This is a genomic window from Pseudomonas sp. GW821-FHT07G06 (assembly GCF_058986625.1).
The window spans coordinates 169,739-227,409 of record NZ_JBYSVW010000010.1; the positions used below are offsets into that span (position 1 = coordinate 169,739).

Here is a 57,671-nt window from a genome sequence, read left to right on the forward strand (position 1 = left end):
ACCTGTCCAGCGATTCGCTTCAGGACTACAGCGTGGTGCGGCACATCATGGCCCGCCATGGCGAGCATCTCTGACTACGCTAATAACAAGCCACCAACGGCATGCTTCACCACGTTCAACACACTGCCCCGACCATAATTAAAGAAGAGGGAATTCCCATGTTCGTGCACAAGACCGCACTGCTCAGTGCAATCACCACCGCGCTGCTGGCCAGTGCCAGCATCCAGGCCGCCGAGCCGCTCAAAGCTGTCGGGGCTGGCGAGGGCCAACTGGATATTGTGGCCTGGCCTGGCTACATCGAACGTGGCGAGAGCGACAAGGCCTACGACTGGGTGACCGGTTTCGAGAAGGAAACCGGCTGCAAGGTCAACGTCAAGACCGCGGCCACTTCCGACGAAATGGTCAGCCTGATGGCCAAGGGTGGTTACGATCTGGTGACGGCGTCGGGCGACGCCTCCCTGCGCCTGATCGTCGGCAAACGTGTGCAGCCGATCAACACCGCGTTGATCCCGAACTGGAAAAACCTCGACCCGCGCCTCAAGGATGCCCCCTGGTACGTGGTCAACAAGCAGACCTACGGCACCCCGTATCAGTGGGGCCCGAACGTGCTGATGTACAACACCAACGTGTTCAAGACCGCGCCGACCACCTGGGGCGTGCTGTTCAATGCCGAAAACCTGCCGGACGGCAAGCCGAACAAGGGTCGCGTGCAAGCCTATGACGGCCCGATCTACATCGCCGACGCGGCGCTGTACCTCAAGACCGCCAAACCGGAACTGGGCATCCAGAGCCCGTACGAACTGACCGAAGCCCAGTACAAGGCCGTGCTCGACCTGCTGCGCGCCCAGCAGCCGTTGATCCACCGCTACTGGCACGACACCACCGTACAAATGAGTGACTTCAAGAACGAAGGCGTGGTCGCCTCCGGCGCCTGGCCGTATCAGGTCAACGGCCTGATGAACGAGAAACAGCCAATCGCCTCGACCATCCCGAAAGAAGGCGCCACCGGTTGGGCCGACACCACCATGATGCACACCGAGGCCAAGCACCCGAACTGCGCTTACAAGTGGATGGACTGGTCGCTGCAACCGAAAGTCCAGGGCGACGTAGCGGCGTGGTTCGGCTCGTTGCCAGCAGTCCCTGCGGCGTGCAAGGAGAGCGAACTGCTCGGCGCCGAAGGCTGCAAGACCAACGGTTTCGACCAGTTCGACAAGATCGCCTTCTGGAAAACCCCGCAGGCTGAAGGCGGCAAGTTCGTGCCGTACAGCCGCTGGACCCAGGACTACATCGCGATCATGGGCGGTAGATAACCCACCTTCACCTGTGGGAGCGAGCTTGCTCGCGATGAGGGCACTCCAGTCAATATTGTTACTGACTGACACTCCGCCATCGCGAGCAAGCTCGCTCCCACAGTAGATCACCGTCGTTGCCGCTACCGCGCTCGGCCGACAGATAAAAGTTTTTGTTTTTTCAGAAGTCCAGGCAGGGCCGCTGCGACGGCCTTCGCCTTTTTGGAGCACCGCACCATGACGCTTGCAGTCCAGTTCACCAACGTTTCCCGTCAATTCGGCGAAGTGAAAGCCGTAGACCGGGTTTCCATCGACATCCAGGACGGCGAGTTCTTCTCCATGCTGGGGCCTTCCGGCTCGGGCAAGACCACCTGTTTGCGCCTGATCGCCGGTTTTGAACAACCCAGCGCAGGTTCCATCCGTATTCATGGCGAAGAGGCCGCCGGCCTGCCGCCGTACCAGCGTGACGTGAATACCGTGTTCCAGGATTACGCGCTGTTCCCGCACATGAACGTTCGCGACAACGTCGCCTACGGTTTGAAAGTCAAAGGCGTGGGTAAGGCCGAACGCCTGAAACGCGCCGAAGAAGCGCTCGACATGGTCGCCCTCGGCGGCTATGGCGACCGCAAGCCGGTGCAGCTCTCCGGCGGTCAGCGCCAGCGTGTGGCCCTGGCCCGCGCCCTGGTCAACCGTCCTCGGGTACTGTTGCTCGACGAGCCACTCGGCGCACTCGACCTGAAGCTGCGCGAGCAAATGCAGAGCGAGCTGAAAAAACTGCAACGCCAGCTCGGCATCACCTTCATTTTCGTCACCCATGACCAGACCGAAGCGCTGTCGATGTCCGACCGCGTGGCGGTATTCAACAAGGGCCGCATCGAACAAGTCGACAGCCCGCGCAACCTGTACATGAAACCGGCCACCACCTTCGTCGCCGAATTCGTCGGCACCTCCAACGTGATCCGCGGTGACCTGGCGAAGCAAATCAGTGGCAATCCGCAGCCGTTCTCGATTCGCCCGGAACACGTGCGTTTCGCCGAAGGCCCGCTGGCCAGCCACGAAATCGAAGTCACCGGCTTGCTCCACGATATCCAGTACCAAGGCAGCGCCACCCGCTATGAACTGAAACTGGAAAACGGCCAGACCCTGAACATCAGCAAGGCCAACAACCAGTGGCTGGACACCAGCGCACAACACCAGACCGGTCAGCGCATCAGCGCACGTTGGGCACGCGAAGCCATGATCCCGTTGCACGACACCGTTGCAGGCGGGGTGTGAGATGAACACCGTAGCTATCCCTCAATCTCCGGCCAGCGGCTCGCTGCTGCGCAGGTTTTCCAACCTGCTGTATCGCCGGCCGAATTTTTACCTGTCGCTGCTGCTGGTACCGCCGCTGCTGTGGTTCGGCGCTATCTACCTGGGCTCGTTGCTGGTTCTGCTGTGGCAAGGTTTCTACACCTTCGATGACTTCACCATGGCGGTCACCCCCGACCTGACCCTGGCGAACTTCACCGCGCTGTTCCAGCCGTCGAACTTCGACATCATCCTGCGCACCCTGGGCATGGCGATTGCCGTGTCGATTGCCAGCGCCATCGTCGCGTTCCCGATTGCCTACTACATGGCGCGCTACACCACGGGCAAGACCAAAGCGTTTTTCTACATCGCGGTGATGATGCCGATGTGGGCCAGTTACATCGTCAAGGCCTACGCCTGGACCTTGCTGCTGGCCAAGGGCGGCGTGGCGCAGTGGTTCGTGCAGCACCTGGGGCTGGAACCGGTCCTGCAGTTCGTGCTGGGCATTCCGGGCGTTGGCGGCAGCACCTTGTCGACCTCGCACCTGGGGCGCTTCATGGTGTTCGTCTACATCTGGCTGCCGTTCATGATCCTGCCGATCCAGGCTTCGCTGGAACGCCTGCCGCCCTCGCTGCTGCAAGCCTCCGCCGACCTCGGGGCCAAGCCGCGCCAGACCTTCATGCAAGTGATTCTGCCGCTGTCGATCCCGGGCATTGCCGCCGGTTCGATCTTCACCTTCTCGCTGACCCTGGGCGACTTCATCGTGCCGCAACTGGTCGGCCCGCCCGGCTACTTCGTCGGCAGCATGGTCTACGCCCAGCAAGGCGCGATCGGCAACATGCCAATGGCTGCCGCGTTCACCCTGGTGCCGATCGTACTGATCGCCATCTACCTGTCCATCGTCAAACGTCTGGGGGCCTTCGATGCACTCTGAAAAAGCCTCATTAGGCCTGCGCATTGCCGCCTGGGGCGGGTTGGTGTTCCTGCACTTCCCGATCCTGATCATCTTCCTGTACGCCTTCAACACCGAAGACGCGGCGTTCAGCTTTCCGCCCAAGGGCTTCACCCTGAAGTGGATCGGCGTGGCGTTCTCCCGGCCGGACGTGCTCGAAGCCATCAAGCTGTCGTTGCAGATCGCCTCGATTGCCACATTGATCGCCATGGTCCTTGGCACGCTGGCGTCCGCTGCGTTGTACCGTCGGGACTTCTTCGGCAAGCAAGGCATCTCGCTGATGCTGATCCTGCCGATTGCCCTGCCGGGGATCATCACCGGGATCGCGTTGCTGGCGACCTTCAAGACACTGGGCATCGAGCCGGGGATGTTCACCATCATCGTCGGTCACGCGACCTTCTGCGTGGTGATCGTCTACAACAACGTCATCGCCCGCTTGCGCCGTACCTCCCACAGCTTGATCGAGGCCTCGATGGACCTCGGCGCCGACGGCTGGCAGACCTTCCGCTACATCATCCTGCCGAACCTCGGCTCGGCGTTGCTGGCTGGCGGCATGCTGGCGTTTGCCCTGTCGTTCGACGAGATCATCGTCACCACCTTCACCGCCGGCCATGAACGCACCCTGCCGCTGTGGCTGCTCAACCAGCTCAGCCGTCCACGGGACGTGCCGGTGACCAACGTCGTGGCGATGCTGGTGATGATCGTGACCATGCTGCCGATCCTCGGCGCCTATTACCTGACCCGTGGCGGCGAAAGCGTTGCGGGCAGTGGCGGGAAGTAAATCAATAACCGACAACAACAATCCCCTGTAGGAGCTGCCGCAGGCTGCGATCTTTTGACTTTTCTTTTCAAAAACAAGATCAAAGGATCGCAGCCTGCGGCAGCTCCTACAGGGGGCATAGCGAGGACGTGAAGATGCAAACCAAGTTACTGATCAACGGCCAACTGCAAGACGGCGAAGGCCCCGCCCAACCGGTGTTCAACCCCGCGCTGGGTCGTGTACTGGTGGAAATCAACGAAGCCAGCGAAGCCCAGGTCGATGCCGCCGTACGTGCCGCCGACGCCGCCTTCGCCAGCTGGTCGCAGACCCCGCCGAAAGAGCGTTCGCTGCTGCTGCTCAAACTCGCCGATGCCATCGAGGCCCACGGCGAAGAGCTGGCCAAACTGGAATCGGACAACTGCGGCAAGCCTTACAGCGCCGCGCTGAACGACGAGATCCCGGCGATTGCCGACGTGTTCCGCTTCTTCGCCGGCGCCAGCCGTTGCATGAGCGGTTCGGCCGGTGGCGAATACCTGCCGGGCCACACTTCGATGATCCGCCGCGACCCGGTGGGCGTGATCGCCTCCATCGCGCCGTGGAACTACCCGCTGATGATGGTCGCCTGGAAAATCGCCCCGGCCCTGGCCGCCGGCAACACCGTGGTGCTCAAGCCGTCGGAACAGACCCCGCTGACCGCCCTGCGCCTGGCCGAACTGGCGTCGGACATCTTCCCGGCCGGCGTGCTCAACCTGGTGTTCGGCCGTGGTCCTAGCGTCGGCAGCCCATTGGTCACCCACCCGAAAGTGCGCATGGTGTCGCTGACCGGTTCGATCGCCACCGGCTCGAACATCATTTCCAGCACCGCCGACAGCGTCAAACGCATGCACATGGAACTGGGCGGCAAGGCCCCGGTGATCATCTTCGACGACGCCGACATTGACGCTGCCGTCGAAGGCATCCGCACCTTCGGTTTCTACAACGCGGGGCAAGACTGCACTGCCGCCTGCCGCATCTACGCGCAGGAAGGCATCTACGACAAGTTCGTCGAGAAACTCGGGGCGGCGGTCAGCAGCATCAAGTACGGCTTGCAGGACGATCCGTCGACCGAACTCGGCCCGCTGATCACCGCCCAACACCGCGACCGCGTGGCCGGCTTCGTCGAACGCGCCATCGCCCAGCCGCACATTCGCCTGATCACCGGCGGTAAAGCGGTGGACGGCAATGGCTTCTTCTTCGAACCGACGGTGCTGGCCGATGCCCAGCAGGACGATGAAATCGTGCGTCGCGAAGTGTTCGGGCCGGTGGTGTCGGTGACCAAATTCAGCGATGAAGCGCAGGTGCTGGGCTGGGCCAACGATTCGGACTACGGCCTGGCCTCCTCCGTGTGGACCGCCGATGTCGGCCGCGCCCATCGGATGTCGGCGCGCTTGCAGTACGGCTGCACCTGGGTGAATACGCACTTCATGCTGGTCAGCGAAATGCCCCACGGCGGGCAGAAGTTGTCCGGGTATGGCAAGGACATGTCGATGTATGGGTTGGAGGATTACACCGTTGTGCGGCATGTGATGTTCAAGCATTAACGGCGAAAAGATCGCAGCCTTCGGCAGCTCCTACAGGGGTTGTGCAGGGCGCGGAATGTGCGGTGCATGCGATCCCTGTAGGAGCTGCCGCAGGCTGCGATCTTTTCCGCAGACACAAGGATGACGTCGGCGATTACATCAAGGATTCACCGCAACCCAAAAAAACAATAACCACCGATCCTGGCGGTGCCCTCAAGGCCCCGCCACGGTTTCGGACATCCGAAATCTGCCGATTTTCCGGAGCAATCACACATGAGTGCATCACCCGATCTCTCTGCAGCCGTTGCCGACAGCGATGCCGAGCAGCTTCGTAAACTGGGTTACACCTCCAACTTCAATCGCAGCATGAGCCTGTGGGAAAACTTCGCCCTGGGCTTCACCTACCTGTCCCCGGTCGTCGGGGTTTATACCCTGTTCGGCCTGTGCCTGGCCGCGGGCGGGCCACCGATGTTCTGGGCCTATTTGCTGGTCGGTTGCGGCCAGCTGTTGGTGTGCCTGATCTTCGGCGAAGTGGTTTCGCAGTTCCCGATTTCCGGCGGCGTGTACCCATGGGCCCGTCGTCTGGTGGGCAAGCGCTGGGCGTGGATGGTCGGCTGGATCTACTCCATCGCCCTGTGCGTGACCATCGCGGCGGTTGCCGTGGGTGCCGGTCCGTACCTGGCCGCCATGATGGGCTTTGAACCGAGCAACAACACCAACATCATCATCGCCCTGCTCCTGACGCTCTTCGCCACCCTGGTCAACCTCAGCGGCACCAAAGTGCTGGCGCGCATCGCCATGTTCGGCTTCCTGTGTGAACTGGTCGGCGCAGTCATCGTGGGCGTTTACCTGCTGATCTTCGAGCGTCATCAATCGATCAGCGTGTTGTTCAACACCTTCGATATCAGCGTCGATGGCTCGTACCTGCCGGCGTTCCTTACCGCTTCGCTGGCGGGTATGTTCCTGTACTACGGCTTCGAGGCCTGCGGCGATGTGGCCGAAGAAACCCCGAACCCGAGCAAGCAGATCCCGGTGGCGATGCGCATGACCATCTACATCGGCGGCATCGCGGCGATGTTCGCCTGCCTGGCGCTGATCCTCGCCGTGCCGGACATGCAAGCGGTGATCAATGGCACCGACAAGGACCCGGTCACCACCATCCTCAACAACGCGTTCGGGCCGGTGGGTTCGAAAGTGGTGATGGGCGTGGTGATGATTTCCTTCATCTCCTGCGTCATCAGCCTGCAAGCGGCGGCCAGTCGCCTGCTGTATTCCTACGCCCGTGACGAAATGGTCATCGGCAGCCGACTGCTGAAGAAGATTTCCCCTACGACGCAGGTTCCGGTTGCCGCGTTGTTCGTCTCCGGTGTCCTGCCGGCGCTTATCATCATCCTCGGCTTCTTCCTGCAGGATGCGGTAGCCACCATCGTCAGCTTCGCGGCCATCGGCATCTACCTGGCGTTCCAGATGATCGTGCTCGCGGCCCTGTACGCCCGCATGAAGGGCTGGAAACCGAGCGGCAAATTCACCCTCGACGCCTGGGGCTGGGCGGTGAACATCGGCGCACTGGTCTATGGTGTCGGGGCCATTATCAACATGGCCTGGCCACGGACACCGGATGCCGCGTGGTACATCAACTACGCCATGGTACTGAGCACGGCCATCGTGATTGGCCTGGGCCTGCTCTACATGTGGATCGCCAAACCGTATGACCACGGCACCGCCCCGGCGGGCGATGCCTGGAAAGTCAGCCGGTAACGGCATTCGCCCCGGTGCCATTGTGGCGCCGGGGCGATCTGAAAAACCAACAAGGATTGAATATGGATATCACCCGCCGCGACTTTCTCAACGGCGTCGCTGTCACCATCGCTGCCGGCATGACCCCTCTGCAACTTCTCCAGGCTGCCCCTGACGGGCGCTACTACCCTCCAGCACTGACCGGCCTACGGGGTAACCACGTCGGCTCGTTCGAAATGGCCCACCAGATGGGCTGGGAGAAAAAGGTCTTCGACACCGACAAGCTGCCGATCACCGAGGAATATGACCTGGTGGTGGTAGGAGGCGGCCTCAGCGGACTGTCCGCTGCGTGGTTCTACCGTGAGAAACATCCGAAAGCGCGCATCCTGATTCTGGAAAACCACGACGACTTCGGCGGTCACGCCAAGCGCAACGAATTCTCCGCCGGTGGTCGCATGATCATCGGCTACGGCGGCAGTGAAGCCTTCCAGTCGCCGAATCATCTGTACAGCCAGGAAGTGAACGGCCTGCTGAAGAAACTCGGGGTGAACATCAAACGCTTCGAGACCGCGTTCGACCGCCAGTTCTACCCGGGCCTGGGCCTGTCGCGCGGGGTGTTCTTCGACAAGGAAAACTTCGGCGAAGACAAACTGGTGACCGGCGACCCGACACCGATGGTGGCCGACGACATTGCCCCGGACCAGTTGCACGCCCGCTCCATCCCGGACTTCATCAACGATTTCCCGCTGCCGCAAGCCGACCGCCAGGCGCTGATCGCCTTGCACATGACGCCCAAGGATTACCTGCCCGGCAAAACCACCGAGGAAAAAACCGCGCACCTGGAAGCCATCAGCTACCAGGATTTCCTGCTCAAGGACGTAGGCTTGTCGGCTCAAGCGGTGAAGTATTTCCAAAGCCGCACCAACGACTTCATGGCCCTGAGCATCGATGCGGTTGCCGCGTCCGACGCTTACTCAGTCGGTTTCCCAGGCTTCAGCGCGATGAACCTGGAGCCGATCAGCGAAGAAGCCCGGGCGGAAATGGAAGAGCCCTACATCTACCACTTCCCCGACGGCAATGCCTCGCTGGCACGCTTGCTGGTGCGCAGCCTGATCCCGGCCGTGGCACCGGGGCACACCATGGACGATATCGTCCTCGCTCCGTTCGACTATGCCAAACTCGATCAGGCCAAAGCCCCGGTGCGCATCCGCCTCAACAGCACAGCAGTGAGCGTGCGCAACGTCGGCAGCGGCGTGAACGTCGGCTACAGCCGCGGCGGCCAGCTCAGCCAGGTGCGCGGCAAGCACTGCATCATGGCCTGCTACAACATGATCATCCCGTACCTGCTGCGCGACCTGCCGCCGGAGCAATCCCACGCCCTGAGCCAGAACGTGAAGTTCCCGCTGGTGTACACCAAGGTCGTGATCCGCAACTGGCAGTCGTTCCAGAAACTCGGCGTGCACGAAATCTATGCGGCGACCCAACCCTACAGCCGGATCAAACTCGACTACCCGGTAAGCATGGGTGGCTACGACCACCCGAAAGACCCGACGCAGCCCATCGGCCTGCACATGGTCTACGTGCCCACCAGCCCCAACAGCGGCATGAACGCCCGCGACCAGGCCCGCGCCGGCCGTGGCCGCCTGTACGGCCAATCGTTCGAACAACTGGAAGCGCAACTGCGCGACCAACTGCAACGCATGCTCGGCCCTGGCGGCTTCAACCACGAAACCGACATCCTCGCCATCACCGTCAACCGCTGGTCACACGGCTACGCGTACTTCTCCAACAGCCTGTACGACGATGCCGACGAAAGCGAAAAACTGATGAACCTGGCCCGTCAGCCGGTTGGACGGGTAAGCATCGCCAACTCGGACGCGGCGTGGAGTGCTTATGCTCATGCGGCGATTGATGAGGCGTATCGGGCGGTGGGGGAAGTGGGTTAACCCCACGTCGTTGGATTAGCATCTGGCAACACATCCTTCCCTCTCGTTCGTGTTCGCCGCACTAGAGTTTCGTACAGCCCATGCACGCCTGCGGTTGACGAAAACCCCGGCTCGGCCTAGGGTGTTTACGTCGTTTACAGCGTATACACCTTAGGAGAGCCATCATGGCCTCACCCGTTTTGTCTTTTCGCGTCGAAGAACATTTGGCTCAGCAGCTGGATTTATTGGCTGCGGCGACCGACAGAGATCGTCAGTACCATCTCAAGCGTGCATTGGTTCGATATGTGGAAGCCGAGTCCTGGCATCTGCAAGCCATCAGTGACGGCATCGCCGATGCCGACGCGGGGAAACTCACCGATCTGGATGCCGTGAAGGCTAAGTGGGCAAAACGTGCCGAGCGTAGTACTGACTGAAAAAGCCGAAAGCGATCTCGATGCCATCCATGAGCACTACCGAAAGGTAGTTGGCGCAAAAGTCGCCTTCGAAATCATTTCCACGATTTTGCAATCCCTTGAACTATTGGAACAGTTTCCCGGCTCGGGCAGGCCTTCAGGCATGCCCGATGTCCGAGAGTTGGTACTTGGCCGTTTTCCCTTTATCGCCCCCTACCGATTTTCCCAAGGCCAGGTACAAGTTCTGCGCGTGCTGCATCAGCGATCCGAGCGCTCTCAGGATTGGTAATAAGGGCATCCAGCCAGGACGGGATGCCCCATTTGCTTCAAAACCGCGAAACACTCCTCATCGCATCCACCAGATACCTCATCGCGATCCTGTCGCTCTCCGACAACTCCCTATACCGTTCCACCAGTTTCATTTCCTCGCTGTTGAGGCGGCGTCTTCGTCGCCCCAGGGCCAGGCACGGAAAGATTCCCAACATTTCGGTGATGCCTTGTACTTTCGACATGGACGATGTCCTTCTCTATACGTCAAAGAAAACTGCAAAAAACCGCATCGCCCTATCCCTTTTTCAGCAGCCGCTGGGTGCCCGCTGAACCGCACCGGTCCGAAGGGCATAAACCGGTCATGTGCACAGAATAGAAATATTCCGGGCGCTGAAAAGCGGTTTTTAGAGTAATTAGTCGAAAAAAGCAGAAATGCCCTGTAAATCAGAAACCCCTGTCGGAATTGTTTCCCGACATGTCTTGTTTCATTGCCGAACCGGCGCTGTGCCATCAATCAATTTTGCTCTGCAATCGAACGGTTTAAGCTGTCGGGCATCTGTTCTACAGTCCGTTGCGTTTGGCCGAAGGCATGTCCGAACCGTTTTTTCTGATCCAGCACGTGCCAGGAACGGCGCGGGATTGCTCACGACAGGTTGTATTTATGCACCGCAGGAACTTGCTCAAAGCCTCCATGGCCATCGCGGCCTACACAGGTTTGTCCGCCACGGGTCTGTTGGCCGCCCAAGCCTGGGCCGCCAGCGGCGACACCGCTGATGGCGAGGCCAGCGCATTCGATTTCGAGGCGCTGAAGCTCCAGGCCAAACAGCTCGCCAGCAATCGCTACCAGGACACCAAGCAACAGTTGCCGCCGACCCTGGCGACCATGACGCCGCAGAACTTCAATGCGATCCGCTACGACGGCAATCATTCGTTGTGGAAAGAACTCAAGGGCCAACTGGACGTGCAGTTCTTCCACGTCGGCATGGGGTTCAAGCAGCCGGTGCGCATGTACAGCGTCGACCCGAAAACCCGGATGGCCCGCGAGGTGCATTTCCGCCCGTCACTGTTCAACTATGAAAACACCACGGTCGACACCGCTCAGCTCAAGGGCGACCTGGGTTTCTCCGGCTTCAAGTTGTTCAAGGCCCCGGAACTGGACAAGCACGACGTCGTGTCCTTCCTTGGCGCCAGTTATTTCCGTGCGGTGGACGCCACCGGCCAGTACGGCTTGTCGGCCCGCGGGCTGGCCATCGACACCTACGCCAAGAAGCGCGAAGAATTCCCCGACTTCACCAAGTTCTGGTTCGAGACGCCGGACAAGGACAGCACCCGCTTCGTGGTCTACGCCCTGCTCGACTCGCCGAGCGCCACCGGTGCCTACCGTTTCGATATCGACTGCCAGGCCGAGCGCGTGGTGATGGAGGTCGATGCCCACGTCAATGCCCGTACCGCCATCGATCAACTGGGCATCGCACCGATGACCAGCATGTTCAGCTGCGGCACCCACGAACGCCGCATGTGCGACACCATTCACCCGCAAATCCACGACTCCGATCGCCTGGCCATGTGGCGCGGCAACGGCGAGTGGATCTGCCGTCCGCTGAACAACCCGGCGACCCTGCAATTCAATGCCTTCGCCGACAAGGACCCGAAAGGTTTCGGCCTGGTGCAGACCGACCACGAGTTCGCCAGCTATCAGGACACCGTCGACTGGTACAGCCGCCGCCCGAGCCTGTGGGTCGAACCGACCACCGCATGGGGCGAAGGCTCGGTCGATCTGCTGGAAATCCCTACCACCGGCGAGACCATGGACAACATCGTCGCCTTCTGGACCCCGAAGAAACCGGTGGCTGCCGGCGATTCGCTGAACTACGGCTACAAGCTCTACTGGAGCGCGCTGCCACCGGTCGGCACGCCGCTGGCGCGGGTCAATGCCACCCGCTCCGGGATGGGCGGTTTCACCGAAGGCTGGGCGCCGGGCGAGCATTACCCGCCGGTCTGGGCCCGTCGTTTTGCCGTGGACTTCACCGGCGGCGGCCTGGACCGCCTGCCCGAGGGCGCGGGCATCGAGCCGGTGGTCACTTGCTCGAACGGCGAGGTCAAGGATTTCAGCGTGCTCAAGCTCGATGACATCAAGGGCTACCGTGTCCTGTTTGACTGGTACCCGACCAATGACAGCGTGGAGCCCGTCGAACTGCGCCTGTTCATCCGCACCAACGACGGCACGCTGAGTGAGACCTGGCTGTACCAGTACTTCCCGCCAGCGCCGGACAAGCGCAAGTACACCTGATGATCGGGTAGCACCCTGCCAGCATTCGGTTTTCCGAACGCGACCTATTGGTCGGTTCGGTTAACCGGATCATTTCACTGATACTTCAGCGCAACAAAAACTTAATTTCCTTATAAATCAATGCTTTGACTAATACAGACTGGTCTGGCACGAGTCATGCTCTACACTTCTTCGACGAATGTCCTTTGCGCTCACTCAACGTGGCGCTCAGGTGTTTTGCAGCACAAAAGGGCCGATGAACTGGCTCCATAAAAAAAACAAAGTCGAGGAAAATTTGATGCGCATCGTTCCCCATATCCTGGGCGCAGCCATTGCTGCCGCTCTGATCAGCACTCCGGTTTTCGCCGCCGAACTCACCGGCACCCTGAAGAAGATCAAAGAGTCCGGCACCATCACCCTGGGCCATCGCGACGCTTCCATTCCGTTTTCCTATATCGCGGATGCTACCGGCAAACCGGTCGGCTACTCCCACGACATCCAGCTGAAAGTCGTCGAAGCCCTGAAAAAAGACCTCGACATGCCGAACCTCCAGGTCAAATACAACCTGGTGACTTCGCAAACCCGTATCCCGCTGGTGCAGAACGGCACCGTGGACCTCGAGTGCGGTTCCACCACCAACAACGTCGAGCGTCAGCAGCAGGTTGACTTCTCCGTCGGCATCTTCGAAATCGGTACTCGTCTGCTGTCCAAGGCAGACTCCAAGTACAAGGATTTCCCTGACCTGGCCGGCAAGAACGTCGTGACCACCGCCGGCACCACGTCCGAGCGCATCCTCAAGGCGATGAACGCCGACAAGCAGATGGGCATGAACGTCATCTCCGCCAAAGACCACGGCGAGTCCTTCCAGATGCTGGAAACCGGCCGTGCCGTTGCCTTCATGATGGACGACGCCCTGCTGGCCGGTGAAGCGGCCAAGGCCAAAAAGGCCAGCGACTGGGCCGTGACCGGTACTCCACAGTCCTACGAAATCTACGGCTGCATGGTGCGCAAAGGCGACGAGCCGTTCAAAAAGGCTGTGGATGACGCCATCAAGGCCACCTACGCATCGGGCGAGATCAACAAGATCTACGATAAATGGTTCATGCAGCCAATCCCGCCAAAAGGCCTGAACCTGAACTTCCCGATGAGCGACGAGCTCAAGGCCCTGATCGCCAATCCGACTGATAAAGCGGCTGACGACAAGAAGTCCTGATTTCTGACTAACCTTATCTCCTGAGAGGGCCGCCGCCCTTTCAGGAGGTGGTCACCTCCTGCTGGAATTTTTGGAAACACTCGAACCGGTGGCTGTCGAGCCGGGAGCGTGTGCCTGATCGTCGAGATCAGGCGGGAACGGAGCTTCCCCCAAGCGGGCACTTGTACATCGATTGAACTGAGGGGAGACCCTAATGAATTACAACTGGGACTGGGGCGTGTTCTTCAAGTCCACCGGCGTGGGCAGCGAGACCTATTTCGACTGGTACGTGTCCGGTCTGGGCTGGACCATCGGCATCGCCATCGCGGCCTGGATCATCGCCCTGACACTGGGCTCTATCCTGGGCGTCATGCGTACCGTGCCGAACCGCATCGTATCGGGCATCGCCACCTGCTACGTCGAACTCTTCCGTAACGTGCCGCTGCTGGTTCAGCTGTTCATCTGGTACTTCCTGGTACCCGACCTGCTGCCGGCGGACCTGCAAGAGTGGTACAAGCAGGACCTGAACCCGACCACCTCGGCCTTCCTCAGCGTCGTCGTGTGCCTGGGCCTGTTCACCACCGCGCGGGTGTGCGAACAGGTGCGCACCGGTATCCAGGCCCTGCCCAAAGGCCAGGAATCCGCGGCTCGCGCCATGGGTTTCAAGCTGCCACAGATCTACTGGAACGTGCTGCTGCCCCAGGCTTACCGGATCATCATTCCGCCGCTTACCTCGGAATTCCTGAACGTCTTCAAGAACACCTCCGTGGCCTCGCTGATCGGCTTGATGGAACTGCTCGCGCAGACCAAACAGACCGCCGAGTTCTCCGCCAACCTGTTCGAAGCCTTTACCCTGGCAACGCTGATCTACTTCACCCTGAACATGAGCCTGATGTTGCTGATGCGCCTGGTCGAGAAGAAAGTCGCCGTACCGGGCCTGATCTCCGTAGGGGGTAAATGATGGAATTCGACTTCTCGGGCATCATCCCGTCCCTGCCGGGCCTGTGGAACGGCATGGTCATGACCCTCAAGCTGATGGCCATGGGCGTGGTCGGCGGGATCATCCTCGGCACCATCCTGGCGTTGATGCGTCTGTCCCACAACAAGCTGCTGTCGAACATCGCCGGCGCGTACGTCAACTACTTCCGCTCGATCCCGTTGCTGCTGGTGATCACCTGGTTCTACCTGGCGGTGCCGTTCGTGCTGCGCTGGATCACCGGCGAAGACACACCGATCGGCGCGTTCGCCTCGTGCATCGTGGCGTTCATGATGTTCGAAGCGGCGTACTTCTGCGAAATCGTCCGTGCTGGCGTGCAGTCGATTCCCAAGGGCCAGATGGGCGCCGCCCAGGCGCTGGGCATGTCCTACGGCCAGATGATGCGCCTGATCATCCTGCCGCAGGCGTTCCGCAAGATGACGCCACTGTTGCTGCAACAGAGCATCATCCTGTTTCAGGACACCTCGCTGGTCTACGCCGTCGGCCTGGTGGACTTCCTCAATGCTTCGCGCGCCAGTGGCGACATCATTGGCCGCTCCAATGAGTTCCTGATTTTCGCGGGTCTCGTGTACTTCATCATCAGCTTTGCCGCCTCGCAGCTGGTCAAGCGTCTGCAAAAAAGGTTCGCCGTATGATCTCTATCAAAAGCATCAACAAGTGGTATGGGGACTTCCAGGTTCTGACTGATTGCAGCACCGAGGTCAAAAAAGGCGAAGTGATCGTGGTGTGCGGGCCATCCGGTTCCGGCAAGTCGACCCTGATCAAGTGCGTCAACGCCCTGGAGCCGTTCCAGAAGGGTGACATCGTGGTCGACGGCACCTCCATCGCCGACCCGAAGACCAACCTGCCGAAGCTGCGTTCGCGGGTGGGCATGGTGTTCCAGCACTTCGAGCTGTTCCCGCACCTGACCATCACCGAGAACCTGACCATCGCGCAGATCAAGGTATTGGGCCGCAGCAAGGAAGAAGCCACCAAGAAAGGCCTGCAACTGCTCGAGCGCGTCGGCCTCTCGGCCCATGCCCACAAGCATCCTGGCCAACTGTCCGGTGGTCAGCAGCAGCGCGTGGCGATTGCCCGTGCGCTGGCGATGGACCCGATCGTCATGCTGTTCGACGAACCGACCTCGGCGCTGGACCCGGAAATGGTCAACGAAGTGCTCGACGTGATGGTGCAACTGGCCCACGAAGGCATGACCATGATGTGCGTGACCCACGAAATGGGCTTCGCCCGTAAAGTGGCCGACCGGGTGATCTTCATGGACCAGGGCAAGATCATCGAAGACTGCAAGAAAGAAGAGTTCTTCGGCGACATCAGCCACCGTGCCGAGCGTACGCAGCACTTCCTCAACAAGATTCTGCAGCACTAAAACCGCCGCCGCCCCTGTAGGAGCTGCCGCAGGCTGCGATCTTTTGATCTTGCTTTTGATTCTGGCGATCGTCCGGTCACAAAAGATCAAGTTCAAAAGATCGCAGCCTGCGGCAGCTCCTACAAGGGCGCGTCAAGGCTGTAGTGGTGGTTGACCCAAGGCATCTGTGATGAAATGCGACCCTAATATTTATCGCGCAGCGTCGCCATCACTCGCCGTGAAACCCCGTCTGGTTCGTCATTTGTTCCTGCCGCCACTGATCATCGCCATGATGATCGGCCTGGGCTATATCGGCTTCTGGATCAGTGAGCACTATGGCATTCGCAACCTCGGCGAAAACGGCCAGCGTCAGCTGGAACTGCACGCCCGTGCCGTCGAAAGCGAAATCAGCAAATACACCTACCTGCCCAGCCTGCTGGAGCTCGAAACCAGTGTTTCGCAGTTGCTGGCCGACCCGACCCCGGAACACCGGCAAACGGTCAACGATTACCTCGAAGGCCTGAACCGGCGCAGCCGCAGTCGGGCCATCTACGTGATGGACACCACCGGCCGCGTCATGGCCACCAGCAACTGGCGCGATGTCGACAGTTACCTGGGTGAAGACCTGTCCTTTCGCGCCTACTTCCAGAACGCCGTGCGCGGTCAGCCGGGGCGTTTCTACGGCATCGGCAGCACCAACGGCGAACCCGGTTACTACCTGGCCCACGGCCTGGAAGAACACGGCAAGATCATCGGCGTCGCGGTGGTCAAGGTTCGTCTGGAAGCCATGGAAGAACGCTGGCAACGCGCACGCCTGGAAGCCTTCGTCAGCGACGAGAACGGCATCATCATTCTCTCCAGCGATCCGGCTCGACGCTTGAAATCAGTGGTGCCGCTGAGCGAAGAAACCAAGGAAAAACTCGCCCGCAGCCTGCAGTACTACTGGTTCCCGCTCAACGAACTGCAGCCGCTGGCCCGGGAAACCCTGTCCGAAGGCGTGGAAAAACTCACGTTCCCGGCCAACAGTGAACTGCTGCTCCAACAAGATCGCGACGATGAAAACATCAGCTACCTGTCGCAAACCCGGCCCTTGAGCGATACGCCGTGGAATTTCACCCTGCTCACGCCGCTCCAGGACTTGCGCCGCGAAGCGATCAACCAGGGGATTCTGGTGGCCGTGGCGTTTGCCCTCTGCGCCTTTCTGTTGATCGCCTGGAACGAGCGGCGCAAGGTGATCGCCACCCGCCTCGCGGCCCGGGAAGCCTTGCAGGAAGCCAACAACCAGCTGGAGCGTCGGATTACCGAACGCACCACCGACCTGCGCGCCAGCAACGAACGGCTCAAAGGGCAGATCCGCGAACGCCGGCACGCCGAAGAGACCTTGCGCCGCGCCCAGGATGAATTGGTACAGGCCGGAAAACTCGCAGCCATCGGCCAGATGTCCACCAGCATCGCCCACGAACTGAACCAGCCGCTGGCGGCGTTGCGTACCTTGTCCGGCAATACCGTGCGCTTCCTCGAACGCGGCCAGCTCGACGTCGCCAGCACCAACCTCAAGACCATCAACGAACTGATCGACCGCATGGGCCGCATCACCGCCAGCCTGCGCTCGTTCGCCCGCCGCGGTGACGACAAGGGTCAGGCCTGCCTTGGCAAAGCGGTGGACGCGGCCCTGCAATTGCACGGCGCGCGGGTGGAAAACACCCCTCTGCAATTGCACCGCCATTTTGACGCGGTGCAGGTGCAAATCGACCAGACCCGCCTGGAGCAGATTCTGGTCAACCTGATCGGTAACGCCCTGGATGCGATGCAAGCACAGCCGCTGCCGGAGCTGTGGCTCGAAGGCGAAACCCTCGATGGCAAATACCGGCTGCGCGTGCGTGACAACGGCCACGGCATCGACGCCGAAGCGCGCAAGCACCTGTTCGAACCCTTCTTCACCACCAAACCCGGCGAACAGGGCCTGGGCCTTGGCCTGACCCTTTCCGCCAGTCTGGCCGCCGCCACCGGCGGTCACCTGGGTGTCGAGCACCCGGCCAGCGGTGGTACCGCATTCGTCCTCAGTTTACCGTTGGTAAGCCCCACTCCCGCCGAGCCAATATGAACAACGACCTTAGTGTATTGATCGTCGAAGACGACCCCCATGTGCTGCTCGGCTGCCAACAGGCGCTGACCCTGGAAGACATTCCCTGCATTGGCGTAGGCAGCGCCGAAGAAGCCCTGGAGCGGGTCGGCGACAACTTTGCCGGCATCGTCGTCAGCGACATCCGCCTGCCGGGCATCGATGGCCTGGAGTTGCTGACCCGGCTCAAGGAGCGCGACCGCAGCCTGCCGGTGGTGCTGATCACCGGTCACGGCGACATCTCCATGGCCGTCGATGCGATGCAGAAAGGCGCCTACGACTTCATGGAAAAGCCGTTCTCCCCGGAGCGCCTGGTGGACGTGGCCCGCCGCGCCCTCGAGCAACGCAGCCTGGCGCGGGAAGTGTCGTCGCTGCGCCGGCAACTGGCCGAGCGCGACTCCCTCGAAGGGCGGATCATCGGGCGCTCGCCGGCCATGCAGAACCTGCGGGAACTGATCGCCAACGTCGCCGATACGTCGGCCAACGTGTTGATCGAAGGCGAGACCGGCACCGGCAAGGAACTGGTCGCGCGCTGCCTGCATGATTTCAGTCGGCGGCACACCAAGCAGTTCGTCGCCTTGAACTGCGGCGGTCTGCCGGAGAACCTCTTCGAAAGCGAAATCTTCGGCCACGAAGCCAACGCCTTTACCGGTGCGGGCAAACGACGGATCGGCAAGATCGAACACGCCGACGGCGGCACGCTGTTCCTCGACGAAGTGGAAAGCATGCCCCTGCCCTTGCAGATCAAGCTGCTGCGGGTATTGCAGGAACGCACCCTCGAACGCCTCGGTTCGAACCAGAGCGTGGCGGTGGATTGCCGCGTCATCGCGGCGACCAAATCCGACCTCGTCGAGTCGAGCAAGGCCGGCGAGTTCCGCAGCGATCTGTACTACCGCCTCAACGTGGTGACCCTGGAACTGCCGCCGCTGCGCGAGCGCCGCGAGGACATCCTGCAACTGTTCGAACACTTTCTGCAGCAGTCGTCCCTGCGCTTCGACCGCGCGGTGCCGGAGCTGGACAACCAGACCGTTTCAAACCTGATGAGCCACGACTGGCCGGGCAACGTGCGTGAGCTGCGCAACGTGGCCGAGCGCTTTGCCCTGGGCCTGCCGGCGTTCAAGAAAACCGGTGCCGGCGGCAGCAATCAAGGCCTGGCTTTTGCCGAAGCGGTGGAAGCCTTCGAGCGCAACCTGCTCAGCGATGCCTTGCAACGCAGCGGCGGCAACCTGACCCAGGCCAGCCAGGAACTGGGCATGGCCAAGACCACGCTGTTCGACAAAGTGAAAAAGTACGGACTGAGCCATTGAGCAAAACCTGATCGCCCACGCCTTGTAGGAGCTGCCGAAGGCTGCGATCTTTTGATTTTCAAGATCAAAAGATCGCAGCCTCCGGCAGCTCCTACAGGAGATTGTGATCGGCCACCGGCTCGATCTGCGCCCAGTGCGAAGTGTCTTCACGATGCTCGCGCAAGTACGGCAACACCGCCGCCAGCAACGGCGCCTTGAACGCCTCCTGGAAACGATGGGCCAGGCCCGGAATCAAGACCAACTGACTGCCACGCAGATGCGCCGCCAGATGCACCCCGTGCATCACCGGCAGCAATGGGTCGGCCGTGCCATGCACCACCAGCGCCGGCACCCGCAACTGGTTGAGCAGCGCGACCCGGCTCGGCTCGGCGAGAATGGCCATGATCTGGCGTTTCACGCCCTCGGGATTGAACGCCCGGTCATAGGACTGCGCCGCCTGATGCAACAGCACCTGACGATCATCGCTCACCATCGGGCTGCCCAGCGCCGCCAGCAAGTCGGCCTGTTGTTCCAGGGCCACCTCGCGGTTCGGTGCGCCACGTCGCGCGAGTAATTGCACGAGCGCCGCACTCGGCGCCGGCAAGCCTTCGGCCCCGGAGCTGGTCATGATCAGGGTCAGGCTCTCGACCCGCTGCGGGGCCATGGCCGCCATGTGCTGGGCGATCATCCCGCCCATGCTGGCGCCCAACACGTGGAATTGATCGATGTGCAAGGCATCCATCAAGCCCAGGCCATCGTCGGCCATGTCGGTCAACGAGTACGGCGACGACACCGGCAAGCCGAGTTTGTAGCGCAGCACTTCGAACGTCAGGTTGGCTTCGGCCGGGGCTTGCCGCCAGGTCGACAGGCCGACATCGCGATTGTCATAGCGGATCACCCGGAACCCCTGCTGACACAGGGCGACCACCACCTCGTCCGGCCAGTGGATCAACTGCCCGCCCAGGCCCATCACCAGCAGCAAGGCCGGATCCGAGGCACGGCCGATGCTCTGGTACGCCAGGCTCACCTGGGCCAGATCCACCCGTTCGGTCGGAACGTTGACGTCACAACGCGAAGCCGCCAGGGACGGCAGGCCGAACAACAGCGCGGCCAGAAACATGATTCGTGAAAAGAATGCAGCACCCATGAAAAAACACCAAAACGCAGAACCCCAGTAGAGCGCGAGTCTGATGAAGTTTGTTCAAGCGCGCTGCCACAGTTCCATGACAGTTTGATGAAGAGCGCCGGGCGGTCGTCCGGCGTCACACCCGGCTTCGCGATAACTATGTACCGCCCGCCCTCCTGTCGACTGCCGCCTAATGCCCGTACCGCCGGCACGGCCCGGCTTTCTGGAGACTCATTGTCATGGTTGACGAAACCACCCCCCTTACGGCCGATTTCGGCCTCAACTACCCATTGCCCGCCAACCCGGACCAGGGCCTGAGCCTGAGCGCCTCGGCACGCTGGGAAGAATGCTGCGAGCAGTGGCTTAGCCTCATGGCGCAAAGCTCGCAAGCCCGGCTCGACACCGCTTGGTGGAGCGCACGTGCGCTCGGCACCGATCGCTCGCGTCGGGAACAAGCCATCCGCTTGTATCGCCAGCATTTCGAGGTGTCGAGCCAATGGGCGTTTGCCCAAGGCATCCTTGATGCCGGGCAGATCAAAACCTTACTGGCGCTCATCGACCCGCCAGCACAAACAACTACGCCTGACCAGCACCCCGTGTACGTCGAACAGTTGAATCTCAACGATGACAACGGTCTGTCTGCCCCGCTGTCGGGCGCGCTGGTCATCACCCGGGATACCGAGCAACCGGTCGCTCAGCTGTTGTACCTGCCGTCGCACTCATCCGTCTGGATGACCTTTCAAAGCCGGATTGAACTGGAGCGCTGGTTGACCGAGCATCAACCACAGCGGTTCGACCAGCCCCCGCTGTCGATGGACAAGGGCAGCGTCGGTTACACCGTCCTCGACAAGGCTGTGCTGCACACCGGCGCCGAAGCCCTGTTGTCCCGCTTGTCCACCGCTCCCACGGACCGGCCCGTCAATGCTGCCGTACTGGCCGCGCCCCCCGACCTGCCCCTTGTGGAGACTGACGACGACGCGGCCCTGTTCGGCCAGCTCAGTCCCGATATTCCCTTGGGCGTGAGGCACCGCGCGCTGGCACAACAACGCACGGCCCTGGAGAGTCTGCTCGGCGATGACTTTGCGGGGGATGCCAGGGATCCGCGCCTGCAACGCCTGCACCAGCAACTCGAAGCCCTCAGTGCCGCCGAGCAAGCCAGCAACGCCGCCGCGACGGCGCTACTGGACACCGCCGATGACCTCAAATGGCTGGAGTTGCGCCACCAGCCGGGTCCGCATTACGCCGCCCTGCACCAGGCACGCCAGGACGGTTTGCGCGCCGAAGCCGAACTGCAATTGAGCCTGAATCAGATCAACAGTGAAGAGCATCAATGGCTCATCAGTGTGCTGGATGCCCCCAACCAGCCCCGAGCGGCCGACCTGGTGGTCGCGCGGCTGGAACTGTCGGCAACCGACACCGAAGGCGACACCCGCCTCACACAAACCGAGGAACTGGACGGCGTTCTGCTGTTTGCCACCCCCTCGGCGCTGCTGGCCCATTCAACCGACAGCCTGTTGCTCTACTGGCCCGGACGCTTCGGTGGACTGCAACGGTTTGCCTCTCGACAGCTGCTGGAACAGTCGCTGTTCAAACGCCCGGTCAACGACCCTGCCCTGGCACTGCACATTTTGCCTCTGAGCAGCTCGCCGTTTGAATACGCCCTGCAAACCCAGCTCCACAGCTGTGAACAACAAGCGGCCCGGATCATCGCAGCCAATCCTGTTCCGCCTCGTACCGGCCAGCGTGCGGCCGAACTGGAAAAACTGCGCGAACAGACCCTCGCCTGCCTGACCGTCCCCCAATCCGCCGCCCGGGACTGGGTATACGCCCGCATCGTCGAGCAAAACCAGAGCAGTGCGCTGGCCGCTCAATTGCCGTCGTGGCATCGCGAACTGCCCGCCGTGCAGCGTGACCGGCTCAAGACGCTGCTCAAATCCTGTATCGCCGCGATGCAGCGCTCCCACGCGTGGTTCGAACGCGAACTGCCGCCACGGGAAGCCTTCGCCATCAAGGCTGTCGACGCCCGGCTGCGCGAGGAATTCGACCTCACTCAACCGCTTGAGGTGCTGCTCGACGTTCCCGATTCCACTCGGTGGCAGAAAGTGGTGATTGAAGGCGCCGCTCCGGGCACCCCTCAGCAAAATGTGCTGTTCGCCAGCGAGCAGCGCAGCAAGCTGTCCCTGGGTGAGCTGGCGCTGGGCAACATCGATCAGGAAATGTGGTGGCGACTGTCGTTCATGCAGGTCGAGGTCAGTGGTGCCGACGCCGCACAACAACAGAAACTGAAAAGCGCCATCACCACGCTCTGGCTGCGCAAGCTGGTCACCGAACTGGATCTGGCCGGGCAATATGAAAGGCTGATCCGCGAGACCTTTCTCGGCCCCCCGACGGCATCGACGTTCGCTAATGAATATCGGCGCGAATGCCTGAGTGAGCCGTGGCGCCTGATGCTTCGTCTGCAAGGCGAATTCGCCGAGCTGGCAAAGGACATCGATGCCAACGGCCGGCAAGTGCTGGAAATCGCCATCGACGCCAACAGCCGTGAAGCCTTTGCCAGCGACGGCAAGCGCATCGAGTTGCTGCCCGCGCACCTGACCGTGGGCGGCAAGGACACCCACGCCGAGGGACCGAGCACCTTGTCCGGCGTCACCTTTATCGTGGAGCACGTCAGCGGCCTGACCCTGCTCTATCTGCCCGACAGCCCCGACGGCGTTTATCTGCGCCAGTTCGACAGCCTTGAACAGGCACGGATGCGCCTGTTCAACGATTGCCTGCGCAGCTCGATGGTCAACTACCTGGCCGGCCGCGCCTTGACGGGGGATGTCGCCCACCACGTCAGCCGAATCAACCAGGCCCTATTGAAAAACTTCGACGGGCTGATCGGCGTCGGTATGCCCTGGCCAGCGAGCACATCTCTGGCAGCGCACCTGCTGAATGTGCACATGGGCCGTTTGCTGGAGGCCCATCGGGCGACCTCGCGCTCCAATGATGCGTTGTACCTGGAGCAGGTCGCCTTGAAGTCCGGCGCAATGTTCAACTACCTGAAAATGGCCGTGGGCATGCTGCCCTTCATCGGTGCGACCATCGCTCTGTACGACGCCTGGAACAGCGCCAACCTGGCGGTGGCGGCCTTCCTGCGCGGTGATGTCGGCCATGGCCTGGCCGAGGTGGAGGCGGTGCTGTTGTCGCTGATCGACGCGGTCATGGACATTCTCCCCGGCAGCACTGCCACCCCCGGAGTCGCCCGCATCGCCACGCGCAATCGTCAGTGGCGGGCGCTGGGCAAAAGTCCGCGGGCCTTGCAGGTATCGACGCAACGCCAGGCACGGCAGTCGCTGGAGCGCTTCAAGGGGTATGAATATGAAAAACCGATTTCCCTCGCGGGCCTGCAACCGGGCAGCGAAGGCATTTATCGCAACGTGTATCGCCACGCTGACGGCCATTTCATGGTCAGCCAGGGACGAATCTTTCGCATCGAGCTGGAAGGCGCACCACCCCGCTGGCGCTTGAGCGGCACCAGCAGCCGGACCTACAAACAGCCAGTCGCCCTCGATGAGTCGGGCCACTGGAACACCCACTACGCGGTATACGGCACCGTGATCGAAGGCGGCGGCGTGGGCGGTGGCGCAGTGCTCGGGCACATGGCCGACGGGCTTGACCCACTCTGGCCTGCCGCCATTCGCCGCTGGCTGCCGCGCTGGTGGACGGACCGCGCCTTGCGCCGGCAATTGACCCTGACCCATACCGCCGACGCCTACTCGATACGGCTCGATGCCCAGACCCGCAGCAGCAACACCCTGCTTGAGCACTACTTCGGCCTCGAACTCCAGCAGCGTCCGGCCCTTCGCGCCCGTGCCGATGTCGCCTGCACGAACGATATCGACCTTGCCCAGGCCCATTACCAGAGTCTCGACGAGCTGATGCTGTACAGCCATGGCCGCAAACGCGTGCAGATCGAAGACCTCCAAAGCTGCTGCGCCTGGATCATCGTCGACCGTTCGGTGCGGCGGATCGGCCTGACCAAGGAACGGCTGGTGGAACATCTGGACCGTATCGATCAGTTGATCGCCCGATCAGACACCACACCGCTCACCGATACCGCCGCGCACTTGCAGCTCATGGCGCAACGCAAGGAGGTCCGCAAAGACTTTCTCAAGGATTTCGAGCAGCTCCATACGGCGGTCGAGGAAGCCAATCGCTGGAACCGCCGGATCACTAACCGGACGCAAAAATCAAAGATGGCGCGGGACATGACGACCGTGAATGAGAAGTTCAGCGACGCCAATCACTTCTACCTGAAAACGGCGCACACACTGGAAATCATCACCCGTTATGACGCGGTGCCCGACCTGTCCTGGCTGTACTTCCACGTGCAATTGAAAGCAGTCCGCAACAAGGTCGGCCGCGCGTTGCTGACGCAACATCACCTACCCCAGGTGAACGCCAGCGTCAGCCAGCGCAGCAAAGTCCTCGAAGACTGCCTGGCCACCTATACCGAGTTCCGCCGTCAACTGGGCGCCTGGACCCTCGGCTATCCGCAGCATCTGGACCTGGAACAGGTCACCGCGTTTCTGGACAACCTGGACAAGGTTGAAGACTTTGCACGCCAAGCCATCAAGACGCGACCTTCGGTGGTGCCCAAAGAAGGCCGGCCCGGACAGCAACTGTTCGAGACCGAAGACAACCAGTTGCTGATCGGCATCGCCAGCACCGACGCCGTCACCCGGCAAAAGCGCTTCACCATCGAAGGGGTCGATGGCCACACGGAAACCTGGCTGCCACGCTCAAGCGGCAAATATCACCTCAGCGAGTCAACGGGCTCCGTGCAGCCGGAACTGCCGACCGATGTCGGGCCGCTACTGGCAGAAGCCAGGACCAGGCTGGAGGCGGCAAACGCCTACACCCGCAAAGTCGAAGGCTATGCGCGGCAGGACATGCGACCGGTCGACCTTGAGCACATGATGGGCAGCGAGGCCACGGAGTTGACCATGCGTGCCCGGGCCATCGAACGCTTGTCCCCCACCGATGCCGTAGCGCTGCAACTGCGCAATCGGGCGGATGAGATGTTGCGCACGGGGCGCACCCTGCGCATCAATCAAAGCATGAGCAGCAAAACCCCGACCGAAGGCTATCTGGACTATTTGGTTGAACAACGGGTGGTGGATATCCGCAAGGAAGGTGGCTTGCGTGACCTGGGCAAACGCGCCGACGGACGACGGGATTTCCTGCAGGAGTACGAAGTGCGCGACCTGCGCAGCGAATCGGCGCAAACCCTGTGGTACGCCCACTTCCACTACACCTCGGCCAAGCCTCAGTTCAGCGACTTCGTCAAAGGTCATCTGAAACTGCCGGAACAACGCAACCTCGGCCTGAAATGGCAGCAGGCCGTGGCCGCCAGTGGCGGTACGGTCGACGCGATCTGGCGCGGTGACATCGGAAAACCGCTGGGCAACAAACACTTTTCCACGCTGTAAACTGACAACGACGGGGCACGCAATGTGTCCCGTCGTGGACAGCGGCATCAACATGAGACAAACTCAATCTTTTCGGTTTATCTACAAGTTTTACTCATGGAGCCCCCGGTGCTTGAAATCCGTCACCTCAAGACCCTGCATGCCTTGCGTGAAGCCGACAGCCTGGTGGATGCGGCCGATCGCCTGCACCTGACCCAGTCGGCCCTGTCTCACCAGTTCAAGGAGCTGGAAGAGCGCATGGGCATGCCGTTGTTCGTGCGCAAGACCAAACCGGTACGCTTCACCAGTGCCGGTTTGCGCCTGCTGCAATTGGCCGACGCCACCTTGCCATTGCTGCGCGCCGCCGAACGCGACATCAGTCGCCTGGCCGGCGGCACCGCCGGGCGCCTGCACATGGCCATCGAATGCCACAGTTGCTTCCAGTGGCTGATGCCGACCATCGACCAGTTCCGCGATGCCTGGCCGGAAGTCGAGCTGGACCTGGCCTCGGGCTTCTCCTTCGCCCCACTGCCGGCCCTGGCCCGTGGCGACCTGGACCTGGTGGTGACCTCCGACCCGCTGGATCTGGCCGGGATTACCTATGTACCGCTGTTCACTTATGAAGCGATGCTGGCGGTGGCCAACCAGCACCGCCTGGCCGGCAAGGCCTATATCGTCCCCGAAGACTTGCTCCCGGAAACCCTGATCACCTACCCGGTGGAACGGGACCGGCTGGACATCTTCACCCGCTTCCTCGAACCCGCCGACATCGAACCGGCCCAGGTCCGCACCTCGGAGCTGACGGTCATGATGATGCAGCTGGTGGCCAGCGGTCGTGGCGTGTGCGGCATGCCCCATTGGGCGCTGCATGAATACAGTTCGCGGGGTTATGTGAAAGGCAAGCGGCTGGGTGAGAAGGGTTTGTTCGCCACGCTATATGCCGCGATCCGCGCCGACATGCTCGATGCACCGTACATGCGCGACTTCTTGCTGACGGCCAAGGACACGTCGTTTTCTACGTTGGATGGTGTGAGTGCGGTTCGATAGCGGTTGTTTGATCAACACCAAACAAATGTGGGAGCGAGCCTGCTCGCGATAGCGGTCTGTCTGCTGATGAAAGTGTGACTGACCAATCGCCATCGCGAGCAGGCCCGCTCCCACAGGGGATCTGCGGTGACTTCAGAGCTCGCGCCACATGTGGATCTTGTCGAAGTAGTCCTCCCCTACCCGCACGGCCATCGGTTCCAGGCCGAACTGGACGAAACCGCAGCGCCGGTAGAGGTTGAACGCGGCATCGTTGCCGGCGGTGACGGTCAACTGGATCAGGCGCAAACCCGCATGGTGCTGCGCCTCGGTCAGTGCTGCCTGAACCAGTTGATAGCCGAGCCCACGCTGGCGAACCGTTTTCGAGACGTACATGCCAAACAGCGTCACCTTGTGCCGGGCCTTCTCCCGAGGCTCGAAGGCAAGGCCGACAATGCCGGCCAACCGGCCGTCCTCGAATGCCCCGAGCACCACGTCCAGCTTGCTCGTCAGGCGCGACTCCCACCAGCCCAGCGGCATCGCCGCCCGCTCACGCACACTCGAGGTAAAGGCCTGCGGGTGCAGATCGTAGGCTTCGAGCATCAGCGCCCGATAGTCCAGGGCATGGCTGGCATCCAGTCGCTCGATCCACATGCTCAGGCCATCCGTTTTTGCTCAAGCATCAGCCGCAGCGCCAGTGCCGACAACACAAAGCCCATGAAATAGCGCTGCATCGCCAGCCAGGTCGGATTGTTGACGAACCACGAGGCGATACCCGCGGCAAACATGGCGATCAGCAGGTTGACGCAGAAACTGACGCTGATCTGGGTCAGGCCGAGGATGAGGCTCTGACTGAACACCGAGCCATGCTCCGGCGTGATGAACTGCGGAAACACCGACAGATAGAACACCGCGATTTTCGGGTTCAGGGCACTGGTCAGAAAGCCCATGGTGATCAGCTTGCGCGACGAATCCGGGGGTAACTGCCGGGCCTCGAACGGCGAGCGCGCACCGGGTTTGACCGCCTGCCAGGCCAGCCACAACAGGTACAGCGCACCGGCCCACTTCAACACCTCATAGGCCATCGGCACCGCCAGGAACACCGCGGTCAAACCGGCGGCCGCAGCAAACAGGTGCACGAAAAAACCCGCGACCACACCGAGCAAGGAGATTACCCCGGCCTTGCGCCCCTGGCAGATCGAACGGGAGATCAGGTAGATCATGTTCGGCCCCGGCGTCAGTACCATCAGCAACGCGGCAGCGGCAAAAATCAGCAGGTCTTGAAGCGGGATCATGGGCGAGGTCCTTTGCGTGATGATCAGGCGATCGCAGTCAGCGATGCTCGATAAAACGGCAGGATCAGGTCCCTTGTCAATGGCGCAAGAACGACACCACCCTCGGTGGCCGGGTCGATCCAGATCACCTCTTCGATCTCCGCCGCCGGAGTGACATCCGAATCAATGTTCAGTTGGAAGAGCTCGGCGTGTACGACAAAACCCGGCTCGTTGGCCGCCGGTGCCGAGAAGGGACCGAGGTAAACGGCCTGCGCCGGGTCGATGTCCAGACCCAATTCTTCTTCCAGCTCCCGGGCCAGCGCATGAACCGGCAATTCATGGGGTTCGATCTTGCCACCCGGCTGCATGAACGCCGTGGTGCCACGCTTGCGCACCAGCAGCGTGCGGCCATCGGGGCCGATCAACAGGGCTGCGGCGATGTGGATGGTCCGGGAGGCAGGCATGGAAAACGTCGTCATAAACAGAAGGCCTTTAACTCAAAAACGCCAAGGATCACATGTCCGCCAGCCGAGATCAAAAACCTCCTGTAGGAGCTGCCGCAGGCTGCGATCTTTTGATCTTGATCGCAAAAATCAAAAGATCGCAGCCTGCGGCAGCTCCTACACGGGGGTATTACGTGGCTTCCTGAAAATCCATCTCCGGCGGCTGCCGACGGAAACCGCCGGTCAACACCGCCAGGTACACCACGCCAATCGCCAGCCAGCTCAACCCCAGATAAACCGCCAGGTGATCGAGGCTGACCATCAGCCACAAATCCGCTGCCAGGCCGATGAACGGAAACAGCAGGAACAGCACGAATTCGCGCAGGCCTTTTTTGTCGCCACCGATCCAGTAATGGAAGATCACCGACAGGTTGACCAGGCTGAACGCCAGGAACGCACCGAAGTTGATGAACGAGGTCGAGGTGGTGACATCCAGTTTCAGTGCCAGCAACGCCACCACCGCGCACAGCAGGATGCTGTTGATCGGCGTGCCGAAGCGTTCGTGCAGGGTGCCGAAAAACGACTTCGGCAGCACGCCATCGCGGCCCATGGCGTACAGCAACCGTGAACCGCTGGCCTGGGCCGACAGGCCCGAAGCAAACTGGCCGACGATCAGGCCGATCAGGAAAATCGAGACGAACAGGTCACCGCCGATGTTGCGGGCAATTTCATAGGCCGCCGAGTCGACACTCTCGAACTGGAACGACGGATGAGCGATCTGCACGAAGTACGACACGCCGACGAAAATCAGCCCGCCGATCAGGGTGATCAACATGATTGCCCGGGGGATGGTACGGCGTGGATCGCGGGTTTCTTCAGTCAGGGTGCTGACGGCGTCGAAGCCGAGGAACGAGTAGCAGGCGATGGCCGCGCCGCTCATGATCAGCGGCATCTGCATGTCGCCATTGAAGAAGGGCTTGATCGACCACAACGGCGTGCTTGCATCACCACCGACGTAATGCACGCACAGCGCGACGAAGGCGATCAGCACCAGGAACTGCACCAGCATCAGCAGGGCGTTGATGCCGTTGGCCAGTTTCAGGCCAACGATATTGATCGCACTGGTGATGCCGATGAATGCCAGCACCCAGACCCATTGCGGCACCGCCGGGAACGCGGAGTTGAGGTAGGCTGCGCCGATCAGCCAGATCGCCATCGGCAAAAACAGATAATCGAGCAGCACGGCCCAACCGGCGATGAACCCGAGTTTCGGGCTGATGGCCTTGCGCACATAGCTGTAGGCCGAGCCGGCCACCGGGAAGGCCGAGGCCATGCGGCCGTAGCTCATGGCGGTGAAGAACATCGCCACCAGCGCCGCGAGGTACGCGGCCGGCACCATGCCGGCGGTGGATTGAGCGAGGATGCCAAAGGTGCCGAGCACAATGATCGGCGTCATGTAGGCGATGCCAAACAGCACCACCGCCCCCAGTGACAGGGTGCGTTGCAAACGAGCCATGAGCGACTACTCCGAATTTTATTGGATTTATGGCAGAGCCGGGTTTTTCGCGGTTGTTAAAAGATCGCAGCCTGCGGCAGCTCCTACATTGATCGCATTCCCCTGTAGGAGCTGCCGCAGGCTGCGATCTTTTGATCTTCAGCCCTTGGGAATCATCAGCTCGCGCAATCCGCAAGCATGCTCAATCACCTCCCCCGGCAACCTCAGCCGCTGATCATCCAGGTACCGATAATCCTGACGCGCCGCCGTCAACTGCTTCAGGTCCAGCTCAACGGCAAACTGCCCCTCCTCGCGCCCGGCCTCGAACAGCAGCGTGCCCAGCGGATCAACCAGCGCACTGCCACCGGCAAACAACAAACCGCCATCCCCCTCTTCCACCCGGTTGACCATCAGCGCAAACGCCTGGTTTTCCTGGGCGCGGGCCATGATGGCGGTGCGGTGGGTCGAGCCGTAGGGGTCCATGTTGCCGTTGGTGACGATCAACAGCTCAGCGCCCAGTTGCGCCAGGGCGCGGGCGCTTTCGGGGAATTCGATGTCGTAGCAAATCAGCAGGCCCACGCGCACCCCGTTCCACAGACAGGTGGCGTAGCGATCACCCGCCTCGTACACACCGCGATCCGAGGCCCACAAGTGCGTCTTGCGGTACTTCAGCGCGATGCCTTCAGGGGTGATCAGCAGCGTGGTGTTGTAGAAGCGACCGTTGTCTTTTTCGGCCATGCCGATGGCCACGGCGATATTGCGTTCGCGGGCGGCGGCGATTACCGCGCTGACGGACGGACCGTCCAGCGGTTCGGCGACATCGGCCACGGACTCTGCCGAAGGGAAGCCCATCAAATGACCTTCGGGGAACAGGATCAGCTGCGTGTCGGCAGCGCACCTGGCGATGGCCGCCAGGGTGCGTTGGAGGTTGTAGGCCGTGTCGTTGTCACGGCCTGCCAATTGGGCGAGTTCGACCTTCATGGGTATTCCTTGTTGTGGCCCGGGCGGCAGAAAGATTGCCCGGTCGGTGTCTGTGCGCCAGTATGCGCAGCAAGCAACCGGGCGGGGAATCACGCCGCTGGGGTAACACGATAGGGGTAGATGCATGACACTCTCGTTGGACGACATCGCCTGGCACCGCTCGGTGGGGCAACTGATCGACGCCCTGGACAAGCCCAATTTCTGGACCCAGCTGGTACGTTTGCTGGATCAGTACGTGCCCTTCGACAGTTGGGTGGCCCTGCTTTTCAGCGCCGATCAGCGCCCGCAGGTATTTGCCGAATGCCCTGGCGAGGACGGCAGCCCCGATCAGTTGTTCCAGGATTACCTGCGCGGCCTGTACCTGCTCGACCCCTTCTACATCGCCTGCCGCGAGCAGTCGCGCACCGGGCTGTATCGTCTGTCGGAAGTGGCCCCGGAGCACTTCGAGCTGACCGAGTATTACCAGCGCTACTTTCGTCTGAATGTGGTGGCCGACGAAATCCAGTTCAATTGTCAGCTCGAAGGCGACCGCACGCTGTGCCTGTCCCTGGGCAGCACGCAACGCTTCAGCGGCCAGCAGATCGCCTTGTTGTCGCTGATCCAGCCATGGGTGCTCGGCCTGTTGCGCCAGCGTCTACCCTATGAAATCGATGAAGCGGTGGCCTTGGCCCCCGCACCGCCGCAAGCTGACTGGCGGGTGCAACTGGAGGCTTCGGTGCAGCAGCTCAAGGGCGCGCAGTTGACGGCACGGGAGCTGGATGTCGGGCGCCTGATGCTCAGCGGTTGCTCCAGTAAAGAAATCGCCCGTAAGCTGGAAATCTCTGTCGAAACCGTGAAAGTCCACAAGAAACACATGTACAGCAAGCTGGGGATCAAATCCCAGTCCGAGCTGTTTTCGATTTTTCTCCAGGCACAAAATGCCTGAAAAGATCGCAGCCTTCGGCAGCTCCTACATGGATCGCATTCCCCTGTAGGAGCTGCCGAAGGCTGCGATCTTTAAAACTCAAGGAAACCGTATGAGCCTGTCACTCCTGAGCCGCTACGCCTTCTTTGCCGTCTGCGTAATCTTCACCCTCGCCAGCCTGCCCTTTCTTGACTATGACTGGCTCTGGCCGATCAGCGCCGTCACCGGCGTCCTCAGCCTGATCGGCCTGTTCGATCTGCTGCAAAGCCCCCACGCGGTGCGGCGCAATTACCCGATCCTCGGCAATATCCGCTACCTGGTCGAAGGCATCCGCCCGGAAATCCGCCAGTACCTGCTCGAGTCCGACAGCGACGCCCTGCCCTTCTCCCGGGCCCAGCGCTCGCTGGTTTATTCCCGGGCCAAGAACGAAACCGCCGACAAACCCTTCGGCACACTGATCGACGTGTATCAGTCGGGTTTCGAATTCATCGGCCACTCCATGCGCCCGGCACCGTTGAGCGACCCGAGCAGTTTCCGCGTCACCGTCGGCGGCCCGCAGTGCACCCAGCCGTATTCGGCGTCGGTGTTCAACATTTCAGCCATGAGTTTCGGTTCCCTCAGCGCCAACGCCATCCGCGCGTTGAACCAGGGCGCCAGGCTCGGCAATTTCGCCCATGACACCGGCGAAGGCAGCATCAGCCCTTATCATCGGGAACACGGCGGTGACCTGACCTGGGAACTGGGCAGCGGTTACTTCGGCTGCCGCACCAGCGACGGTCGCTTCGACCCGGAACGCTTCGCCGCGCAAGCCCGCACGCCACAGGTGCGGATGATCGAAATCAAGATTGGCAAAAAGTTATATTGTCAATATGGTGACCTTAAATTTCGCGCAATTTTTTTCGCTAAGACCCTTGCTTTCAACCAAAAAAATCGATTTCTCCAATTTTTTGTTAGATTTATCAGATCAACAAAAATTGAAAGAACCTGCTATTACTGTTGACCTCCACCGCCACTTCATTCAACGCATCAGCCCAATCCATTCGCAGGCGGCGCTCCTCACTGCAACACGGTCGGCAGTTTTTCCAAACGAAGAATTCAGAAGCAGGCTCAGATAATCTTAGGCCCATAATTGTCCAACGCTCGGTGCCGCGCCGCTCTTAAAATGACCTGGATTGTTCTAGGCCGTTGAGGAGCGTGAGAGCGAAAGTTTTCGCATGCTGAATTTTTTTGAAAGCTAAGCTATCAAGACTGCTGTATTTTGTCGTCGTAGGGCGTCAAGAAGATTAAGGGCATTCTGTGCGACGCACATGTATCAACGGCTTCACGGGTGGTGGTAAGGCTCAAGCACTTGCTTCCGGAATCGAATCCGCAAAAGCACGGGTCACCGGGCCTATCAATATGATTGCGGATCCGCCAATCCTTGGTCTGAGTCTTTTCTCAGCAAGGAATAGATCGCAAAAAAAAGAAGAACTTCTTTGCAACTCAAGTTATTGAGTATCAGATCGGTGGGGGCGTTGAGTTGGAATTGATTGCTTTTGCCCTTATTTTTTTATCCAGTTTTGGACTTTTTTCACTAAAACTTGACCGAACGCACCAAGTCAGTGCCAAAATGTGAAAAGCCACCTAAGCCCAAGGGCAAGATGGCTTTTTTGCATAAGCGATTTGCATACAACCGCTGAACGGGAGCGCATAAGCTGAATGTTCCGACGTGCAGCCCCCCTACTACGACGGGCACCTCTAATGATGGAACGAGGTTCGATCGATGTGTGAAAAAGAGCGGTGGATTGTCAAATACCACAATACCGCCGACGGCAGTGGCGACGTTATCGTTAATCTCCCGCCCGACCTCCTTGCAAAATTCGGTTTAAATTTGGGGGATGCGCTAACCGTCGAGGTCATCAATGGCGCGATAGTCTTGACGCCCAAGTCCAATACGACTACCTCTGCCTGAAACCATTGTGATCACTGGCGAAGGTGCTCGTTCCACTAGTGCGGCATGAACTTACAGTATTACTCCGAATGATTTTCAACCTTCGCAACAGGTCCGTCCCCGTCCCCATCTGCAGTTCAAAACACACACAATCGCGCTATTGAACGTACCTCGATAAACGGTGCGTAGTAAATCGGCAGTCACTTCAGAAAGACATGTAGTGTGTTCGTCAACGCTAGCGACGAACGGTCAAGCCAGCAAAAATATCTCTATCGCATATATTGTAGAATGTGCACTTAGATTGGTTATCCGCTACTTAGATTCCTGGAGCTATGAGTGATGCTCGTTTACGACCCTATAGAGAAAAAAGTAAGGATCCTTGGTCTCATGCCGAAATCGACGCCCCCTGCTTCGTTGCCACTATAACCTCGCTTCAGACCAGAGAGAGGAACAGGGCTGCATTACTTCGGTGTGCTTATTCGTTGAAGGAGTTCGTATTAACTGTAAAAGGTGTCGAAATTAAACACATCCATATGATGTGCCCGCCGTCACTCAGCGGAAAAAACCATTGGCTTATGGAAGAGCTCATAAGCGTAACGAGTTACACCGGACTGGAGTCATTAGAAGGCTGCGTTGTCTATCGAACGAAAGAATCAGTTTACAAAATTGGCGAATTTGATCTAAGGCAGAAAAAAATATCGCGAATTCTCTACTCCTTGCCGCACCTTCAGGGGCAAAATCCTGAGCCATTGTCCGCCCCTGCAGAGCAGGTGACCACAGAACTCTTCGGCCAGCTCGGATGAGTGCCCAATCAGCCAGAACTGTGGAAACGGATTTTTCCCCGCTCGGCAGTGCCGGCCCGTAAAAATCTCTATAGCGTATAGAGATTTTCTTTCAAGCAAGGCCTTATAGTTCCTTTTGCGGACAAGCAAATGGAACTCAGAGAATCCTTTGGCGAAACGGTCAGATCCATTCGACGGAGCAAAGGCCTTGCCCAAGGAGAAATTGGCACAAATCAAGGCTTTATCAGTGAGCGTGAAAGTGGGCTGAAGGCCCCTACGTTACCAAAAATTGCTGAAATCGCTAAAAAACTGGGCCTTCACCCAATCACACTTCTTACTGCCACATATGAAACTATGGGACCAGAAAATGCCGATGAGCTATTGGCTAAAGTAACTTTGGAACTTGAGCAATTACGACACCAAAAAATTGATACACACAAGTAATATAATCGCTACCACCACAGCAACGCTTGACTGCGCATTCAAACCAAAACACTCAGAAACCTGGATACTCGCAGTATTGATCTTTGCATATGAGTTAGCGCTGTTAGCAGTGCTGCTCTCGACACTTCAAAACTTATTGATAGCGCATCACCTCTTGGAGCTCACCTATTCACGTCTCCCGCCAGCCTACCAATCGGCTCTATAGCAGCACCAGACTGCAGTGCAGCATTCAAAAACCGGTGGGCTTGTTGAGATCTGTTACTCAGCACTTGTTGTGCTTCGGAAATATATTGCTCCTTCAACAACCACTTTGCAGTTTTAACTTTTCGCTTTCCTTTCATACCCGCCTCTCATATTAAGAAGATCGGTAGACCAAGATTTCAGCCCTCCGAAAATTACTCTATTAAACGCCTACCGCCCTCGAAATACATAGTACAATCGCAGCGCAAGCCACTCCTCTGCCTGAAGGTCTGGCGGCGAAAGCAGCCCTTTGGGACTGGTGCGTGTGTTCTGGACGATGGGTTACAAGTCCTCAGGGCCCAGATAGCTGATAGCCAACTCCCTAACATCTTGGCCGGCTTTGACCGACAACAACCCTTTATGCGCGATATTGATTTGGGACTGAAACCGGCTAAGCGGACTACCGTCGCTACTCAGTACCTGAACTTGTCCATTCCAGTGATGTAGCTGCACAGCGGTTCCAGGAAGTGGTGGGATACCCCTCCAAACCACTTCACCACGATAGCTACGATTCGCCCAAACTTGACGTTCTTGCGGCTCGAACCCATCTGTGAATTCAATCCACAGCTGTCTCGTTTCGGGGGTTGGCCAATCTGGGAGTGAGCTGAATAGATCGAGCTCCGCGGAACGGAGCCATTGGCGAAGCCCTTGGCTGTTATCAAAGGTTGCATTTGTATCGGTAACCGCTTTGATTGCCGCCAACCGAGAACTAAATCCCGCCTGGATTAGAAGGGACGCGGCGCGATTTAACGTACCTGTTTCGACGGCAGCGACTGCCAAGCTAAGCTCAAAATCATCCATTGCCAAACCGGATACTGTATCGCCATTAGCTTGAGCCCTGACTCGAATTGCTTCCATGGCCCATGGCAGACGATAAACGAGACCGTTCTCAATGAAACGCATGGTTTCGGCAGCTTGTTCAGCGGTGCCACTGGTCAGCGCTTCGCCTTGAGGCCATTTACGAAGAAGATCCCGCCAATTCGCAGGCAATACATCAGGTTTGAAAGGATAGAAAGTGAAGACGTGTTCGGCTATGGCGGTGAGCGCTAGAACCGCAGCAGCGTCATCTTTTTGAAGTATTTGAGCGTTAGCTGTAATCAGTAGCGGATTGAGCGTATCCGCCCAAGCATCCAGAGTTTGACCAGTAGTCAACCCAATGCCCGCCAAGAAGTAGCCCCGACGCTGCGTGACGGTAGTTTGCCCCCAAATGAGCTCTGCCCGCGATTTGAGGCCAGCTTGCAAAGCTCGCTGTTCATGCTCATTGCGTCGAAGTAATCGACGCTGCCAGAGTGATGATTGCAAAATATCGTCAAGAGCTGACTCGATATTATGATCCTCAACTTCATTCTCCCCGAGTAAGCTCAGGACTGCTGTGTCGAACGTGGCCCCCTAGCAACCATGACCGGCAGTGAACGGCAATAAACGGTCATTGGTCGAATGCTGACTACGTCTCCGTTCCGTCAATCGAACAACGCTTTGCAAGGTGTTGCGTAACTGCGCTAGCTGGGCTTCGAGGGTGTCAGTGCACGCCTGCTCGGCAATGGCACTGCGCAGTGACTCGGCCTGTTCCCCCTCCAACCGCTGCTGACTGTCCTGCAGTGTGTGGCATTGTTCCCCTGCTCCGGCGTGCCTGCTCCAGCTGCTCCACCAGGGCCCTGCGCGTGCATCTGGGCAGCGCTGAGCTGTTCGCGCGCCAGGCCCAATTCTTTTTGCCCGGCTGCCAGTATCTGCTGCAGGGCCTGAAGACGACCGTTGGCCTCCTTGAGTTGGGTCGCCAGGTCCTTACTCTCTTCCTGGGCCCGGTCGATCTCGCGGTACGCCCGGTCCTCGACGTCGCGGGTGTAGCGCTGCTGGTCAATGCGGGCGTGTTCCGCCTGCTACCGACTGTCCTGTAGTTGCAGCCGCGGCGGCGCTCATCGCCGCCGTACCGCAGCCAACGCCATGTGCAGTTACCGCAGCGCCCTCGCGTATTTTGTTCGCGCACCTCTTCGCGCAGCCCGAGAAACTCCGCGCGATGCTGGCGCGGGTCGTCAATCTGCACCTAACGCTGAGCCAGCAGTTGCTCCAGGTCGGCTTCCGGAACTGCACGTGAGCTTGCTCCCCACCGTGTGCAAAGGAGCACTTGGGTTCATTTCTCGCTGCTATGCTGTCAGACGTGATCGCACTCCCTAGTAGTATCCCGGTGTCGTGTTCTTCGCTCGATCACAAATTCACTTTGAAGTTACTTTCAGGGAGACAATGATGAAGCATACGACGAAATACCTTTTTCTCGCGCTCGGTCTAAGTACTGGGGCCGCCTCTGCCCAGCCATGGGGTTGCTATGACCCAAAGCCTGGTCATCCCACTGAAGCAGAGAGATCTCAATACATCCAATTGGTCTCAGGTCTCGCAACTGAAGCCGAGCACAAATACGGGGTACCCGCGGCTGCAATTGCTGCAATGGCGATAGCCGAGTCAGGTTACGGCTGGACACGCACCGCCCTCGAAGCGAACAATTTTTCCGGGTGGAAGTACGTCTCTGCCAGCGCTGCAGCAGGTCGGGGTTACTATGTGTTGGCCTGCCAGCCTTCCGAGGACGTGAACAACAAGTACATCAAATTCAATGGTGCTGCCGATGCCGTCGATTTCGTTGCTGGCAAGCTGGCGGTGTTACCTGCGTACAAGGAAGATACACGCAAGTACCAAGCCGCGAGGCAGGCAGGGGACCCTGCGATTAATGCGAGCCGCGATTGGATCGCTGGCATTGCAAAACCATACAACTGGAAACCGGAGACATACACAAGGACGATCATCCGGATCATGAACAATCCAGTAAGCCCTTCTGACACGATCTCCGATACGTAAAATCTTTATCGTTTATCAAATAATGCGAGTGCGCCAGCTCTATTGGGTGGCAGTGTTGCGGCGGCTCAAACAGATAGTTTCACCATGGCTCAATCAATGTTTGCCTCGAAACTTCCCAGGCAAAGCCGCAAGTGCGGGTGGCGATACAAGATTTCCCCAAATGGCAGGGATACCCTGTGCGGCGATGCGGGTACTCAGACTCAGGGGTTGTTGTCCAAACCTACATGCTCAATCTCTCGGTTGAACTCGCTCACTGGACCGTAACGGCCTGTGTTGATGCAGGCGCCAAAACATACCCAGGCATGCTTGAAAGCCGTTTCACGCCAGATACTATTTGCGTCGTCCGGGGCCTTCCCCGTCGCCGGTTTTATCCCGGAACCGGCAAGCTCGGGTGGCGGCAAGGACGAGCAGATGCTCTGTTTCTTGTTCAGGGATGGCGTAACGGTGAATACAAACGCGACCCCAAAAGCCCCAGCGGCGACTGCGAATAAGTGCCCAACTTACGATGCAAGCGCAGAGGTTGCTCGGGCAAAAAAAATTCTCCAGAGTGGCATCCACCTCGCGCGATGAGTATCGGGCCAGCGGTGGAACCGAACCCGTTGGTACAGACCAAGATGGTGATCCACGCTGGCTCGACGTGGTCCTTACTCTCTACCAAGCCGCCTGGCGCAGCGAGCGGAATTTCCGCCAAAGCCAAAGCCTTGCGTGCCCACCACCTGTTCTCGCATGGGCAATGGTGCGCAAGGGATCAGGCTGGGTCAGTGATGTCTCGGCAACTAGTTCAATTCGGCGTCGACGACAACAGCAGCACCACAGGACTCCATCACTATGGTGCCGGGCTTTAGCCTTGGGACAAACTTAAGAAAGCGGTTGCGATTGAATTTCTTGTGCAGAACATCCTTGCCTTTGGCGTCGCCCCCTATGAGGTGAAAGGTACTTATTGTTCCCAATATCCAGGCCAAGAAACTTCAAGCTGCCCATGAGGGGTTTACTCAAGTCGTTGAGAACCCCGGTAAGTCTAGATTTACCGGTGATTCCGTCTCGGGTTGACCATCTCATTAGGCGGGCCTGTATTGCAGGCCTCATAACCGCGCTGGATAACGCATAAGGGTTCGGCTCGAAATTTCCTTTCGGATTGTGTTCGATTGACAGAGCGTCAAGGAAGGAAGCGCGCACGGCATGGTGAGGACAAGAGAGAATGATCAGCTGTCGTGAAATGCGATGTCGTTTTCTTTTGCAATGAGTCTCGCCCGATCACTTTTCAAGTTCAGGGCGCGGGCAGCTGTGGAAAGTGCTTTACCTGCTTCGGCATATTCACGAAGCTTCGGTGCCAGCGTTGAACGTTGGAATTTCAGAAGTTTTTGCCTCGCGGAAGTGTTGCCTGATGTGTCCAAGCCGCTGAGTCCGGCTGGGATTTTATGGACGGATTTACCTCTGGCAAAAAAATCGGCTTTGCATCTTTCCAATTCATCGACCACAGCTTCTTTTGGGTGAGGCATCTGTTTTCCAATCATTATGCACCTCCGACTTCGGTGAAATTTTGGGATAGTGACTATCAAATTCTTAGCAAAAAAAACCGTGACCATTACGCCCGTATGGTCACGGTGAAAAGTATTACTACCGTGAAATTGATGGTTGGTAGCTGATAAGACCATCCACGTGTACTTATCGCACGACTCCACCAACGATCCGGCGCGGATTAAACACGCTCTATCTGATATTATCTGTAGGGAAAACCTGAAAATTACGCTGACTCTGGGAGCATTAGCATCGTGCGCTTGCATTACGTTGCAGGCAGGACATTCTTTAAATGTACAACATCTTTGAAGTTGACTTTCCGTGTAAGAAAACACCTGACGCCTGACTGGGAGACGCCACTACGCAATCTTGCGACCGCCTTTGAGCATTACCAGGCGAAGTCTTATACATTCAACCCTATATCAGATCACCCCAGTACGCTTCGCCAGCTCAACCAACTCAAGAAAATTATTTACCTGCAACTTTAGGATTAACCTAGACTTGTAGGTGCTAGTAGTTTTCTCGCTGAGCATCAACTCCTCAGCTATGTCCTTTATGCGATGCCCTGATACCAAATGACGCAACACAGTCAACTCCCGATCAGAAAGCGCGCGGATCAACTCCCCCTCAGTGCCCGAAGCTGAAGAACTATCAACGGAAGAAAATTCCGTAGTCGGAAACAATACGTATCCCGCGAGGACAATCTGCACAGCAGCCAGTAACTCGCCAAGATCCCCTTCCTTGGAAACAAAAGCAGAAGCTCCGGCCCTTGAACAGCGAATAGCATATCGATCGGCATCTAGACTGGTAAATATCACGACTTTAAAGCGCTCTCCTCCGGAACGTAGCCGCTGCATTACGCCAAAACCATCAAGCCTTGGCAGATCAATATCTAGAATAGTTAAGTCAGGCTCAAGATCACGCATAAAAGTAATGGCATCTATACCATTACTGACCTCACCAACCACTTCATGCTTGGCTTTTTCAAGTAGCGCTCGCAAAGCCATGCGTACAACCGCATGGTCGTCGGCTATCAATATTTTGGCCAAAAGTCACCTCCAAGCAAATACGCACTCAGCAATCGTGAGCAAAGTAAGCGCGCTCACACCCAATCCGCCCGAGACCAGCCCAAGCCAGTTCCTTGATCCTTGACCTCCAAATGGAGATTTTCCGATGAAAATCCTGCATATACGTCATATTAACCAGTCAAACGCCGACAGCCTGACAGGAAAACCCCTCTTTTGGCGTAGGGTTATCCCCCACCAAAAAGCATAACGACGTACGCAAATGACGAGGAGCATCTCTGTCAGCCAGGACTGAAATTTTTAACCTCGTAAATGCCTCCTATAGCCGCCCATCTACTGAGATAACAGCTCAATAACCCCACTCACTGTCGATGCCGCCAGTCACGCACGTGAATCGTTCAAATAAACCAAACATGAACAAGTCTAGACCAACTATTCATCACTGCCCTTACGAGTCGCCTACAGCCACTCAAAAAATTGAATGCGCAGCTCCGGCGCTTGAAGACATCCAGTTCCAGTTCCGCGATTAAGGGCACCCATCAGATGAGCAACCAAAGTCCTCCTTAACGCTATTGGATATCTCACCTAGGTGATCATGCTTCGTCGACGAGCCCATTGGACACACGCCCCGGTGTCAGAATAGTTGACGCCTCTCCGGATTTTCCTGAAAAAGCATATTGGGGGCGAAAAGAGACTACTCGAGTATTATTCACCTGAACGTAGAGCCGCATTATTGAAGATGCTGCTTCCCCCACTAAACCTATCAATGGCCGAGGTTTCCCCGCGTGAGGGGTCAGCGAAATGTCTTTGTCCAACTGGCGCAATGAGGTCAGCTCTGAAGGAAGTGCAGTGCCCGTAAAACTGGTCAGCTGAAGCTCAGTTCGCTGTCGTTCTTGAAACCGCGGGTCTGTCGCAGCTCGAACGGAGTGAGTATTGCCGACGAAAAGGTCTGTACCCCCGAACACGTCAGTGCTTGGCGCCAAGCCTGTACGGGGCATCAGAACGCTCAGAAGCAACTGAAGGTCGACCGCAAACAATCTCGCAGCGATCAGAAACGTATCCAGTAGCTCGAGAGCGAACCGTTGCGCCAAGACAAGGCACGGACCGAAACAGCGGCGCTGCCTACCCTCGAAAAATCAGGGCGTGTCAGGAAGTGGGACTGTCGCTCAGAATCTTGCAGCACTGGACGCAGACTGAAGATGTTCAAGCCGACGCCCGAACAACCACCGTGCGGCCCACACCTTATATTGCGTTGAGCGAGATTGAGCAGCAAGCCATCGTGACGTTGTGCAACACCCCGGCGTATGCCCATTGCCACCGAGCCAGATCGTCCCGAGGCAGACCTCGGAGGCCCTGTTTTATCGCGTCCTGCGTTCGCAGGTCAGCAAAGGCACCGACGCCGTGGCCAGCGTCCAGACTGCATGCGGCACGACGTATGCCGCCAAAGCGCCCAATCAGATGTGGTCGTTGGACATCACCTATATGGCGTCGCCGATACGAGGCAAGTATGACTACCTGCATTTGATCGAAGGTATTTACAGTCGCAAGGCGGTGGGCTGGGAGGTTTACGAAGAAGAAAGCGGCGATAAAGCCGCTGCACTGGGACAATGCCGCGTCGATGAAATCGGTAACGCTGATGAGCAAGATGTGTGACCTGGGCATTACGCCGTCTCGCGGTCGACCGCGAGTGAGCAATGATAATCCGTACTCGGAGTCGCTGTTTAGAACGCTGAAATATTGTCCGCAATGGCCAGTGGATGGTTTGCCAGTTTGGACACCGCAAGGTTTGGGATGAGGGATTTTATGCGTTGGTATTACAACGCCCATCGGCATAGCCGGATCCGCTTCGTGACACCGGCGGAGCGTCATTGAGGGCTGGACCATCAGCTCCTGACGCGGCGGCATGAACTGTATGAGCGCCCCCGGGAGAAAAGCCCGGAATGCGGGTCAGCGTCAGAGGCATAACTGGGAACCGATAGGAACGGTGCTGCAGAACCCGGATCGGGAGCAGCAGTACGAGAAAAAAGCCGTATAGTTGGACGGTTGACGCGACAACCACCTTGAAAAACGACGTTCCGCGCCGATCAAATTACTGGGTCGATTTAGGCTGGGCGAGCGCCTGCTTAATGCATCTGTGTACGACTTTTCCGAATGCGTATATAGCGTGTACTTTTACTATCGTAAAGGTCTAGTTTTGTTGAAATTAGATTTTACGGCTCATCTGGGCTTTTACAGCCTCCTGTAATTGCAGTGCGGCCGCGCGCACAGTAGATGCGTTGCGCAATTTTTCGTCATCAGTTAATCCTTGATCCAGGCATTTTTCGTACCCTCTCACTGCCTCGATTAGTACTTTCGCCCCGACCATCTGAGCGGCGCCCTTGATTCGATGCATCACTCCAGCAAGATCGCGCCAACATCCTGCAGATAATAATTCGTCGAACCTATGCAAGTCTATACGATTACTGTTGTATAACTCATTTAGTAATTTGTGAGCCAAATGATCGTCATAGCCTGTTAGCGAGCTAAACATACTTAAATCAAGCACGCCGGTCTGATCTTGGATTACTAAAGGGACGGATGTATATGTGGGATTTTTGGCAATGTCCTTTCGCTGGGACAATTTGTCTAGGCAGGTTCTGATCATATCCAAGCTTATCGGTTTGAAAAGACAATCATCCATTCCGACAGCTAGGCAGCGCTCACGCTCAGCCACTTGGGCGTTTGCCGTGAAACCAATAATTGGACAGGGTTGCCGTCCCGAATCTCGCTCATCTCTACGCGTTCGTCGGGTCAGTTCATAGCCATCCATTACGGGCATATTACAATCTGTGAACACCACATCGAAGGGCTTGGATTGGATCAAATCGAGCGCTTGCTGACCATCTTCTGACTCACACACAATATGATCGAGAAACTTCAATTGCTGCCCGAGCAACAAGCGATTAGCCGGATGATCATCCACGAGCAGCACGCGCAGGCGCTGCTCCTGATATTTCTTGGTTTCCGTTGCTTGTTTTAGATGTTGTTTTTCTAAAGCCGGCACCCTTAGCTCAACTTTCACTCGTGTGCCGCACCCTAGCTCACTATCAAGTTGAAGGTTGCCGTCCATCATTTCGACTAGCTGTTGGCAGATTACCAGTCCCAGTCCGGTCCCCCCCCGCTGCATTGATTCTCCGCCAGCCTGACTAAATGGCTTGAATAGCAGCGTTTGGTCGGCAGAGGAAATGCCAACTCCGCTGTCCTCTATCACAAACGTCATGTTCAAGTCGACACCATCTTTATATACGCGCAAGAATAACTTGATCCCACCATGATCAGTAAACTTTATAGCATTGCTGAGTAAATTAGAGAGCACCTGTTTTAACCGCCCGCCATCCACCAACGCATCACTATCTGACTCAAGTTGTAGGTTTATTAGAAGGTACAGTCCTTTTTGTCGGGCTAGGCCATGGAACACCCTCTGCACGGCCTCAAGTATCTCTTGTGGGCTATTGCGTTGTGGTGCCAGGGTTAATTTGCCGGACTCAATTTTTGACAAATCGAGAATATCGCCAATAAGGAGCATAAGCGAGTTGGATGACGAGTGCGCCACCTCAATTGCCGAGCGATCCCAGTTCTCTCCATTGTCTACACGCGCCATGGTTATCTCCAGCAAACCAATGATCGCATTTAGCGGTGTGCGGATTTCATGGCTCATTACTGCCAGGAACCTGCTTTTTGCCTCGCTCGCCAGCACAGCCTGATCTCGCATGTTTTGCAACTGAAGCATTAATCGTTCGGTTTCAGATAAGTCGATCCATCCCATGAGCAATCCTATGCATCGCCCATTGATATCTTTGTGCGGAACCGCCCACTGACGAAAACTATATACCTCGCCGCGGATATTCAGCTTGATCTGCTGGATGTCAACCTCGGTATGCTTTAATAGCGCATTGTAGGCCGACTCTTGGGTCTGTGGTGGAGTTCCATCCAGCCCGGCGACTTCGAACCAGTTACGGCCAATTACTTCAGAGGGCTGAAGGCCAAATACCTCATAAAATGCACTGTTACATAGCACAAAGCGTCCCTGTAGATCGCGCATTACTACCGATTGAGGTACTGCGTCCAAAAGGGTGCTGCGAAACGCCAAGCGCTGTTCTTCTGCTCGATTTTTAGCCCGACGGAATAGGGAATAGGCTTGCCAGGCAAGCAACAAGCTTAGAGCAACGCCCCCGATTATGGAGAGCCATCTCAGGCGTCGCTCGTATCGGCCCCATATGCTTCCCTCCGCTGGCCGGCTGTTTTGCCAGCGCTCTGACAGCTTACTGATCAGTAGTGGCTCAAGCTGATCGAGAGTCGTTTCCATGACTTCAAATAGTGACGGCTGATCTTTAGCCACGGCGAAGGTAAGACCTATTTGGAACTGTGGTAAAGAGGTCGCCACACGCAATTTTTTTGAAAAGTATTGATTAATCAAGTATCGGGCGATAGGCAGCAATACTACAGTAGCATCCGAGCGCCCATCGACAGTGGTAACTAGACTCTCCAGAGGGCTATCAGTTTCAACTATTTGTATGCTCGGGTAATGCCTTTTTAAGAAACCGATCATCGGCGAGCCATTTACCAAGGATATTCTGCGATTCTGTAGGTCCTCCAGATTTTCTATGCTCTCCTCACGCTTCGTGACCAAAGCAAAACTGCTGGTGCCAAATGGTTTGGTGAAATTTAGCGAGGTCTGACGTTCGGGTGTAATCATCACCGTCGGCGACATCTCTGCTTCACCATTATCAATGGCTTTCGCGATCTCGTTTACGGTTGTGCGCTCGAAAACTTTGAAGCGTAAACCACTGCGCAGGCTTATTTCATGCAAAAAATCAGCTATTAGACCACTGAAGTTGCCATCATCGTCGAAAAAGCTATATGGCGGTATAGCCCCACTTACTACAACTCGCACTTCTGGGCGCTCAGCCAGCCATCTAAGTGTTTCAGGGCTGTAACTTAGATTTTTCAGCGAGTCATAACGCGCCTCGCCTCCCCAGTAAGACAGGATGTTTGCCTGTGTCAGTACAGGGATGTTATCCAGAACCTTATTAAAATAATCGGCAAGTGTAGAGTCGGTGTTTCGAAATACAAAGCTGTAGCCAGGCTCGCGCCAACCGCTAAGAGGTCGCATTCGTAAGGTGGGCAATTCGCCTAAGGTCATTTGATAGGATGCAGTCACTGCGTCACAAACAACCCAATCAGCATGATTGTATTCCACTGCATGCAGTGCTTCGCGTACTGTTGCATAGGTCTTTAATTGTGCATCAGGGAAGAGTGAGCGCAACTCTATTTCCGTTGCATACCCTTCGATTACAGCCAGTTTTCCACTCAACGATAACGGTACAAGCTCAAATTCGCTGCCACGCCCCACTATTACTGGCTGGTTCATTGTATAGGCGTTGGAAAGTAGCAATCCGGGTAAATCGGCTTCATAAGACGATCCTCGTCCTAATACGTCTACCTCGCCAGATCTTAAGGCCTCCAGTGCGGCGGGCCAGTCAGTATACGTGTGCACTTCTACCCTCAACCCCAAGCTTGCACTAATAATTGATAGGTAATCTGGCATGATTCCTTTTACTGAGTGCCCTCGAACCAACGATAGCGGTTCGTACCCCTTTTCGCCGATACCAAGACGTACCACTTGGCGGGTCTGTAGCCACCTTAGCTCAAGCGGATCGAGTTCTAGCTTGATTTGAGGTAAATCTGGTTTCGACTCCAAGTACATCGTCTGATTTGCTTGCGCCCAATTACTTGACAGGCCAAATATTAACATTATGAGTAGCGGTGCAACGCCCCAACACTTGTTAAGACCAAGGAAAACGGTGGGGAAGGCGCTCGGCGGTATAGAGATTTTTCGGCTCGGCATATTGATTCCAAACCTGTGTGAGGAGAGAGGTGCTTATAGCAATTGGTTCCGATGCAAACATTGACCGAAGCTGATGAGTTTTCACTAGGGCGCATGTCGAGTTTAGCTTGTGACTTCGGGCGTGGTTGCGTTATTCGACCATGTCGGCCCCTAAAAATGGCTGTTGAGTCAGGGATAATCGGACCGCGCCTCCTATTATAGATGACGGCAATTGGCCTTTTTGTCCACATCGGGTAAATACGATGGATAGAAATCGGCGTTTTTCAATGTGGCTGGCGCGTCAACCGCCCAACTATGCGATTTTTTCTCGTACTGCTGCTCCCGATCCGGGTTCAGCAGCACCGTAGCTATCGCTTCCCAGTAACGCTTTCGGCCTAAGCAGCACTCTGGTTTTGTTCCTGTATGCGCTTGCACACATCGTCTCGACGAATCAGAACTTGGAGATCCGCTCCACGATGGCGCTCAGCGGGTATGGCAAAACGGGTTCGGCGATCGCGATGTTCGTTTTTTTGCCGAGGAGATCGGTGGCCAGTTTTCTGCCAGAACCGGTAGGCTGACCAGCAACACAAACAGCAGAAGCAGGCACATAAACCTTTTCCTGAAAGTTGAGGTTCGTTTGGACTCTCCTACTTTTCAATGCAGGTAAGCCTCGGCCGACTTTTAGGCCTAGCCTGCGGTTAGTGCTCTGAGACGTCGAATATAGTTAAGCAAACCACCCACCTCACTTGTTGAACAATATTGCAAAAATGAGGGGCGCATGGGTTTCAGAGCTCCATGAGGCAATCACGTTACCTCATGCCAAGGTGAATGAAGAAGTCCCATCAACAGTATGGCGTAGCCCCATCAACTCACTCGACCGTATCGAAAATTCGAGCACGTACGCCAGGCAAGGGCTAGTGATCAGCGTTTGGTATTGACCCGCGAACTCCAGATGTTCGCTACAGGTAAAAGGCTTCCCTTTAGTCTTCCTGCAACCGCGCCGGCAACAATTGCTGTAGCCGAGACTGCCAACGGCACAAGGCTTTCACCGCCTGCATCGGGGGCAACTCGGAAACAGGCCAGTCGAGAACCTCATAGAGGACCTCACGTAAATGCCCCTCTAAAAATTTGTGACTGTCTTTCTTTGAGTGCCAACTAGGATCTGGCAAATGCAGCACATACTGCTCCAGCCAAACCTTTTCACTGGCCAAACAGCGCGGCTGGTGTAACGTAACTCGCCACCCCCGATTCAGTGGCTCGACCTCCAGCCCCATTTCACACAACCAAGGCAGAAGCACGCCTTCAGTTAAATCGCAAAACAATACTCGTCCAAGCGGCAGGGACTTTTGCTCGCGACACGTCAAACGCACTGGCAGTCCATTCTCCAGCGCCCAATACAGTGCCCCTTCGTACAAACGCAATTTTTTGCCTTCACGAAAAAAATATACTTGCGTTGGTGCTTCATCACTGAGCTTCAATTTGTTTCTGATGTCCATAGCTACCTTTTTACTTACTGACACCCACTACTTAATAGTCGCCTCTACAGCTACGGCACAGTCCAAAAACTGGCATGCCACAGGTTAGTGTACGGAGTAGGTCACAAAAACAATCGATGTTTATGCAGGGATCATCTGCGGACTGCACCTCCACCAAACAAACGACTTAATAACGCTCACCAATTTGAGACATCACCGGGCGCACAGCTTTAAATGAGCTTTCCCACTGTTTTCGTCGCATAAAGAACACTCAGTAAATATTCAGCTTTTGAGCGTACTGGATCAATTCCTTATCGGTAGATATCTCAAGCCTGACCTATAAGCCTTTTTCCTTTGGCTCGCCTTACTTGGACTGACTATCAGTGCTGCGGCAAACGCGCACTTGCCGCTACCGCGGACCAAACAGCGCAACATGATTGATTCATGGTCAAATAGATCGTTTTTTTTGGTGGGCATCTAACGTCATTGGGAATAACCTATGCCCTTGCATAATTTGCTCTATCGCGTGGGAAATTAAGGTGATACACACACCCTTTTTTAGAAAGCCTTTGGCCCCGAGACGCATGCAGCGGGAAGCATAGACATCGGCATCCAGCCGCGTAAACACCAAGACCGACAAATCAGAAAAATCCCGCTTCAATTCGCGTAATAACCTCACCCCCCTAATCAAATCAAAGTCTAAATCAATGATAAGTAAATCTGGCTGACAATACTTGATGTATCTCATCGTCTGAATACCATCGTTGACTGACGCGACGAAGCACCCGCGGGCTCTCAAGGCGGTCGATAGTAGTTCGTACTCGGATAGATCATTGTCCGTAATCAGAACGTGATAACTTAGCGCCTCAGCTTCGCAATCCGCCTGCAAATTTAAAGACGACTTACATGTAGAGCCCTGCTCCCATTTACGCATCACATCTCCCTCCATCTTCAAGACAGCATTTTATTGGCTCCCTGCAACATTACCCGCCTGCGCGCAGTAGCTACGCTCTTCCGCCTCACGCGCCTGGAGAATCGCCGCATTGTCATCCACGGCTTTCACCTCAAAGCCTTCCGTGTCAAAAGCTTTAACAGTTGCCAACCGGTAGCGATGAAAATCTTCTGTCACAGGGACGCGAAAACTGTATGTTTGTCCTGCGGGGATCGACTCAAAGCTTTGCAACATGCTTTTCAGCGGATGACATTGCGCATCTAGCAAAGTCACCACCACATAACTGTGTGCCACTGGCGCATCACCTTCATTGATTAGCGTGCCGCCGATAAAGCTTTGATTCTCGCCCGAGGCCGCCATATGAAAATTCAAATGTAACTCCCCGGCGGCCCAACTGTTCATGGACGCACTTATCATCGCCATAGCCAACAGGCCGCTCCAACTTCTCATACGCATCACTTTTTTCCTCTCACCTGTCGTGTTTGTCTGCACACACTTCAACCCCGGCTAACTTCCACAGAGAAAGTGTACGAAATGCATACAACTCAATAGTCCTAGACCTGCCAGAGCCGCACCTAAATATTAAAAAAACCGTCATGGATATCATGGAACTACATGTGTAGGTGGCTAAAGCCGGAAGCAGAATGATTATCTGTCGAAATGTTGAGCACGCTATGCCAGTTGGAGCCTCATTTTACGTAGGAATTTACCACCACCCCCTCGCGGCCCATCTGATCACAACCTCACTCCAAGCCCTTGCCTGTCCAGTGCGAATCCAGAACGGGGTTGTTCCCTATAAAAAACGGCGGTTACCCTAGGGACAACCGCCGGTTAAAACACTCAAGAAGCGGTAACGTTAGTTGGCCACGACCTGGATCATGCGTTTCTGATCATCTTTGACCGGCATGTAGGTAGCGCTAGTTGCACCGGCGATGTCGGTGTAGGTACCACTACCTGGCGCATCTTCAATCTGCCACTGATAGGTCACAGTGCCACACGTGGCCACACAAGTTGGAGTTGCAGTCAGCAGGGTATCAACTTGCGGGTTACCGCCCACGTAGCCGGAGATAGCCACCGAGACCAAGGTATTATCTGGTGCTACATCAGTCGGAACAGCGACGGCCACTTCAACACTATCCGCCGGCTCAGTGATGGCAGGGTCAGTATGCGCCACGGCAAACAGGGTAATGGTCTCGCCATGGTCGGCCGTGTCGATGGTGTAAGCCCCGTTAGTAGACAGATCGGTCGTGCCATTGCTCCAGCGGTAGGTAGAAGCGATTGGGGTGTCCAGATCCGCGTCGGTGATCGTGCCATCCACGGCGGTCAAGGTATCGCCGGCATCCACGACGCCGTTGCCGTTCACGTCCACATAGGTGACCGTTGGGGCAAGCATGACCGGTGCACGACCCATAACAGTCGAGGTTGGAGCAGAAGTCACGGCTGCGAAGGTTGAGGCACTGACAACAAAACCAAGTGTAAGAGCAAAAACTTGAGCGCCTAGACGTGATTTTTTGAAGTTGAAGCTGTTCATTTACTTTCCTCTAGCTACATCGACAGAGCCTATTCATAGGCGCCATTTTATTGAATTCGGTCGCTGCCTTTTTAGTCCTTATCCGACCCTGACGGGTCGACAAGGCAGCACGCCTACATCCCTAGTAGTTGGTCCGATTGATTCTCCAGACTTGCACCCGAGGAAAGAACGATCAAAACCTTATTCGAACGTAAGGAAAACCCTCTTATTCGCGTGCCTTTATGCGGACGGATGCAGGCACACCAAAACAGTGCAATTGCACAAAGGACGGAAAGTGTAATAACGAGCAAAAACAGGGATCACACAGCAGGGAAAGATGAACGGATTCTTCGACACGAAACTGCCATCGCAAATGAAAGCGCGACTGATGGCGCACGATGCTTTAGCCGCTACCAGTACTGGCCGACTCCAGCGCTTGTGCAATTCAAACCACGTGGCCAGAGCCTCCATGCACACCACACCGACGATCGCACTGAACAGTTGCACCGCTAAAGGTCGCGGTAGGGATGGCAGTTATGAGCCTGCCGGATAGTCTATTTCAGCAGAACGCCACACCTACCGCGCCGGAGTTGCCGCGCTGGTTATGACTTTTGGAGCTGGTGAGCGGCCGCGTGGTGCAGATGACGTGTAGTCCTATCGCTGAGCGCAGCCAAGTAGAGTGCACCGCCAGGGCGAGCCATTGCGCCGACCTCGTGCGTGTGGTGCCAGTGCCGAGGGCTGACCGGGTGCTACGCCCTGCCGAAATCCGCTGGTCATTGGCCGGCCGTGGCCTGGGCCGGTCGACGGTATGCCGCCAAGTCGCTAGCGCCCCCTGTGGCCTGGCTCCACGATCTGCATTGCGCACCGGTTACACAATCCCACGCATTGCGAACAAAGCACCACGTTGAGCTTGGTATATGACGGGGTTAGCTGATTGGAGACGCGCCGTTGCGGTTTGGCTGAATCAGCAAGTCTCCCCAGACTGCACAACGTCCGAAACGACAAACCAGAGAGCAACTCATGACAGCAACCAGAACAATATCATCGCTTGTCGAATACATGACTTGGGTAGGCGAAATAGACCAGCAAGCAAAAAAACAGGGCAACGACACACTGCTCTACCGAGGGCACTCCGATGCCTGCTACACATTATCCCCGACCGTGTACAGGACGGACCCAACAGGGGCAAGCTTTCGCGCTGTAGAGCATCAGTTGTACGAAGATATGCTACGCCGCGATCCGGCAGCCTTCGTCAACGATAGGTCAGTGTTTGAAAGGGTGATACGCATGCAGCACCACGGCCTGCCAAGCCGATTGCTCGATCTCACCCATAGCCCGCTGATAGCCTTATTTTTCGCGTGTGAAAGCCGCAGTAAAGCTACCGGCGAGGTTCTGCTATTTCCGCGAAAAACCATGGAAGTTTGGTTTCCATCAGATATTCCCGAAGCAGCACTTGTAGGGATAGAAAGCGCCTGTTCTGTTGTAAATGTCGCGACGGCAGGCATCGCTTCGCTGTTGGAATTTTTCGAAAGCGCAAAATCATTAAATTCAGAACACGCTGAATTCAACTCCGCCTATCAAACCTGTCTGCAAAGCTGTCTCAAAATACTGGAAATAGCGCAACATCAAGAAGACCTGCTCATTCAAACATCCCTGCTAAGCAAGGTCGAAGCAGAGCTTGTTCCCAGCTTTGTGGACGAGTGGATAACAGTGTTCAAAGAATCTCCAAAAAACCCAACGCCCGAGCACTCAACCGTACTAAGCACTCACCTGCTGTTGCAAATATTCAGCAACCAACTTACCCAGCGCACAGCATCAATTATCGAACGGTTATGCGAGGTAATCCGCATAAAAAAACTCGCCGAACGAAGTGAGCTTGGCAAATTCATGCAGCAATTCACGTTCTTTCACTTTGTCTTCCCTCCCATCAACAACGAGCGAATCAGACGACAACAAGGCGCATTTATCATTTTCCCTCCTGGGCAAACCGATCACTGGAAGCTAGAGAGCTTCATCAATCCGCACCGCATCCAAATAGATGCCGAGGCAAAGGCAAAAATCCTTCAAGAGCTTTCGCTCCTCGGAATGAGCCGCAGCTATATATTCCCCGAGCTGTCAGAGCTGGCGGCAGATGTGAAGTTACGATATCCCGCAAGCACTAACTAAAACGCTTAGTGGTAGTGACGGCCTGTGTGACTGCCGTTAGGATGCCCATTGCTGAGGGGCTGCCTGCGACCCAAGGGTTCTAAACTCCATGGGCAACCATGGGGGTAAATTGACTGAGGCGGGAGCCAGTCACGCATTGTCCACGGGGCTAGCAGGCGCAGCCCCAGCTTTTCAGAATCACCGTCCACCACCTATGCTGCCCACCTGGCGGACGTGACACGGTGACATTCTCCCTGCCGTACGACGCAGCTTGCTGGGGATGGCCATGTGGGTTTCCCGACTTCGGTCGGACTGGGAGGCCCCACCGAGCGCCCCGGCCAGCGGCTGACATCCCGGATCTAGTTTGAGTCGAAATCGCGGTGCAAAGAGAGACTAGCCGAACACTGCCGCCAGAAAACTAACAAGTTAAACCGGGTCAATGCGGGTCTATTCGGGTTAATGGCGCGCCTATTTCGGGCTGGTTGGCGGCCTATGGTCCCCCCCTGAGAGGCCAAGCAAAAAACATTGAGTACCCTGTTGAGTACCCATTTTGTTTTTGCTTGCCACCAAGCTCAGGCAATACAAGGGCCAGAGGCGTTAGAGTTGATTCCTGGTGCCTCGGCGTTTCGCAGTCATCGCAGAAACGTGGCGGTGGTCGTGAAATTACGCAGGGGATTACGCACGATGTTATGCACGGCGGCGTACGTAATTTGGGACAGCTGCGCATTGAGCTGCGCAAGAACCTGCGCAAAATGGTCTGCGCAGTTTTGGCCGTTGGCTCCCTCCGTTGCACGCAAGCTCGGGCCAGTCGAAAAACTACGCAAGAAACTACGCAGCTTTCTACGCAAGGCTCCGTGCGTAGTTTTTGGCTGGTCAGGTTCACCCCGCCGACCAATCCGCGCAGGTTCCACGCAAACTTCCGCGCATGACTAGGTGCGCGGAAACGCCCATTGCTCAAGGCCAAGACCGGTACGCAAAACTAAAGTACGTAAGATGGTACGCAGGAAAGTGGCACCTCCCACGGCATGCTCTACCATGATCTGTAGGGAGCCCCGGCCAGCTTGCAGGCATGTCCTGCCGTTGGTGCCCTGTCGTCAGAAACCCTCAGCCCCCCGACTATACTGAGGCCCCCAAGCTGACGGCAGGGCGCTCCCCACTACCGGAATCCTGAACGCTCCGGTTTCCACCACCAAAACCTCATATCAGAATCACAGCCAGATAGGCGCCGCCGCCGACCAGCGCCGTCACCAGAAAGCCAAGTGCTATCGGGATTATGTCGCGTCCTTTCATCCCACCCTCGCCGATTGCAACCAGAAGTTTGCATCGATGACTTGTCAGCATAGTTCGGGATTGACTTGATTCAGCGCCAGCAATTCGCCCGGGTCATGTCGAGTGCCAGACGATGGCGCTTGGTACATACGGGGGAAACCCGCATGTCGTAGCCGCTCCTGATCGCGGGCGGCGCGGGCTGCCTGCGCCACCATATTCAATCAATCCGCTCTACCATCTGCTTTATTTTTACTGCCTTTTCAAAATGGTCGAGTTTGTGTTCCATAATCCACCATCGGGCGGCTTCCATTAATAGCTCTGGATCATCATTCCTATTTGCAAAGAAGGCATAAAACGAAAGGCCAACCGATGGCCCCTTATGCTCTATTTTCCTCTCGCATACCTCGATTACCTTTCGCCGTAAGCTCTCTCGCATGTTTCTCTCTCGATCAATTAATGGCGTCGGTCGCGGCATCGCCTTCGCTTCAGGCCGGGCGGAAGATTAGCACTTGACCAGGGAACGGCTATCCCTGATCGAACAGAACCAGGCATGACACCATGCCGGAACAGGATCTGGAGACAATCACTGCGCCCGATCTGAATCATCTGAAATACCTCAGTTTGAAACAGGAGAAATTCGCGGTCTGGGGTTTTGGCATTTGAAATCGCGAAACCCCGCCCGATCAATGAACCATCTGCCATTTCAAATGGAGGATGGCTCGCGCCCCCTTCCGCGCTTCAAACGCGAAGGCTGGGCGCCTGACCATGGTTAAGGTTTTCTGTCTCGTCTGGTTTGACCTAGCCCTTGCCAGTAGAAGGTTCGTCGCTCACTCTCAGCCCTCATCACTTTCAAGAGATTACTGGAAGATGCCACCCAGCCGTTGCCCGATGTGTTGGGCGAACCGGTCGCCGAACTGCTGGGCGAATGGCGCCAACTGGCCGAACGCATCACGTGCTGACCAATCGACTGGAAAGGGCCGCGCAGGAGGACGAGACGGCGAAGCGGCTAATGAGGGGGCGCGGTGTTGGCCCAATCATCGCCACGGTGCTGCTGGCCAAGCAGACCGAGCCTGAACGCTTCGCCAACGCCCGCTTGCTCACCGTCTACCTCGGGTTGGTGTGTAGCCAGCACAGATCTGGTGAGAAGGTCCGATTGGGCAGGATGAGCAAGCATGACGATGCAGTACAAATCGTGATTTGTAGAGGGTCAAAGTGTTTAGGACTGAGATAAATACAGGAGTAGGTGTGAGGTAAACCCGAGACAATCCGGGATTCGATGGTACAGGGTGGTATGGGGATTGTAATTGAGTTGCGGCAGCTGCAATTAGATTGAGCCCCGGTCAGCGCCTGGCGACCGGGGTGGTAGGTGTAGGGAGGTTGCCCTTTTCTGTTGGTAGCTACTCCTCGTCATACGACGCGAACAGGTCACCTTGGTCGCGAGCGACTACCGCCAGCCGCATTCTTTTGATCACCTTGTAGATACATGACCTGCCGTATCTGCGTGCGTTTGGATGACTGTGACGGTGTTGAGAGCTACTGGCTCAACGTGCCGCAGCGCAACACCTAGGGCACGCAGCGCCGACCGTTGATGCCCGAGTTGAATGAACAGGTCGCGGTGCTGTTGGATTCTGACGGTGTGGGTGGCGTTTACCTGGGCGGAGTCTATTCGACTGCCGAGCCGCCGCCAGTCGTCGACCTGGACACGGACTATGTGCGTTTCAGTGACGGGACGGTCTCCACCTACAACCATGCGGCCGGGGTGATGACGTTGGATTGCGTGGGGGCGCCTTCAGCGACTTTGGACATCCCGCAGGTCACCCTGAATGGCAACCTGCAGGTGAATGGTAATGTCAACGTAACAGGGGTTGTCATGGATGTGGGTGGAAACTCGAATCATCACAGCCATTAAAAAGGCCCCGATTGGGACCTCGACTATGGATTTTTTGGCGGTGGCGCACTCGGTCTGGTTACCTGTTGCACTTTAGGTCGTTCGGGGATGTAGCCGTTGGTTTGTAAACCCTCTTGGCCAATGCCAGGTCGAGCTGGCTTGTTTGTTTCGCTCTTCCGATCCGTCATGCTCTCTTTCACTCTAAAATAAACAAAATCTCGTTAGCTTATGGGTTTTTAGGTGGAGGAGCTGGTGCCCGCTCACTGGTAGGGCTGGGGGAATAGCCATCTTTCACTGGGGTTTTATCTTGCTTGCTTGGCTGGTAGCCAAACTTATCTGAACCGTCATTCCTTTTCGTCATTTTCAGTTTCCTGTTGGTCTTTGATGTGGAACAGCTCAAGTGTTGCGATCTCTTTCGCGAGGATGATAATGCCGGCGGTGTCGGTTCTGGGGCGTTCAAATCCGCCACCTTCACTCAGCACCCAGGCCTCCTCGAGATAAATTTGCTCCGGGGCGGGACTACTGGAGGCGAATGATTTTGCCTGGTAAAGCCCGGCAATCTGACGTCCATCATTCAGTGTGGCTATCACCCAATAGGGTGTTCGTTGATTGAAGACAAAATCCCATGGTTTACCAGTTGGGTGGGCAATTGAGCGCTGAAGAAACTGTGTCTTTCTTGCCCACAGGAACGCCCAAGCCCATCCTATTGGGGCTACCAGCAGCACTACAACGTAAAAAAGGACGTACCACGTTGGATGGGTTGACCTTAGGTCGATGTGTTCGACAGCGTAAATTGGGCCCATCAGCAACGCGTAATTGATAGAGCTGTAGGCAACCGCATCTACCAATTGTTGGGAGGTGTCTTTGTACTGCGTTGGCTGCAGCAATGCGTACGTCTTCAGGCTAATGAATCCTGGGACCACGAAAGCGATGAATATAAACAGCTTGTTGACTTCCCAAATGTCCATATCTGTCCTTAGCGTCATTTTAGCCGATGTTGCACGTCTTTAAACTCGATTAAAAGCCCGCGCCAGCTGGTTCTCGCACTATTGGTGAATGACAACGCCCACTCCTTACACCGCCATCACCGCCAACCATTGGCAACCCGCCCTCGGTACACCCGGGGAGGTTGTCGAGGGCCTGCGCGATATCGACCAATCCATTCGCATCATCCTCACCACGCCCAAGGGCGTCGATGCTCATCGGCCGGACTTCGGCAGTGACCTACATCTGTACCTCGACTGGTCTGTCAACCGTGTAACCCCGCACCTGGTGCGAGAAACCGTCGACGCCCTTCGTCGCTGGGAAACCCGGCTTTCAGTCGTGCAGGTGCAAGTGCTTATTGATGGGGCACAGGTCACGGTGCGGGTGCAGTGGCGTATTGCGGATGGTGTCGCCCAGTTGACGGAGGTGTCCTATGCGTGAACTGCCTAAACCCGTTTTTGTCGACATTGACCCAGCTGCGACCGAGGCCGATCTGATTGCCCGCTATGAGCGGTAAATCGGGGAAACCCTTTATCCCGCTCAAATTGAGCGGCTTTTTATCGACCTGATCGCCTATACCAAGCCTCGTCTCGGACATGGCCATTCAAAATGCCGGCGAGCAGCTCCTAGTGCGTTTCGCAGATTCCCCCATTCTGGATTACCTGGGGGGAGTTAGTCGCGCCCCCGGCTGTTG

The 57,671-nt window shown here is 57.2% G+C and carries 45 protein-coding genes and 2 pseudogenes (1 of these 47 cut by a window edge); 29 read left to right on the forward strand and 18 right to left on the reverse strand.

All coding sequences use genetic code 11. The annotated features are described in order from the left end of the window. The 10 genes from AC3WJW_RS18450 to AC3WJW_RS18495 form a co-directional block, all read left to right on the forward strand. Nucleotides 1–74: the 3' portion of a gamma-aminobutyraldehyde dehydrogenase gene (locus AC3WJW_RS18450; protein WP_493726907.1), read on the forward strand. The gene continues 1,414 nt to the left of window position 1, outside the view; 74 of the gene's 1,488 nt are visible here — the last part of the coding sequence; its start codon lies beyond the left edge, outside the window; it ends in the stop codon at nt 72–74. Between the two features lie 84 nt (nt 75–158). After that, nucleotides 159–1,310, forward strand: coding sequence for a putative ABC transporter substrate-binding protein YdcS (gene ydcS, locus AC3WJW_RS18455; protein WP_102699049.1), 1,152 nt, complete (start codon nt 159–161; stop codon nt 1,308–1,310). A 216-nt stretch (nt 1,311–1,526) separates the two neighbouring features. Next, nucleotides 1,527–2,564, forward strand: coding sequence for an ABC transporter ATP-binding protein (locus tag AC3WJW_RS18460; RefSeq protein ID WP_218485964.1), 1,038 nt, complete (start codon nt 1,527–1,529; stop codon nt 2,562–2,564). Between the two features lies 1 nt (nt 2,565). After that, a complete protein-coding gene (locus tag AC3WJW_RS18465) occupies nt 2,566–3,513 on the forward strand; it encodes an ABC transporter permease (RefSeq protein ID WP_015093713.1) in 948 nt (315 codons plus the stop codon). Continuing rightward, complete coding sequence (locus AC3WJW_RS18470; protein WP_102699051.1) at nt 3,503–4,312, forward strand: ABC transporter permease; 810 nt, start codon at nt 3,503–3,505, stop codon at nt 4,310–4,312. Before AC3WJW_RS18465 ends, AC3WJW_RS18470 begins: the two co-directional genes overlap by 11 nt. Before the next feature lie 134 nt (nt 4,313–4,446). Beyond that, nucleotides 4,447–5,871: a gamma-aminobutyraldehyde dehydrogenase gene (locus AC3WJW_RS18475; RefSeq protein WP_493726908.1), complete on the forward strand. Its 1,425-nt coding sequence runs from the start codon at nt 4,447–4,449 to the stop codon at nt 5,869–5,871. 252 nt (nt 5,872–6,123) lie between these two features. Then, a complete protein-coding gene (locus AC3WJW_RS18480; RefSeq protein ID WP_493726909.1) occupies nt 6,124–7,608 on the forward strand; it encodes an APC family permease in 1,485 nt (494 codons plus the stop codon). Nucleotides 7,609–7,670: 62 nt separating this feature from the next. After that, nucleotides 7,671–9,533, forward strand: a complete 1,863-nt coding sequence (locus AC3WJW_RS18485) for an NAD(P)-binding protein (RefSeq protein ID WP_493726910.1) — start codon at nt 7,671–7,673, stop codon at nt 9,531–9,533. Between the two features lie 164 nt (nt 9,534–9,697). Beyond that, the gene (locus AC3WJW_RS18490; RefSeq protein WP_218501196.1) at nt 9,698–9,946 is read left to right on the forward strand and encodes a CopG family ribbon-helix-helix protein; all 249 of its coding nucleotides are present in this window, start codon (nt 9,698–9,700) and stop codon (nt 9,944–9,946) included. Continuing rightward, nucleotides 9,924–10,214, forward strand: a complete 291-nt coding sequence (locus tag AC3WJW_RS18495; protein ID WP_493726911.1) for a type II toxin-antitoxin system RelE/ParE family toxin — start codon at nt 9,924–9,926, stop codon at nt 10,212–10,214. The genes AC3WJW_RS18490 and AC3WJW_RS18495 overlap by 23 nt, the downstream gene beginning before the upstream one ends. 37 nt (nt 10,215–10,251) lie before the next feature. Here the strand turns inward: AC3WJW_RS18495 and AC3WJW_RS18500 are convergent, their stop codons facing one another. Further along, the gene (locus tag AC3WJW_RS18500; RefSeq protein WP_046041279.1) at nt 10,252–10,437 is read right to left on the reverse strand and encodes a hypothetical protein; all 186 of its coding nucleotides are present in this window, start codon (nt 10,435–10,437) and stop codon (nt 10,252–10,254) included. A 419-nt stretch (nt 10,438–10,856) separates the two neighbouring features. Between AC3WJW_RS18500 and AC3WJW_RS18505 the strand changes: the two genes are divergently transcribed. The 7 genes from AC3WJW_RS18505 (at nt 10,857) to aauR (ending at nt 19,427) form a co-directional block, all read left to right on the forward strand. Continuing rightward, nucleotides 10,857–12,485, forward strand: coding sequence for a glucan biosynthesis protein D (locus AC3WJW_RS18505; RefSeq protein WP_493726912.1), 1,629 nt, complete (start codon nt 10,857–10,859; stop codon nt 12,483–12,485). Nucleotides 12,486–12,762: 277 nt separating this feature from the next. Next, the gene (locus tag AC3WJW_RS18510) at nt 12,763–13,677 is read left to right on the forward strand and encodes a glutamate/aspartate ABC transporter substrate-binding protein (RefSeq protein WP_116581995.1); all 915 of its coding nucleotides are present in this window, start codon (nt 12,763–12,765) and stop codon (nt 13,675–13,677) included. Between the two features lie 193 nt (nt 13,678–13,870). After that, nucleotides 13,871–14,617, forward strand: a complete 747-nt coding sequence (locus tag AC3WJW_RS18515) for an amino acid ABC transporter permease (protein ID WP_007975080.1) — start codon at nt 13,871–13,873, stop codon at nt 14,615–14,617. Continuing rightward, a complete protein-coding gene (locus tag AC3WJW_RS18520; protein WP_102699059.1) occupies nt 14,617–15,288 on the forward strand; it encodes an amino acid ABC transporter permease in 672 nt (223 codons plus the stop codon). Before AC3WJW_RS18515 ends, AC3WJW_RS18520 begins: the two co-directional genes overlap by 1 nt. Next, on the forward strand, nt 15,285–16,019 hold the full coding sequence (locus AC3WJW_RS18525; RefSeq protein WP_015093699.1) for an amino acid ABC transporter ATP-binding protein: 735 nt from the start codon (nt 15,285–15,287) through the stop codon (nt 16,017–16,019). Before AC3WJW_RS18520 ends, AC3WJW_RS18525 begins: the two co-directional genes overlap by 4 nt. 169 nt (nt 16,020–16,188) lie before the next feature. Then, complete coding sequence (gene aauS, locus AC3WJW_RS18530; RefSeq protein ID WP_493726913.1) at nt 16,189–18,102, forward strand: two-component sensor histidine kinase AauS; 1,914 nt, start codon at nt 16,189–16,191, stop codon at nt 18,100–18,102. Continuing rightward, the gene (aauR, locus tag AC3WJW_RS18535; RefSeq protein ID WP_493726914.1) at nt 18,099–19,427 is read left to right on the forward strand and encodes a two-component response regulator AauR; all 1,329 of its coding nucleotides are present in this window, start codon (nt 18,099–18,101) and stop codon (nt 19,425–19,427) included. The genes aauS and aauR overlap by 4 nt, the downstream gene beginning before the upstream one ends. Nucleotides 19,428–19,518: 91 nt before the next feature. Here the strand turns inward: aauR and AC3WJW_RS18540 are convergent, their stop codons facing one another. Beyond that, nucleotides 19,519–20,553: an alpha/beta fold hydrolase gene (locus AC3WJW_RS18540; protein WP_493726915.1), complete on the reverse strand. Its 1,035-nt coding sequence runs from the start codon at nt 20,551–20,553 to the stop codon at nt 19,519–19,521. A gap of 218 nt (nt 20,554–20,771) precedes the next feature. Here AC3WJW_RS18540 and AC3WJW_RS18545 point away from each other — a divergent pair, with 218 nt between their 5' ends. Next, a complete protein-coding gene (locus tag AC3WJW_RS18545; RefSeq protein WP_493726916.1) occupies nt 20,772–26,006 on the forward strand; it encodes a dermonecrotic toxin domain-containing protein in 5,235 nt (1,744 codons plus the stop codon). Between the two features lie 108 nt (nt 26,007–26,114). After that, a complete protein-coding gene (metR, locus tag AC3WJW_RS18550) occupies nt 26,115–27,032 on the forward strand; it encodes a transcriptional regulator MetR (RefSeq protein ID WP_008000240.1) in 918 nt (305 codons plus the stop codon). Between the two features lie 132 nt (nt 27,033–27,164). Here metR and AC3WJW_RS18555 read toward each other — a convergent pair whose 3' ends face one another. The 5 genes from AC3WJW_RS18555 to AC3WJW_RS18575 form a co-directional block, all read right to left on the reverse strand. Continuing rightward, the gene (locus tag AC3WJW_RS18555; protein ID WP_493726917.1) at nt 27,165–27,662 is read right to left on the reverse strand and encodes a GNAT family N-acetyltransferase; all 498 of its coding nucleotides are present in this window, start codon (nt 27,660–27,662) and stop codon (nt 27,165–27,167) included. Between the two features lie 2 nt (nt 27,663–27,664). Then, entirely contained in the window at nt 27,665–28,303 is a 639-nt protein-coding gene (locus tag AC3WJW_RS18560) for a LysE family translocator (RefSeq protein ID WP_493726918.1), read from the reverse strand. Between the two features lie 23 nt (nt 28,304–28,326). Beyond that, nucleotides 28,327–28,761, reverse strand: a complete 435-nt coding sequence (locus tag AC3WJW_RS18565; protein WP_493726919.1) for an NUDIX hydrolase — start codon at nt 28,759–28,761, stop codon at nt 28,327–28,329. A gap of 154 nt (nt 28,762–28,915) precedes the next feature. Further along, nucleotides 28,916–30,241, reverse strand: coding sequence for an APC family permease (locus tag AC3WJW_RS18570; RefSeq protein WP_493726920.1), 1,326 nt, complete (start codon nt 30,239–30,241; stop codon nt 28,916–28,918). A 138-nt stretch (nt 30,242–30,379) separates the two neighbouring features. Then, nucleotides 30,380–31,201: a carbon-nitrogen hydrolase family protein gene (locus tag AC3WJW_RS18575; protein WP_493726921.1), complete on the reverse strand. Its 822-nt coding sequence runs from the start codon at nt 31,199–31,201 to the stop codon at nt 30,380–30,382. A 124-nt stretch (nt 31,202–31,325) separates the two neighbouring features. On the opposite strand from AC3WJW_RS18575, the gene AC3WJW_RS18580 reads away from it, so the two are divergent. From AC3WJW_RS18580 to AC3WJW_RS18590, 3 genes and pseudogenes are all read left to right on the forward strand, one after another. Beyond that, nucleotides 31,326–32,126, forward strand: coding sequence for a helix-turn-helix transcriptional regulator (locus AC3WJW_RS18580; RefSeq protein WP_493726922.1), 801 nt, complete (start codon nt 31,326–31,328; stop codon nt 32,124–32,126). Between the two features lie 91 nt (nt 32,127–32,217). Further along, nucleotides 32,218–32,958, forward strand: a pseudogene (locus AC3WJW_RS18585) (glutamate synthase-related protein); the annotation flags it as partial. A gap of 2,009 nt (nt 32,959–34,967) precedes the next feature. Further along, complete coding sequence (locus tag AC3WJW_RS18590; RefSeq protein ID WP_493726923.1) at nt 34,968–35,261, forward strand: helix-turn-helix domain-containing protein; 294 nt, start codon at nt 34,968–34,970, stop codon at nt 35,259–35,261. Nucleotides 35,262–35,783: 522 nt separating this feature from the next. Here the strand turns inward: AC3WJW_RS18590 and AC3WJW_RS18595 are convergent. Then, nucleotides 35,784–36,803 (reverse strand): hypothetical protein, encoded by a 1,020-nt coding sequence (locus AC3WJW_RS18595; RefSeq protein ID WP_493726924.1) that lies wholly within the window; start codon nt 36,801–36,803, stop codon nt 35,784–35,786. A 359-nt stretch (nt 36,804–37,162) separates the two neighbouring features. On the opposite strand from AC3WJW_RS18595, the gene AC3WJW_RS18600 reads away from it, so the two are divergent. Then, on the forward strand, nt 37,163–37,396 hold the full coding sequence (locus AC3WJW_RS18600; protein ID WP_493726925.1) for a hypothetical protein: 234 nt from the start codon (nt 37,163–37,165) through the stop codon (nt 37,394–37,396). A gap of 346 nt (nt 37,397–37,742) precedes the next feature. Next, nucleotides 37,743–38,345 (forward strand): glucosaminidase domain-containing protein, encoded by a 603-nt coding sequence (locus tag AC3WJW_RS18605; protein WP_493726926.1) that lies wholly within the window; start codon nt 37,743–37,745, stop codon nt 38,343–38,345. A gap of 1,202 nt (nt 38,346–39,547) precedes the next feature. Here AC3WJW_RS18605 and AC3WJW_RS18610 read toward each other — a convergent pair. Together AC3WJW_RS18610 and AC3WJW_RS18615 are read right to left on the reverse strand one after the other, a co-directional pair. Further along, nucleotides 39,548–39,859 (reverse strand): hypothetical protein, encoded by a 312-nt coding sequence (locus tag AC3WJW_RS18610; RefSeq protein WP_493726927.1) that lies wholly within the window; start codon nt 39,857–39,859, stop codon nt 39,548–39,550. Nucleotides 39,860–40,285: 426 nt separating this feature from the next. Continuing rightward, the gene (locus AC3WJW_RS18615; RefSeq protein WP_493726928.1) at nt 40,286–40,912 is read right to left on the reverse strand and encodes a response regulator; all 627 of its coding nucleotides are present in this window, start codon (nt 40,910–40,912) and stop codon (nt 40,286–40,288) included. A gap of 715 nt (nt 40,913–41,627) precedes the next feature. On the opposite strand from AC3WJW_RS18615, the pseudogene AC3WJW_RS18620 reads away from it, so the two are divergent. Beyond that, nucleotides 41,628–42,923 (forward strand): annotated as a pseudogene (locus AC3WJW_RS18620) (integrase core domain-containing protein). A 168-nt stretch (nt 42,924–43,091) separates the two neighbouring features. Here the strand turns inward: AC3WJW_RS18620 and AC3WJW_RS18625 are convergent. The 6 genes from AC3WJW_RS18625 to AC3WJW_RS18650 form a co-directional block, all read right to left on the reverse strand. Then, nucleotides 43,092–46,634 carry a transporter substrate-binding domain-containing protein gene (locus tag AC3WJW_RS18625; RefSeq protein ID WP_493726929.1) on the reverse strand — a complete coding sequence of 1,181 codons (3,543 nt, stop codon included), beginning with the start codon at nt 46,632–46,634 and terminating at the stop codon, nt 43,092–43,094. Nucleotides 46,635–47,205: 571 nt separating this feature from the next. Continuing rightward, entirely contained in the window at nt 47,206–47,361 is a 156-nt protein-coding gene (locus AC3WJW_RS18630) for a hypothetical protein (RefSeq protein WP_493726930.1), read from the reverse strand. A gap of 373 nt (nt 47,362–47,734) precedes the next feature. Then, nucleotides 47,735–48,250, reverse strand: a complete 516-nt coding sequence (locus AC3WJW_RS18635; protein ID WP_493726931.1) for a hypothetical protein — start codon at nt 48,248–48,250, stop codon at nt 47,735–47,737. Nucleotides 48,251–48,677: 427 nt separating this feature from the next. Continuing rightward, a complete protein-coding gene (locus tag AC3WJW_RS18640; RefSeq protein WP_493726932.1) occupies nt 48,678–49,163 on the reverse strand; it encodes a response regulator in 486 nt (161 codons plus the stop codon). Nucleotides 49,164–49,193: 30 nt separating this feature from the next. Then, nucleotides 49,194–49,637: an FxLYD domain-containing protein gene (locus tag AC3WJW_RS18645; protein WP_493726933.1), complete on the reverse strand. Its 444-nt coding sequence runs from the start codon at nt 49,635–49,637 to the stop codon at nt 49,194–49,196. Between the two features lie 400 nt (nt 49,638–50,037). Continuing rightward, a complete protein-coding gene (locus AC3WJW_RS18650; protein WP_493726934.1) occupies nt 50,038–50,712 on the reverse strand; it encodes a ZirU family protein in 675 nt (224 codons plus the stop codon). Between the two features lie 999 nt (nt 50,713–51,711). Here AC3WJW_RS18650 and AC3WJW_RS18655 point away from each other — a divergent pair. Then, the gene (locus tag AC3WJW_RS18655; protein ID WP_493726935.1) at nt 51,712–52,857 is read left to right on the forward strand and encodes an FRG domain-containing protein; all 1,146 of its coding nucleotides are present in this window, start codon (nt 51,712–51,714) and stop codon (nt 52,855–52,857) included. A gap of 1,465 nt (nt 52,858–54,322) precedes the next feature. Here AC3WJW_RS18655 and AC3WJW_RS18660 read toward each other — a convergent pair. Continuing rightward, on the reverse strand, nt 54,323–54,580 hold the full coding sequence (locus AC3WJW_RS18660) for a DUF6500 family protein (protein WP_493726936.1): 258 nt from the start codon (nt 54,578–54,580) through the stop codon (nt 54,323–54,325). A 534-nt stretch (nt 54,581–55,114) separates the two neighbouring features. On the opposite strand from AC3WJW_RS18660, the gene AC3WJW_RS18665 reads away from it, so the two are divergent. Further along, nucleotides 55,115–55,336, forward strand: a complete 222-nt coding sequence (locus AC3WJW_RS18665; RefSeq protein ID WP_493726957.1) for a transposase — start codon at nt 55,115–55,117, stop codon at nt 55,334–55,336. Nucleotides 55,337–55,693: 357 nt separating this feature from the next. After that, nucleotides 55,694–56,014, forward strand: coding sequence for a hypothetical protein (locus AC3WJW_RS18670; RefSeq protein WP_493726937.1), 321 nt, complete (start codon nt 55,694–55,696; stop codon nt 56,012–56,014). A 323-nt stretch (nt 56,015–56,337) separates the two neighbouring features. Here AC3WJW_RS18670 and AC3WJW_RS18675 read toward each other — a convergent pair whose 3' ends face one another. After that, nucleotides 56,338–56,961 (reverse strand): DUF6338 family protein, encoded by a 624-nt coding sequence (locus AC3WJW_RS18675; RefSeq protein ID WP_493726938.1) that lies wholly within the window; start codon nt 56,959–56,961, stop codon nt 56,338–56,340. Between the two features lie 88 nt (nt 56,962–57,049). Here AC3WJW_RS18675 and AC3WJW_RS18680 point away from each other — a divergent pair, with 88 nt between their 5' ends. Then, the gene (locus AC3WJW_RS18680; protein WP_493726939.1) at nt 57,050–57,418 is read left to right on the forward strand and encodes a GPW/gp25 family protein; all 369 of its coding nucleotides are present in this window, start codon (nt 57,050–57,052) and stop codon (nt 57,416–57,418) included. Nucleotides 57,419–57,671: the final 253 nt, after the last annotated feature.

Bases quoted from the DNA above. Each gene is read 5' to 3' on its own strand.
- ydcS (WP_102699049.1), top strand. From the start codon at position 159: ATGTTCGTGCACAAGACCGCACTGCTCAGTGCAATCACCACCGCGCTG.
- AC3WJW_RS18460 (WP_218485964.1), top strand. From the start codon at position 1,527: ATGACGCTTGCAGTCCAGTTCACCAACGTTTCCCGTCAATTCGGCGAA.
- AC3WJW_RS18465 (WP_015093713.1), top strand. From the start codon at position 2,566: ATGAACACCGTAGCTATCCCTCAATCTCCGGCCAGCGGCTCGCTGCTG.
- AC3WJW_RS18470 (WP_102699051.1), top strand. From the start codon at position 3,503: ATGCACTCTGAAAAAGCCTCATTAGGCCTGCGCATTGCCGCCTGGGGC.
- AC3WJW_RS18475 (WP_493726908.1), top strand. From the start codon at position 4,447: ATGCAAACCAAGTTACTGATCAACGGCCAACTGCAAGACGGCGAAGGC.
- AC3WJW_RS18480 (WP_493726909.1), top strand. From the start codon at position 6,124: ATGAGTGCATCACCCGATCTCTCTGCAGCCGTTGCCGACAGCGATGCC.
- AC3WJW_RS18485 (WP_493726910.1), top strand. From the start codon at position 7,671: ATGGATATCACCCGCCGCGACTTTCTCAACGGCGTCGCTGTCACCATC.
- AC3WJW_RS18490 (WP_218501196.1), top strand. From the start codon at position 9,698: ATGGCCTCACCCGTTTTGTCTTTTCGCGTCGAAGAACATTTGGCTCAG.
- AC3WJW_RS18500 (WP_046041279.1), bottom strand. From the start codon at position 10,437: ATGTCGAAAGTACAAGGCATCACCGAAATGTTGGGAATCTTTCCGTGC.
- AC3WJW_RS18505 (WP_493726912.1), top strand. From the start codon at position 10,857: ATGCACCGCAGGAACTTGCTCAAAGCCTCCATGGCCATCGCGGCCTAC.
- AC3WJW_RS18510 (WP_116581995.1), top strand. From the start codon at position 12,763: ATGCGCATCGTTCCCCATATCCTGGGCGCAGCCATTGCTGCCGCTCTG.
- AC3WJW_RS18515 (WP_007975080.1), top strand. From the start codon at position 13,871: ATGAATTACAACTGGGACTGGGGCGTGTTCTTCAAGTCCACCGGCGTG.
- AC3WJW_RS18520 (WP_102699059.1), top strand. From the start codon at position 14,617: ATGGAATTCGACTTCTCGGGCATCATCCCGTCCCTGCCGGGCCTGTGG.
- AC3WJW_RS18525 (WP_015093699.1), top strand. From the start codon at position 15,285: ATGATCTCTATCAAAAGCATCAACAAGTGGTATGGGGACTTCCAGGTT.
- aauS (WP_493726913.1), top strand. From the start codon at position 16,189: ATGAAATGCGACCCTAATATTTATCGCGCAGCGTCGCCATCACTCGCC.
- aauR (WP_493726914.1), top strand. From the start codon at position 18,099: ATGAACAACGACCTTAGTGTATTGATCGTCGAAGACGACCCCCATGTG.
- AC3WJW_RS18540 (WP_493726915.1), bottom strand. From the start codon at position 20,553: ATGGGTGCTGCATTCTTTTCACGAATCATGTTTCTGGCCGCGCTGTTG.
- AC3WJW_RS18545 (WP_493726916.1), top strand. From the start codon at position 20,772: ATGGTTGACGAAACCACCCCCCTTACGGCCGATTTCGGCCTCAACTAC.
- AC3WJW_RS18555 (WP_493726917.1), bottom strand. From the start codon at position 27,662: ATGTGGATCGAGCGACTGGATGCCAGCCATGCCCTGGACTATCGGGCG.
- AC3WJW_RS18560 (WP_493726918.1), bottom strand. From the start codon at position 28,303: ATGATCCCGCTTCAAGACCTGCTGATTTTTGCCGCTGCCGCGTTGCTG.
- AC3WJW_RS18565 (WP_493726919.1), bottom strand. From the start codon at position 28,761: ATGACGACGTTTTCCATGCCTGCCTCCCGGACCATCCACATCGCCGCA.
- AC3WJW_RS18570 (WP_493726920.1), bottom strand. From the start codon at position 30,241: ATGGCTCGTTTGCAACGCACCCTGTCACTGGGGGCGGTGGTGCTGTTT.
- AC3WJW_RS18575 (WP_493726921.1), bottom strand. From the start codon at position 31,201: ATGAAGGTCGAACTCGCCCAATTGGCAGGCCGTGACAACGACACGGCC.
- AC3WJW_RS18580 (WP_493726922.1), top strand. From the start codon at position 31,326: ATGACACTCTCGTTGGACGACATCGCCTGGCACCGCTCGGTGGGGCAA.
- AC3WJW_RS18590 (WP_493726923.1), top strand. From the start codon at position 34,968: ATGGAACTCAGAGAATCCTTTGGCGAAACGGTCAGATCCATTCGACGG.
- AC3WJW_RS18605 (WP_493726926.1), top strand. From the start codon at position 37,743: ATGAAGCATACGACGAAATACCTTTTTCTCGCGCTCGGTCTAAGTACT.
- AC3WJW_RS18610 (WP_493726927.1), bottom strand. From the start codon at position 39,859: ATGATTGGAAAACAGATGCCTCACCCAAAAGAAGCTGTGGTCGATGAA.
- AC3WJW_RS18625 (WP_493726929.1), bottom strand. From the start codon at position 46,634: ATGTACTTGGAGTCGAAACCAGATTTACCTCAAATCAAGCTAGAACTC.
- AC3WJW_RS18635 (WP_493726931.1), bottom strand. From the start codon at position 48,250: ATGGACATCAGAAACAAATTGAAGCTCAGTGATGAAGCACCAACGCAA.
- AC3WJW_RS18640 (WP_493726932.1), bottom strand. From the start codon at position 49,163: ATGCGTAAATGGGAGCAGGGCTCTACATGTAAGTCGTCTTTAAATTTG.
- AC3WJW_RS18645 (WP_493726933.1), bottom strand. From the start codon at position 49,637: ATGCGTATGAGAAGTTGGAGCGGCCTGTTGGCTATGGCGATGATAAGT.
- AC3WJW_RS18650 (WP_493726934.1), bottom strand. From the start codon at position 50,712: ATGAACAGCTTCAACTTCAAAAAATCACGTCTAGGCGCTCAAGTTTTT.
- AC3WJW_RS18655 (WP_493726935.1), top strand. From the start codon at position 51,712: ATGACAGCAACCAGAACAATATCATCGCTTGTCGAATACATGACTTGG.
- AC3WJW_RS18660 (WP_493726936.1), bottom strand. From the start codon at position 54,580: ATGCCGCGACCGACGCCATTAATTGATCGAGAGAGAAACATGCGAGAG.
- AC3WJW_RS18665 (WP_493726957.1), top strand. From the start codon at position 55,115: ATGAGGGGGCGCGGTGTTGGCCCAATCATCGCCACGGTGCTGCTGGCC.
- AC3WJW_RS18670 (WP_493726937.1), top strand. From the start codon at position 55,694: ATGCCCGAGTTGAATGAACAGGTCGCGGTGCTGTTGGATTCTGACGGT.
- AC3WJW_RS18675 (WP_493726938.1), bottom strand. From the start codon at position 56,961: ATGGACATTTGGGAAGTCAACAAGCTGTTTATATTCATCGCTTTCGTG.
- AC3WJW_RS18680 (WP_493726939.1), top strand. From the start codon at position 57,050: ATGACAACGCCCACTCCTTACACCGCCATCACCGCCAACCATTGGCAA.